Genomic DNA, 41,016 nt, shown 5'->3' on the forward strand with positions numbered 1-41,016 from the left:
ACGTCCATGGGGGCTCCGGCGGGTGGATGGACATTCGAACCGCAACGGAGGACGCAGCGATGAGCACGCCACAGGACGATCCGAACGGGCAGGGCAACAGGCAGGGCGAGGGACAGCCGTGGAGCGCACCCGGCACAGGCGGTACCGGCCAGGGCGGACACGTCCGGCCCGGCGCCTACGGACAGGGCGACGGTGGGGGCCGGTACGACTACCAGTCGGCGCAGCAGCCCTCCAGCTACGCCTACCCGACGCCCCCCGCCGGGGGATCCGGCCCGGCGGACAAAGGTCCCGCACCCGCGGAGGTCCAGCGGGCGTACTACCTCATCCTGGCGGCGGGCATCCTCTACCTCGTGGCGTCCGTCGTCTCGGGCCTGACCACCCCCGTGCCGGATGCTCCGGGAGCATCCATCGGCGTGGGCCTGGGGATCGTCTTCGCGGCCCTCTTCACCGCCGTGTACATCGTGCTGGCCGTCTTCATCAGGAAGGGCCACAACTGGGCGAGGATCACTGCGACCGTGCTGGCAGGGCTGAACGTCCTGTCCGTCCTCAGCAGTTTCCTCCTCCTCCCGCTCGTGGGCCAGGCTGCAGAGGCGACCGGCCAGGCCGCGGTCCAGCCCTCAGGACTCTCGCTCGCCCTGAGCGTGATCGTCATGCTCCTCGGCGTGGCCGGCGTCGTCCTGACCTACGCGAAGCCCGCGCGGCCCTACTTCGCACCGAGGAAGCTCGGCTACTGAGCGGGACCTCCGCAGCAATACCTACTGGGCGCGGGAGATCGGATCGAGGTCCGTCTCCTGCGCCCGCTGCGCGTGATAGGCGAGGATCTGCAGTTCGGTGGACATGTCCACCTTCCGCAGCTGCACGTGCGGCGGCACCTGGAGCACCACCGGCGCGAAGCTGAGGATGCTGGAGATCCCAGCGTCCACCAGGCGGTCGCACAGCTCCTGCGCCACGGCTCCCGGCACGGACAGGACCGCCATGTTGGTGCGGGTCCGCTCCAGCACGGCCTCGAGGTCGTCGACGGCGCTCACGCGGAGGTAGCCGACCTCGGACCCGACGACGAGCTGGTCGGCGTCGAAGATCGCGACGATCTCGAAGCCGCGCGAGACGAAGCCGGAGTAGCCCGCCAGCGCGCGGCCGAGGTTGCCGGCGCCGATGATCGCCACGCGCCAGTCCAGCGTCAGCCCGAGGGCGATCGAGATCTGCCGGTTCAGGTACTGCACCTCGTACCCGACCCCCCGGGTGCCGTACGACCCCAGGTAGGAGAGGTCCTTGCGCAGCATGGGCGAATTGACCCCGGCAGCATCCGCGAGCTCCTCGGAGGACACGCGTTCGATCCCCTCGGCGAGCAGCGAGTTGAGGGCCCGCAGATAGATGGTCAGGCGGGCCACCGAGGCGGGCGGGATATGGCGTGACGAATCACCCACGGGGTGGAGGCCTGGCGTGTCCGGCGTTGTCACTGTCATCGGCTCCGTTGCTAGCACCACCGCGAGCGGGCGGTGGTTCCTGGTCCCCCGGCGTCGTCGGGGCGGAAGTAGAACCACTGTATGCCGACGACGCGGGGCCTCCAAGCCGGACCGGCACGCCCTGACAGCACCCGGAGGGCCTAGGACAGCAGCCTGCGCAGCCTCGCCTCGTCGATCGACCAGAAGTCACGCTGCACCCCACCGATGAACAGGACGGGGAGTTCCTCGGCGAACTGCTGCCCGAGTGCCGGGGCATCGGTCACGGACAGTTCCCGCCAGCCGATCCCGAGGTCCCTGGTCACACGGTCCACCACTGCGCGCGCGTCCTCGCAGAGGTGGCAGTCCGGGCGCGTGAGAAGCACGACGCCGCTTCCCGGCGCATCAGCGGTCGATTCCATGCCTCCACCGTACTGGCGGGGGCAGGCCCGCGGAGCGAAGAACTAGACTCGGAGCATGCCGGACGCCATCCAGGGCACGCAGCCCTCCCCAGAGCCTCCGGCGCCGCCTCCGGGCGAGGCCGCGTTCTTCGACGTCGACAACACCCTCATGCGGGGCGCGAGCCTGTTCCACGTAGCGCGCAAGATGTACCAGCGGAAGGCGTTCACGCTCCGTTTCGCGGCTGGACTGGCCTGGAAGCAGCTGCGCTTCATCATGCGCGGCGAGACGATGACCGACGTGGATGCGGTGCGCGAGGCCGCCCTCGCCTTCGCGATCGGGATCGCCCACGAGGACATCCTGGCCCTCGGTGAGGAGGTCTACGACGAGATGATTGCCTCGAAGATCTGGCCCGGCGCCCGCGCCCTCGCTGAACAGCACCTCTCCTCGAACCGGCAGGTCTGGCTCGTGACCGGCACGCCCGTGGAGGTTGCCGCCGTCATCTCCAGCCGGCTCGGCCTGACCGGCGCGCTCGGGACGGTGGCCGAGGTCATCGACGGGCTCTACACCGGACGGCTGGTGGGCGACTTCCTGCACGGCTCGGCGAAGGCCGCTGCCGTCCTGGCGGTCGCCGAGAGGGAGCACCTCGACCTCGCACGGTGCTGGGGCTACAGCGACTCGTACAACGACATCCCGCTGCTCACCGCTGTCGGCCACCCCGTCGCGATCAACCCGGACAGGAAGCTGCGCCGTCATGCACGCGCCAACAACTGGCCCGTCTACGACTTCCGCAGCGGTCGGCGTGCGGCCACCTTCGGCCTCAGCGCCGCCACGCTCGTCGGGTCCGTCTACGGCCTGTGGCGCGGCTTCTCACGCTTCCGGGGCCGCTGACGCCGCGGCCCGGCTCTGCCTTCTGCGCGATCCGCAGGGCCGGGGAACGACGACGGCCCGGATCCGACGCCTCGAGGGCGGGGATCCGGGCCGGTCTGCACACCCCGGCTCATGGCCGGGCGCCTGCCTACTTCTTGTTGCGGCGCTGGTGACGGGTCTTGCGAAGCAGCTTGCGGTGCTTCTTCTTCGCCATACGCTTGCGGCGCTTCTTGATAACTGAACCCATAGAGTCCTCACAAACTTGTTCTGTTGCCAGGGCGGCATCAGGCTCGTAGCCGGAAGGCCGTCCCTGGTCATGACGTCGGCACCTGCCGTCTGGCAGTCGCCCGGATGATGCAATAAATCGAGCGGGCCTAGGCCCGCCCAAAACGCTCCTTAACAGGGTACATCCGTTTGAACAACGGACTGGACGCGCGGACCCGGCCTCAGGCGCTCTCGGACTGGCCCTCGACCTGCGCGGCGAGGAGGAAGGCCTCGACCGCCGATTCGGGGACGCGGTACGAGCGGCCGAACTGCACCGCAGGGAGGTCACCGGCATGGACGAGCCGGTACACCGTCATCTTCGAGACACGCATGAGCTCGGCCACTTCCGCGACCGTCAGGAACTGCACATCCGAGAAGTTGTTCCCGTCTGCCATCTCACCACTTTTCCTTTGCACGAAGGCTGTTGTTCACCCTGAGACCGGCATCGGGGAGGACACCCCTGGAGGGACTCTCCGGCGTGTCGTCCTGAGCTGTCTGGATTTTCGCCTAAGGAACAACTCTAGTGGCTCCTGTGATCAAAGTGAAAGGACTGTGCGTCACCCAGGCGTCCGTCGTGGGAAGGCCCTACGATTCGCGACGCCGCCGCAGCTGCGACAACAGATCCGCGGCACGCTCGGCTGCGCGTCCCATGGTCCTCCCGATGGGCGGCCGGACGGCCTCGACCCCGGTCGGAGGCTGCGGGGCGGCGAGCACCGCTGCAGCCAGCACCCCGGTCTCGGCGATCTCCGCGGCCCCGGCAGCGCCGACATCCGCATCTGTCGCTGCTTCCGGCGTCGCGTCGGCCGATGCCTCCCCGGCCGGTTCCCCGAGGGCCGTACCTGCCTGCGTCGCGGACGCCTCGAAGTCGGCGAGCCAGTTCCGCACGTGGTCGAGCGGCGCCGGATCCAGCGAGTAGTACCGCTTCTGGCCCTGCGCCCTCATGGTGACCAGTCCCGCTTCCCGCAGGACCTTCAGGTGCTTCGACACCGTCGGCTGGCTCACCTGCAGCTCGACAACGAGCTCCCCCACCGCTTTGTCGCCGTCCCGCAGGTTCTTGAGGATCTGCCTGCGTGTTCCTTCGGCGATGACAGCGAAAACATCATCGATACCCATCCGCCTACCCTAGCGATATATACGCCGCCGGGCATCCTGCGACCCGACGCATCAGTCGAACCAGGGATCCAATCCGTGCAGCGGGAACACGGCCTTGCGCGTCGCCATCACCGTGCGGTCCAGGTCATCATCGGGGTCGTAGCCGACCTCCCAGGAACGCCACCACGTATCCGCACCGTCCCCCATCAGGCGGGGTGCATCGATCCCGTGCCGCTCGAGGACGTACTCGCGCCAGGCTGCGGGTACCTCGCTGCCCGGACCCAGTGCGGCGCCCGCCGCGACCGCGACGAGCAGCGTCCAGGCGCGGGGCACCACGCTCGCGAGTGCGTACCCACCCCCGCCGGTGGCGATCCACCGCCCGCCGCACAGGCGGTCCGCCAGATCCCGCACGGCGACCATCATCGCGTGCTGGGCGTCCACGCTCACCCGGAGGTTCGTCAGGGGATCCTCACGGTGGGAGTCGCAGCCGTGCTGGCTGACGATCACGTCGGGCGCGAAGGCCCCGGCGAGCTGCGGCACGACGGCGTGGAAGGCCCGCAGGACGGCGGCATCGCCCGCGACGGTCGGCAGCGCCACATTGACGGCGTAGCCCTCGGCGCCGGGCCCTCCCGTCTCGTTGGCGAAGCCCGTGCCCGGGAAGAGGCTCATGCCCGTCTCGTGGAGGGAGATCGTCATGACGCGGCGGTCGTCCCAGAAGATGCTCTGCGTCCCGTCCCCGTGGTGGGCGTCGACGTCGATATAGAGGACGCGCTGCGCGCCGCGGTCGAGCAGCCGCTGGACGGAGGCGGCGGCGTCGTTGTAGATGCAGAAGCCGCTGGCCCGCGAGCGCGCTGCATGGTGCATGCCGCCGCCGAAGTTGACCGCCCGCACGGTCGTGCCCTGCAGGATGGCATCGGCGGCACCGAGCGAACCACCGGCCAGACGGGCACTGGCCTCGTGCATCCCGGCGAAGGCGGGATTGTCCTCCGTGCCGAGTCCGTGCGCGGCGTCGGATCTGTCCGGATTGCTGCTGACGAGCCGGACGGCGCTGATGTAGTCGGGGCTGTGGACGCAGGCGAGGTCCTCGTCCGATGCCACGAAGGGCCGCGCGACCGTCACGCCCCGGCGGTCGAGCAGTCCGCAGTCCCGCGTGAGGCGGGCCGTCAGGTGCAGCCTCTCCGGATTCATGGGGTGCAGGCCACCGAAGTCGTAGGCCAGCATCGAATCGTCCCAGACGACCTGGAGGGGTACCGCTGGCCCGGAGTGCGTAGACATCCCTGCAAGGCTACGCGATGGCGGATATTCCGACGATGCCCGCGGGTGAGATGCTTTACTACTGCAGGAAGACAACAAGGGGCGGTCACCGTGCCGCTTCGGCGGGAGGACCGGCAGACGGGGCAGAGCGGGCGTCAATGCTAAGTCAACAGCCGCGGTGGCTGAAGGACGATCAGAACGGATACTTCAGGCTGCTGGCCTCGATCCGTGACTTCGTCGACTCCTTCGCCAACAGCTCTCCCGCGCGGCTCGCCCTGTTCATCTTCAGCGGCGTCATCCTGCTGTTCACCGCGCTCCTGAGCCTGCCGATCGCGACCACCAGCGGCGAGGTCACGGTCCTGCACGACGCCTTCTTCACCGCGGTGTCCGCCGTCTGCGTCACCGGGCTCACGGTCGTCTCCACGGCCACCCACTGGTCCTTCTTCGGGCAGCTGGTGATCCTGCTCGGCATCTTCATCGGCGGACTGGGCACCCTCACGCTCGCATCCCTGCTCGCGCTCATCGTGAGCAAGCGGCTCGGCGTGCGCGGCAAGCTGCTGGCCCAGGAGGCGCTGAACAACGCCAGCCGCCTGGGGGAGATCGGCACGCTCCTGCGGATCGTCATCGTCACCTCCGTGGTCATCGAGATCGTGCTCGCCGTCGTCCTCATCCCCCGCTTCATGATCCTCGGCGAACCGTGGTGGCAGGCGCTGTGGCACGGGATCTTCTACTCGATCTCCGCCTTCAACAATGCGGGATTCACACCGCACAGCGACGGGCTGGTGCCCTACGAGACGGACCTCTGGATCCTGACACCGCTCATGGTCGGCGTGTTCCTCGGCAGCCTCGGGTTCCCCGTGGTCATGGTGCTCGTCCAGGTGCGCCACCGGTTCAGCAAGTGGACGCTCCACGCCAAGCTCACCGTGTCCGTGTCGCTGATCCTCCTCGTCGCGGGGACGTTCGGCTGGGGCTTCCTCGAGTGGGAGAACGACCGCACGATCTCCGGACTCAGCGTGGTCGACAAGAGCATCCACGCCCTGTTCGCCTCCGTGATGACACGCTCCGGCGGGTTCAACCTCGTGGACCAGAACGACATGAACACGACGACGATGCTCCTCACGGACGCGCTCATGTTCGCGGGCGGCGGGTCCGCGTCCACGGCCGGCGGCATCAAGGTCACCACGATCGCGGTCATGTTCCTCGCGATCGTCGCCGAGGCGCGGGGTGACGCCGACGTCCGCGCCTGGGGCCGCACCATCCCGCACGGCGCCATGCGCGTCGCGATCTCGGTCATCTTCATGGGTGCGACGCTCGTCCTCGTCGGCAGCGGCCTGATCCTCGCGCTCTCCGACGAGCCGCTCGACAAGGTGGTCTTCGAGGTCATCTCGGCCTTCGCGACCGTGGGCCTCAGCACCAACCTCAGCGCCGAACTGCCCCCTGCGGGCAAGTACGTCCTGTCCGCCCTGATGTTCGCCGGGCGCATGGGCACCATCACGCTCGCCTCGGCCCTGGCGCTGAGGCAACGCAGCACGCTGTACCGCTACCCCGACGAGAGGCCGATCATTGGCTGAAAGACCCGCCCACAACGCACCCGTCCTCGTGATCGGCCTCGGCCGCTTCGGTGCGGCCACCGCCGAGCAGCTGGTCCGGCAGGGCCGTGAGGTGCTCGCCATCGAGCGCGATCCGCAGCTGGTGCAGAAGTTCGCGAGCATCCTCACGCACGTCGTCGAGGCCGACGCCACGAACATCGACTCCCTCCGCCAGCTCGGCGCGCAGGAGTTCTCCGCCGCCGTCGTCGGCGTCGGGACCTCGATCGAGTCGAGCGTGCTCATCACGGCGAACCTCGTGGACCTCGGGATCGACCATCTCTGGGTCAAGGCGATCACGCCCTCGCACGGCAAGATCCTCAAGCGCATCGGCGCGAACCACGTGATCTATCCCGAGGCCGACGCCGGGCAGCGCGCCGCGCACCTGGTCGGCGGTCGCATGCTGGACTTCATCGAGTTCGACGACGGCTTCGCGATCGTGAAGATGTACCCGCCGAAGGAGACCCAGGGGTTCACCCTCGCCGAGTCCTCCGTGCGTTCCAAGTACGGCGTCACGGTCGTCGGGGTGAAGTCCCCGGGCGAGGACTTCACCTACGCCCGGCCCGACACGAAGGTGTCCGGCCGGGACATGCTGATCGTCTCGGGCCACGTGGATCTGCTCGAGCGCTTTGCCGGCCGTCCCTAGCGTGCCGCGGGGGCCCGGTTCCCCGCAGCAGGACCCCGCGTCGCCGGCCCGCGTCCGCCCCGCGTTCCGGCCGGCGGCCGCATCGGCGCTCGGGGGTGCCCTCGTGCTCGCCGTCGTCGTCGCTGCCGCGCAGATCCACGGACTCGACCTCTCCGTCTACCGGGAGGGCGCGCTCGCGCTGCTCGGCCGGGCGGGCGACAAGGACCTGTACGACGACGCCCTCGTGCAGACCGACACGCGCGGCCTACCCTTCACCTATCCCCCGTTCGCCGCGATCCTGTTCGTGCCCCTCGCGCTCGTGCCGCAGTCCGTGGCCCTCGGCATCGTCACCGCGCTGTCCTGCGGCTGCCTGGCAGGCGTCGCGGCCCTCGTGGTGCGGTACCTGCGCTCGGCCCGCCCCGCAGGCGCGACGGCGCCGCGGCACACCGCCGTCGCCGTGCTCGCGACGATGCTCGTCCTCGGCCTCAGCGGACCCTGGCGGGAAGGCCTCGGCTTCGGGCAGGTGAACGCCCTCCTGATGGTCCTGGTCCTCGCCGACCTGCTGCGCTCCACGCGGTTGCCCTCCGGCGTCCTCGTCGGGATCGCCGCGGGCATCAAGCTGACCCCGCTCGCGTTCGGGCTGGTCTACCTGGCCCGGAGGGACTGGCGTTCCCTCGCCTGGTTGGCGGCGTCCTTCGGCTCCACCGTCGCCCTCGGGTGGGTCCTCGCCCCCCGCGAGTCCGCGGTCTTCTGGCTGGATGCACTGTTCGACGCCTCCCGCGTGGGGGCGACGGCCGACCTCTACAACGTGTCACTCAATTCGATCGTGGCCCAGTCCGGCCTGCCCGGATCCCTGCAGCGGCCCGTGTGGGCGCTGGCGTCCCTCGCCGTGATCGCCGTCGGGTATCTGGCGATCCGGCGGGCGGACGACGACGGCGACACCGTCCGGGCGATCGCCGCCAACGCCGTCGTGATGCTCGCGATCTCACCGATCTCCTGGTTCCACCACTGGGTCTGGATCGCGCTGGTCTTCCCCGCCGCCTACCTGTCCGCCCGGGAGGAGGGCGCACGGCGCACAGCCGTCCGGGTGCTGCTGGCCGCTCTCGTGCCCGTCATGATGTTCTCCTCCATCACCGTGACCCTCACCCTCACGGGGGCCGTGTCGGGCGAGGGGCCGCTGCCCCTGCGGCTCTTCACGGCACTCGGCGTGGTCCTGCCGGTGGCGCTGCTGGGGCTTTGGGCGCTGCGGCCGGTCAGGCGGACGGCGGCCCTGCCAGCTCACGGGTGATCGCCGCCGCGCGGGCGGTGGCGGACTGCGCGCCGGCGGTCACGATGTGCGCCAGTCCGAGCTTGTCGAAGGTCTCGATGGCGCTCTGCGTCGTCCCGTTGGGGCTGGTCACGGCCCGTCGCAGCGCCGTGGCGTCGGCGCCCTCCTCCGCCAGCATGAACCCGGCTCCGGCGACCGTCTCGCGGGCGATCAGCTCGGCCAGCCCGGGGTCCAGGCCGAGTTCCTCGCCCGCGGCCGCCATGGCTTCCGCGAGGTAGAACGCGTACGCCGGTCCCGAGCCGCTGATGGCCGACAGCGCGTCGACCTGAGCCTCCGGGATCTCGACGACCGTACCGGCCGGCCGCAGGAGTTCCCGGGCCTGCGCCATGAGCTCCGGCCCCGCCGAGGTGCCGGCCGAGATGGACAGCACGCCCCGTCCGAGGCGCGACGGCGTGTTGGGCATGGACCGGATGACGGGCTGCCCCGCGGGCAGCGCCGCCTCGATCATCGCGATGGACACCGCGGCGGCGACGCTCAGGACGACGGCGGTCGGTTCGAGCGCGGGCGAGACCTCACGGGCGAGGGGGACGATGCCGACCGGCTTCACTCCCAGGACGACGACGTCCGCGTTGCGGACCGCGGCGACGTTCGCACCGTCGTCCTCGGCGGTGGCGAGGGCCTCGATCCCGTGGCGCCGGCGCAGCTCCGCCGCACGCTCGGCGCGCCGCACGGTGGCGGTGACCAGAGCGGGGTCCAGCCCGGCGGCGAGCAGCCCGGCGAGGATGGATTCGTTCATCGAACCACAGCCGAGGAAGGCGATGCGCTGCGTTGCTTGCGGAGTCATGGCCCCATCCTGCCACGAGGGCTACCAGCCTTCTCCCAGCATCCTCGTCGTCGCGGCACAAGTTGGGGGCCTAGTGTTCCAACTACCTCATAAGGGTGCGAGTGATGGGGACCGGAATTCCTGATCCGGTCCGGCGTCGGTGGCAACAGATGATTCCCCCAGCATCTGGACCGTCCACCGGCGCCATTCCTCGTTCAACGGCCCGAGCGACAGGCCGGGCGGCCGGGACGTCGGCGCCGCTCAGTGGCGCAGGTGCGAACGCGCGAAGCGGAGGGTCTCGGCGAGCCATTCCTCGCGCTCCCCCGCGCCCCGTGCCCGGCGCGTGCTGACCTCGACGGCCACCACGCCGTCCCACGCCGCCCCTGCGAGGTGTTCGAGTGCCTCGGCGCACCGCTGTTGCCCCTGCCCCGGGAGGAGATGCTCGTCCTTCCCGTTGGGCGTTCCATCGGTCAGGTGCACGTGGGCGAGCCGGTCGCCCAGCGCCCGCATCTCCTCATAGGAGTCCATCCCGGCGATGGCGGCGTGGGAGAAGTCCCAGGTGATGCGCTCGTACGGCTCCGGCACCGGGTTCCAGTGCGGCAGGTAGGCTTTCGCCTCACGGCCGCGGACCTTCCACGGATACATGTTCTCGACGGCGATCTCGACGCCGTACTCGGCTGCGACGCGCGCGATGCCCTCGGGGAACTCCTCGGCGTACCCCGTCTGCCAGCGGAACGGCGGATGCGTCACGACCGTCCTGGCCCCCACCTCGGCGGCCATCGCTGCCGAGAGTTCGATCTTCGTCCATGCCTTCCCCCAGACCTGCTGCGTCAGCAGCAGGGTGGGTGCATGGATGGCGAGGATCGGCATCTCGTACCGTTCGCTCAGGACGTTGAGCTGGTCGGGGCTCTGACTCACCGAGTTGTTGGTGACCATGACCTCGACCCCGTCGTAACCGAGGTCTTGGGCGAGCGCGAACGCGTCATGGACCGCGAGCGGATAGACGGAGGCACTGGACAGCGCGACCGGGATCGCGGGCAGGCCGTGGGCCGGGTGCGCCACCTCAGGCTCCCCTGGACAGGGGCGTGCGCCGCATCGAGTCGAGCTGGGAGTGCCCCACCCCGGCACCTGGCAGCGGCTCGTCGGCGTCGAACATCTTGGCGTCGAACCGCCTCAGCAGGAGTCCCTCCCGGAGCGCCCACGGGCAGATGTCCATGGAGGGGACATTGAACAGTTCCAGGGCGCACTCCGCCACGAGTGCTCCCGCGAGGACCTGCGGCGCACGGAGTTCCGAGACGCCGTCCAGGCTGGTGCGGTCCCTGGCGCTCATCGCGGCCAGCCGCTTCGTCCACAGGGTGAGGTCCTCGAGGCGCAGCTCGCGCCGGACGAAGGGACCTGCGGCCGACGGAGCGGCACCCGTGATGCGTGCCAGTGACCGGAAGGTCTTCGAGGTGCCGGCCACGAGGTGCGGCGTACCGAGATGGGCGAACTGCGGCACTGCCTCGCGGAGGGTCGCCCGGATGTAGCGGCGCAGTTCCTTGACGCTCCTCGCCGACGGCGGGTCGCCCTGGAGCCAGTCACGCGTGAGCCTGCCTGCGCCGAGCGGTACGGACAGGGCGACCTCGGGCAGCTCGTCCGTGCCCATCGCCAGCTCGAAGGATCCGCCGCCGATGTCCAGGTTGAGGATCGACTCCGCCCCCCAGCCGTACCAGCGGCGGACGGCCTGGAAGGTCACTGCTGCCTCCTGGTCGCCGGACAGCTCCTGCAGGTCGACGCCGGTCTCCTCGCGGACCCTCGCGAGCACCTCGCTGCCGTTCCCCGCCTCACGGATGGCCGAGGTGCAGAAGGCGAGGAAGTCCTCGGCGTCGTGCCCCGTCGCGAACTCCCGTGCCTCGCGGACGAAACCCACCAGCTCGTCCTGTCCCTGCCGGGAGATGCAGCCGTCCTCGTCGAGGTAGGCCACGAGCTGCAGGGGCTTCTTGTGGGAGGCGAAGGGCACCGGCCGACCACCGGGGTGGGCATCCACGAGCAGCAGATGGACCGTGTTCGACCCTATGTCCAGCACACCTAGCCGCATTGTTCCCGCGCTCCCAGCTCTCCCGCTATCGTCTGTGTTCCCGCCCCGCGCTTTCAGGCTACTTACCCGCCGCGACCTTGCGCTTCACGGGTGCCCTGCGGGTGGTCTTCTTCGGGGCCGGTCCCTTCGCACGCTTGTCGGCGAGCATCTCGATCGCCTGCTCCCGCGTCAGCTCCTCGATGGCCATCGACCCCGGGACCGTGATGTTCGTGACGCCGTCGGTGATGTAGGGGCCGAAGCGGCCGTCCTTCACCACGATGGGCTTCTCGCTCACCGGATCGTCGCCGAACTCGGCCAGCGGCGGGGTGACCGTCCGCCCGCCCCGCTGCTTGGGCTGCTTGTAGATCTCCAGCGCCTGCTCGAGGGTGATCGTGAAGATCTCCTCCTCCGACCCGATGGACCGGGAATCGCTGCCCTTCTTCAGGTACGGGCCGAACCTGCCGTTCTGCACCGTGATCTCCTTGCCGTCCTCGTCCGTCCCGAGGACACGCGGCAGATTCATCAGCTTGAGGGCGTCCTCGAGCGTCACCGTGTCCACGGCCATGGACTTGAAGAGCGAACCCGTGCGGGGCTTGACCTTCGCAGGCTTCTTCGGCGGCTTCGGCTTGCCGTTCTTGTAGTACTCGACCGGCTGGCTCGCGAGCTCCTCGGCCGTGACCTCGGGGATCAGCTCGATGACGTACGGCCCGTAGCGCCCGTCGCGGGCCACGATCGTGCGCCCGGTCTCCGGGTCAGTGCCGAGGACGCGTTCCTGCGACGTCGGCGCCTCCATCAGTTCGATCGCCTTCTCGGCCGTCAGCTCGTCCGGTGCGAGGTCCTCGGGCACGTTGGCGCGCTGGGGCTCGGTCCCCTCGGGCGCATCCTCCGGCAGGGGCTTCTCGAGATACGGGCCGAACTTGCCCACCCGCAGGGTGATGCCCTCGGCGATCTCCACCGAGTTGATCCGGCGCGCGTCGATCTCGCCGAGCTCGTTGACGATCGTGTGCAGGCCCGTGTCCTTGCGGTCACCGTAGTAGAAGTGGTTGAGCCACTCCACGCGCCCGGCCTCGCCCCGCGAGATGCGGTCGAGGTCCTCCTCGAGCTCCGCCGTGAAGTCGTAGTCGACGTAGTCGTTGAAGTGCTCCTCGAGCAGGCGCACCACGGAGAACGCGATCCAGCTCGGCACGAGGGCCTGGCCGCGGGTCCGCACGTAGCCGCGGTCCATGATGGTGGACATCGTCGCGGCGTAGGTGGACGGGCGGCCGATCCCCCGCTCGTCCAGCACCTTGACCAGCGAAGCCTCGGTGTAGCGCGGCGGCGGGGACGTCTCGTGGCCGATGGCCTCGATCGCCGTCGCACCGAGGGCGTCGCCCGTGGCGACGTTGGGCAGGCGCGTGCCCTGTGCGTCGTCGTCGGAGCCGTCCTCGTTGCGGTCGGCGTCGCGGCCCTCCTCGTAGGCGGCGAGGAAGCCGCGGAACGTGATGACGGTGCCGGAGGCGGCGAATTCGGCGTCCCGGCCGTCGGCGCTCGTCGCGCCGAGGCGGAGCGAGGCCGTCGAGCCCTTGGCGTCCGCCATCTGCGAGGCCACGGTCCGCTTCCAGATCAGCTCGTACAGGCGGAATTCGTCACCGCGCAGGGACTGGGCGACCTGCGCGGGGGTGCGGAACGAGTCTCCCGCGGGACGGATGGCCTCGTGCGCCTCCTGGGCGTTCTTGGCCTTCCCCTTGTAGACGCGGCGCGACTCGGGGACGTACTCGGGACCGTACAGCTCGGAGGCCTGCCGGCGGGCGGCGTTGATGGCCTGGTCCGAGAGCGCCGACGAGTCGGTACGCATGTAGGTGATATAGCCGTTCTCGTACAGCCGCTGCGCCACCTGCATGGTGACCTTCGAGCTGAAGCGCAGCTTGCGGGCCGCCTCCTGCTGCAGGGTCGACGTCGTGAACGGCGCCGCGGGACGGCGCGTGTACGGCTTCGTCTCGACGGAGCGCACGGTGAAGGCGGCGCTCTCCAGTCCGGCGGCGAGGGACCGTGCCGCCTCCTCGTCGAGCCGGACCGCGTTGGCGCCCTTCAGCTCGCCGCGGTCGGTGAAGTCCTTGCCGGTCGCGATCCGGCCGCCGTCGACGGCGACGAGCTTGGCCGGGAAGGTGCTGCCCTTCGCCGAGTCCTCGGGGGTGAACGTGCCGGTGAGGTCCCAGTACGAGGCCGTCCGGAACGCCATCCGCTCGCGCTCGCGCTCCACGACGAGCCGAGTCGCCACGGACTGCACGCGCCCGGCAGACAGGCCGCGGGCCACCTTGCGCCACAGCACGGGGGAGATCTCGTAGCCGTACAGGCGGTCGAGGATACGCCGGGTCTCCTGGGCGTCGACCATGGGGATGTCGACGTCGCGCAGCTCGCCCATGGCGCGCGTCACGGCTTCCTTGGTGATCTCGCCGAACGTCAGGCGGTAGACGGGGACCTTCGGCTTGAGGACCTGCAGCAGGTGCCACGCGATGGCCTCGCCCTCGCGGTCGTTATCGGTCGCGAGATAGAGCTCGTCGGCGTCCTTCAGGGCGGCCTTGAGCTCGGCGACCGTCTTCCGCTTCTCCGGGGACACGACGTAGTACGGCTCGAAATCCTTGTCGAGGTCCACGGCGAACTTGCCCACCGAGGACTTCTTGAGTTCGGCGGGGAGGTCGGAGGGCTGCGGGAGATCCCGGATGTGCCCCATGGACGCCGCGACCTGGAAACCCTCGCCGAGATAGCCCGAAATGCTCTTGATCTTGCTGGGGGACTCTACGATGACGAGCTTCTTGCCGTGCTTCTTGTCCGTGGCCTTGGTCGGCACATCTCTCCTATATATACGGGTGCGATGCCGCGGCAGGTGCGTGGGTGTCCGGTCCGGATCCCGCTGCTCGGCCTCACCTCACAGTATGCGTCATGCGTACCTGCACAAGGGTAACCGCTGGTTTCAGGGGGCCGGAATCAGGAAGCCCTCGCGGACGAGCTGCTCGACATCGACCAGCAGCTCCGCTGTGAACGCCGCGTCGGGCCGGTCCAGGAGCATCGCGAGCGCACCCGCGATCTGGCCCGCGGTGAGATCGCCGTCGCATGCGGACACGAATCCGGCGAGCTCGGTGCTCAGCAGCGTGGTGCGCCGCAGCCCCGCTCCCTGCCGCAGCAGGATGACGCCGGGATGTTCCGCTCCGGGCCGTGCATGACGTTCCTCGGTGACGTCGTCCGCCACCAGCAGGAACTCGTCGGCGATCCCGATGCCCGACGCCGCCTGCTCCGTGTGGGCGGCGAGCCAGTCGTTCCGGCCGATCGCGGCGGCCAGGTGGGGTCCCACGGGCTGTTCGATCTCGTGGGTGATCTCCTCCAGCGTGACCCGGACGAGGTCGTTGGGGTTGCCGGGCCGACGCAGCCAGACGGAGCCGAAGCCGATCCCCTCGACATCCCGCGACGCGAAGTCCGCGAGGTAGTCCGCGAAGCTCTCGAGGTAGGCCTCCCGGTCGCGGTTCTCCGCGGCGTCCCGCAGCCACGTCTCGGCGTACTGCACGGGTGTCAGCTGTTCGCGCTGGATGACCCAGGCGTCGACGCCGGGCGGGACGAACCCGCGGACCCGCCGGTCCCACGCGTTCCCCTCCGGGATCTCCCAGTTGCCGAGCAGCTGGGCGGCACCACCGGGTGCGAGTACTCCCGGCAGCGTCCCGACGAGGTCCTCGACGATGGCGTCCCCGGCGAGTCCGCCGTCGCGGTAGGTGTAGGCCTCCCCGGACCTCCCGGTGCGCGGGGTGATGACGAAGGGCGGGTTGGAGACCACGAGATCGAACCGCTCCCCCTCGACCGGTTCGAGCAGGCTGCCCCTGCGGAGGCTGACGCGGTCCCCCGGCCGCTGCGGGTCGATCTCCAGAGCCCGGGCGTTCAGGAGGAGATTGAACCGGGCGAACCCGAGCGCGCGGTCGGAGATGTCGGTCGCGGTCACGTGGCGGGCATGCGACAGCAGGTGGAAGGCCTGGATCCCGCACCCCGTCCCCAGGTCGAGAGCCCGCTCCACGTGCGTCCGCATGACGGTCTGGGCGAGGGTCAGGGACGCGCCGCCGATGCCCAGGACGTGGTCGTGGCGGAGGGGCCCCGGGCGCTGCTCCGATCCGAGGTCACTCGCCACCCACAGGCCACCTCCTGTATCGGAGCCGTAGGGCCGGAGCTCGACGACGGCGTGCCAGCTCCGTCCTGCCGACGGGTCGGCGGCAGTGCGCGTCGCAGCTTCCGGCCCGTCGGCCGTTGTGATCTGCCGTTCCTCGTGCGACGTCGGCCCGCCGTCCGCACCGGGCTCGATGAGCCTCAGCTGTTCGAGCCCGGGCACGCCGAGGCGCGGGAACGCGGCCCGCAGATCCTCGTCGCCCACGGCTTCCCCGAGGAGCCACAGGAGGACCGGGACGGCCCGCGCGCCGGCCGAGCCGGAGAGGTGGCGCCTGCATTCGAGGAGCGCGGGGGCGAGCTGACCCCGGCCGAGGGCCGCGTAGGCCGGGGCTCCGAGGAGTTCCCCGACACCGTCGACCGTGTAGGCGAGGTCCGTCAGGTCCTCGGCGAGTGCCTCGAGCGCCGGGAGGTCCCGGCTCGAGGGTGCGGTGGGGACGTCGTCGTCGAAGTCCCGCCGGCCGGTCGGACGCGCGGCCGGCATCACGCGGCGCCCGCGGCCGTCGCCTCGGCTTCGTCGGACTCGCACCCCTGGGGGCACCGCAGTGTCGCCGGGTCGGCCGCGCATGCCGCGCAGTAGAGCGTGAGATTCCGGCAGGACGCGTTGGAGCAGTTCTCGAATGTGTTCGAGGGCGTCTGGCACCGCACGCACTTGCCGATCGTGACGGCGTCATCGCTGAATTCCAGGTGCATGCGCTTGTCGAAGACGTAGAGGGAGCCCTCCCACAGCCCGGCGTCGCGGTACTTCTCGCCGTAGCGGACGATGCCGCCGTCGAGCTGGTAGACCTCCTGGAAGCCGCGATTGACCATGAGGCTGGACAGCACCTCGCAGCGGATGCCGCCGGTGCAGTAGGTGACGACGGGCTTGTCCTTGAGATCGTCGTACTTGCCCGAGTCGAGTTCGCGGACGAAGTCGTGCGTGGTGCGCACATCGGGGACCACGGCCCCCTTGAAGCGTCCGATCTGCGCCTCGAGGGCGTTCCGGCCGTCGAAGAAGACGACCTCCTCGCCCTCGGCCCGCTTTGCATCGACCAGAGCGTGCAGTTCCTCCGGCGCCAGGTGGGTGCCCCCGCCCACCACTCCGTTCGCGTCGACCTCGAGTTCCCCGGGCGCCCCGAACGACACGATCTCGTCCCGGACCTTCACGCTCAGCCGCGGGAAGTCGTCCGCGCCGCCGTCGGACCACTTGATCCCCATGCCCTTGAACGCGGGGTACTCGCGCGTGGTCTTCACGTACTGCTTCACCGCGCCGATCTCGCCACCCACCGTGCCGTTGATCCCGTCCTTGGAGATGAGGATCCGTCCGCGCAGCCCCCACTTCTCGCAGAGAGCGCGCTGCCACAGGCGGATCGCCTCGGGGTCGGGCAGTGGTGCAAAGGCGTAATAAAGGGCAATACGATTCATCGACACGGCTTAAAGCGTACTTTGCGTCTCAATACGGTCACCTCGGCGCCCGTCCCTGGTGATTCGAAGTCGTCGAGAACTATGGTTCAGCACATGGGTGCACACGCAGACGCCGAACTCCTCCAGACGTGGATCACCGGCTGGTCCGCCTGCCGGGGCTACGAGCCTCACAGGGACGCACGGAGCACCTCCGTGCTGCTCACGGACCAACAGGACCAGACCGAGCACTTCCTGTTCGAACCGACGACCGGGCTGTTCCTCGAACTCGCCGCCGCGACCCGGGACGATCCGACGCGCGTGCTGACCGTCGTCACCAACAGGATGCAGGAGCTCATCGATGCTGCAGCCCCCCTGCGCATGCGGGTCACCGACCGCCAGCAGTCCCTGATGAGCGTCGACATGGACGGTCAGGACGTCGAGGACCCCCGGCCCCCCGGGGACGACTTCACCCTCGAGCGCGAGCACAGCGGCGCCTGCCGCCGTGTGACGGTGCGCGCCGACGGGGAACTGGCGGCCCACGGCTCGGTGTCGGTGGTGGCCGAGCACGCGGTCTACGACCGCATCGTCACCGAGGACGGCTACCGGCGACGGGGACTGGGCAGCTTCGTCATGCGCGCCCTGACGGCCGGCGTCCTCGAGGACGACGTCACGTCCGGTCTGCTCATGGCCTCCGCGGACGGCCGGGCGCTGTACGAGTTCTTGGGGTGGCGCCACCTCGCCGATGTGTTCGTCATCAGAGGATAACGGCGGATTTCGCTCTCCTCCCGGAGACCCGGTGGGAGACTTGCAGGGTGGCTGCGCAGAATCCCCTCCTTCCCCTCCTCGGAGGGGGGCCCGACCCTGAGCAGCTGCTGCATGTCCGCGAGATCCCCGCGCGCGAGGCCGAGCACGAACCGTGGCCCGCATGGGCGCACCCCGACGTCGTCAATGCCTTCGCCGCCCGCGGCGTGAGCGAACCGTGGCGTCACCAGGTGGAGGGCGCCACCTCGGCCCACGACGGGGAGCACACGATCATCGCGACGGGCACCGCGTCCGGGAAGTCGCTCTGCTATCAGCTGCCCGTCCTCGACGAGATCCACCGCAGCGAACTGCTGGACCGCGCGACGCTTGCCCCCACCGGCTCGGTGGCCCTCTACCTCGCTCCGACGAAGGCCCTGGCCGCTGACCAGCTCGCCGCCATCAACGCGCTGGGACTCCCCACGGTCCGGGCGGAGACGTACGACGGCGACACCGAGTCGGGTGCGCGGCGGTGGATCCGCGACCACGCGAACATGGTGCTGGCGAACCCGGACATGCTCCACTACGGGATCCTGCCCAACCACACGTGGTGGGCCCGGTTCTTCCGCCGCCTCAAGTACGTCATCATCGACGAGGCGCACAGCTACCGTGGCGTCTTCGGCTCGCATGTCGCGAACCTCCTGCGACGCCTGCGGCGCGTCTGCGCGAGCTACGGGGCGGATCCGGTGTTCATCGGGGCGTCCGCCACGTCGGCCGAGCCCGCCGCCTCCTTCGCCCGGCTGATCGGCGCTCCGGCCCGGGCCGTGGACCGGGACAGCTCTCCGCACGGCTCCACCACCGTCGCCTTCTGGGAGCCGGAGCTCACGGGAATGAAGGGTGAGAACGGCGCGGCGACGCGTCGGACGGTGATCGCCGAGACCTCCGACCTGCTCGCCAACCTCGTGTCCTCCCATGTGCGGACCATCGCCTTCATCAAATCGCGGCGGGGCGCGGAGAGCATCGCGCAGACCTCCCGGCGGATGCTCGAGGACGTCCATCCGAGCCTCCCCCACCGCATCGCCGCCTACCGCTCCGGATACCTGCCCGAGGAGCGCAGGGCCCTCGAGGCAGCCCTGCGCAGCGGTGAGCTGCTCGGTGTCGCGAGCACCTCGGCGCTGGAGCTCGGCATCGACATCTCCGGTCTCGACGCCGTGCTCGTGGCCGGTTGGCCCGGCACCCGGGCCTCGCTCATGCAGCAGATCGGCCGTGCCGGCCGCTCCGGGCAGGACGCCATCGCCGCATTCGTGGCCAGCGACGACCCCCTGGACACGTATCTTGTGCACCACCCCGAGGCCGTCTTCGACCTCGCCGTCGAAGCCACCGTCTTCGATCCCTCCAATCCGTATGTGCTGGGGCCGCACCTGTGCGCCGCAGCCGCGGAGCTCCCGCTGACAGACGCCGACCTCGTCCTGTTCGGCGCGACGTCGGAGGAACTGCTCGGCACCCTGTGCGACCAGGGCTTCCTGCGGCGCCGTCCCGCCGGATGGTTCTGGACCCATCCCCAGAGTGCCGCCTCGATGGTGAACCTGCGCGCCGACGGGGGTGGGCCGATCAACATCGTCGAGGCGGAATCGGGCGCACTCCTCGGAACCATGGATTCGCCGCAGAGCCACTACCAGGCGCACCCCGGGGCGGTGTACGTCCATCAGGGGCGGACCTACGTGGTGCAGGAACTCAACGAGCAGGACCACTGCGCCGTCGTCGCACGGGCCCATCCAGACTACTACACGCAGGCACGGGACGTCACGCAGATCGAGGTGATCGGCCGGGACGTCAGCCGGCTCTGGGGTGGGGTCCTCGCCAACTTCGGCGACGTGAAGGTGACGACCCAGGTGGTGTCCTTCCAGCGCAAGGCCTTCTCCTCCAACGAGATCCTCGGTGAGGAGTCGCTCGAACTCGAGGCACGGGATCTCTTCACGAAGAGCGTGTGGTTCGAGATCAGTCCGGAGTTGCTGGAGGCGGAGGGCATCCTCGCGGAGGAGCTCCCCGGGGCGCTCCATGCAGCGGAGCATGCGGCGATCGGCCTGCTCCCGCTCGTCGCGTCCAGCGACCGCTGGGACATCGGCGGAGTGTCCACCGCGCTGCACGCCGATACCGGGATGCCCACCATCTTCGTGTACGACGGCCACCCCGGCGGCGCCGGCTTCGCCGAGCGGGGCTTCGAGGCCGCGCGCACCTGGTTGTCCGCGACCCGTGACGCGATCGAGGCCTGCGAGTGCGAGTCGGGGTGCCCCTCCTGCGTCCAGTCGCCGAAGTGCGGCAACCGGAACAATCCGCTCAGCAAGGGTGGTGCCGTGGCGGTCCTCTCGCTCATCCTGAACCAGGCCGGTGCCGCTCCCGGTGCCGGTCCGGCCCGCGTATCGGACCCCGGCCACGATGCGGCTCCGGCCACCAGCGGCGCATCGATCTCCGCGTCGACCTCCCCGAGGTCCGCGTCTGCGGCGTCCGATCTGGAGGATCAGGGGACGGACGCCGGGTAGTCCCTGGGTGACGCTCACGGAGGCGGCCCGGCCCGGGCTGCGCCGAGGGCGTCGGGAAGCGGGCCGGCGACGCCGACCGAGACCCGGACCAGCGCGGTTCCGGGGCCCGCCCCGCCGATCGTGCAGTCCTGCACCCTGGCCCCGTGGCGTCCAGCGACGCTCGAGGCGGCCGCGCAGGGGTCCCCGGTGGCGAGTCCTCGCGCGACGTCCGCGGCTGCGAGTGCCGCGAGGTCGGCCGCGGTCGCCGCTTTCGATGCAGCGGACGCCGCCTGGAGCACCAGAGCTGCTACTGCGATCAAAAGGACTGCCACCAGGGCGAGGCCCGCCATCAGCAGCGTCCCGGCCCCACTCTCGGCATCGCGACACCGCCCTGCACCGGCGGCCGCCCGACTCCTACCCACCGTGTTCCTCCTTCCCCGAAGCAGTGGCCGTGAGTTCGATCCCCATCAGGTCCACGACGGGTCCCTCGATCTGCGCCGTCACCTCGACGGTGGTCCATCCCGAGTCCGTCGCCACCCGCACCCTCGCGGTGAGCCCGGCGAGACGCTGCACCGTCTGCTGGACTGTTCCGCTGCTTTCGCCCCGCATCGCCTCGCGTGCTCCGGCACGTGCGGCTTCCTCCAGCCGTAGCTGGACGGTGCCGACATGGGCGGTCCCGAGCAGCAGCGCGAGGAGGACGACCAGGGCGGGAAGCACGACGGCGACCTCCGCCGTGACCGAGCCGCGCTGACCGCCGTCGGAGGTCCTGGCATTCTCGTGGCGCAGTCCCTTCCGACGAGCACTCGGCCTTCCAGGAGCCCCATCCAAGGGGTCCGGTGCGCACTGGTGCTGCAGGCCATGCGGCTCGTGCAGCTCGTGCGGCTCCTGCGGGCTTCGCGGTGCGCGCGGGTCGCCTGGCTCGTCGGTACCGCTCATCAGATGACGTCCACGATGACACTCGTCCGGTGGTCCTGCGGGGTCGCGTCCCGGCCCGCCCCGGCCGGTCACCATCAGCCGAAGTTCAGCGCCGACGTGATCAGGGACATGAGCAGTCCCTTGATCTCGCCGCTCGACAGGACGGCGACGAGGAGCGCCGCGAAAGCGACGGCCGCGAGCGTCGCAATGGCGTATTCGGCGGTCGCCATCCCGGCTTCCTGACCTGTCGCCGGGTCCTTCCGACGGCGGATGATCCGCTCGTTCGACCGCCGGCGTCGAGCCTCCGCCCGACGGCTCATCCGGTCGACCGGCATCGGAGCCGTTGCGACGGCCCCGTGCCTGCCGCCCTCCGGCTTCTCCCGCTCGGCGTCGCCCACCGGATGAAGCGGCGCCGATGGTGCCGCCTGCGAGAGCTCGGACGGCGCAGGACGCACCGGGCTGCCGCAGCCTGCTGCACCGTCCGGAGCGACGACGGCGCTTCGGAACGCCGACCCCTGCACTACCTCGAGCTGGGTCTCCTCTGACATGGACTGTCCTTTCCTCGACGAGGGACACAGGTCCCGCGTGCTCTCCGCGACGATCGCCGCAGGACCAACTCTCGTCACCAGCCGGTACTCACTCGACGACACGACGGGCTAAGTGGATAACCCCTGTGCCCGAGGTGCCGCGGTCATCCTGCCCCCGTCCGCATCTCCCTGAAACAGCGGAACAAACGGCCCGACCGACTCAGCGGGATGAACGGGTCGAACGGCCCGACCGACTCAGCGGAATGCACGGGACGAGTGACCTGACCGGCGCAGCGGGACTCACGGCGGTTCCTGCAACGGGATGCACGGGACGCACTAGCACACGCTCCGCGGAGCGCCGGCACTCACATCAGAGGGAGGGCAGGAGCCCCAGGACGACAGGCACGACGCCGAGGCAGATGAAGGCCGGCAGGGAGCACAGGCCGAGAGGCAGGACGAGCTGCACGCCCAGGGCTGCTGCCTTCCTGTCGATCTCACGGTTGTACCGTCGCCGCAGCTGCGCCGCATGGGCGTGAAGGAGCGCCGCCGAGGGCGCGCCCGTCGAGATGGCGAAGCGCAGACCGAGCCGGACGTCCTCCACGGTGCGGTCCTGATCGCGGAGGGACCGCCTCCGGCCGGCATGGTGCAGGAAACCCGGGGGCGGCGTGTCCGCCCGGCTCCCCGCCCCGGCTTCCCAGGCCGCATCCCACGACGCACCGAGGAGCCGTGCCGTGTGCACGCGGACCAGGTGCGAGCGGATACCGGGCTCGCAGGATTCGGCGACCAGCGACAGCGCATGCTCCACCGATGCTCCGGCGGACAACAGCGCTGCCAGCAGGTCGAGGAGCAACGGACCGTCGCGGATCCCGCCGTCCTGTTCCACGCCCCGTCGATCCGTGCGGGCCGGACGGAGCCGCCCCGACGACACCGTCATCACGGAGGACGCCGCCGCCAGCAGGGCGAACACCAGGAGACCGGGCATCACGGTGATCCCCCACCCGCCCGCTGCACCAGCCATCGGGACCACATCCGCGATGCGATCATCAGGACGGCGCCGGCGACCAGCGCGAGGCGCCCCGGCGGTGACGCGGTGAGGACTTCCAGCGGGTTGGTGCCCAGTGCGAAACCGAGGACCAGGCCGACGGCCGGCAACCAGGAGAGGAGCACCACCGTCGCCCGCGGACCCGCCAGCGCCGTATCCCTGGCGGAGAGCCCATCGAGGTGCGCGTCCAGTTGTGCGGCGTAGTGCTCGAGGATCCCAGCCAAGGGCGCACCGCTGCGCCCCGCCACCTCGAAGCACCCCGCGAGGTCGATCCACAGCCGGTCGACGTGCGCGGCGGACGATGACACCCCGGCACCACCGCTGCGATGTGCAGCCCCTTGGCGAAGGGCGTCGGGAACACCCAGGCCGAGGTCCGCGGCACGCCGTGCTGTGGCGATCATCGGGCGCACGGCGGCCGCGAAGGTACTGCTCCCGTCGGCGTAGACGGCCTCGATATCCGCCCAGAGGACGTGCGGAGGCCGCCCTGCCCTGAGGAGCCCGGCCAGTTGGTGCACGAACAACGGGAGCTCGTGGAGGTCGACTGCCGGACGCCGGGACCTCCAGGGCCGGTCGGGCCGGACGCCCCCTGCTTCCACGGGGGTGCTGCCGGTCCGAGCGGGACGTGTCGTGGTACCCGGCGCCCGTCTGCCGCTCCGGCCCGTGGTCGGCAGCACGAGGACGGTGCCGGCCAGCGCCAGGAGGATTGCCACGACGACTCCGGTCATGGCCCGTCCCCGCTCCGGCCCACCCGCAGGGCGAAGTCGTCCCATCCCGAGGCTCGTCGGCATTGCCCGCCGGTGTCGATGAGGACCGGCCGCACCAGGAGGCCGCCGCCCGGGCCGAGTTCCAGGAGCCCGATGCTCTCCACCCGGCGGCCACGCATGTCGCGCACGACGTGCACCACCACGTCGAGTGCGCTCGCTGCCTGCAGGGCGAGGGCTTCGGGCGACAGGCCGGCGAGCGCTGCGAGCGCCGCCAAACGGGCCGGGACGGCGTCGGCGGAATTCGCGTGGACCGTTCCCCCACCACCGTCGTGCCCCGTGTTCATAGCGGCCAGCAACTCCCGGACCTCGGCGCCCCGGCACTCCCCCACGACCAGCCGGTCCGGTCGCATGCGCAGGGCCTGCCGCACGAGCTCGGTGAGGTCCAGGACGCCGGCACCCTCCAGGTTGCCGTGACGGGACTGGAGCCCGACGGTGTGCGGGTGTGCAGGGTCGAGCTCTGCGGCGTCCTCGACCAGCACCACACGCTCCCGCGGGCCGGCCAGCCCGAGGAGCGTCGAGAGGAGGGTGGTCTTTCCCGTCCCCGTCGCACCGCTGATGAGGAAGTTGAGGCGGCGCCGCATCATCAGGGTCAGTGCCTCCGCCATCATGGGCGCCACGGTCCCGCGGTCGACGAGTTCCGGGAGCGAGAACTGCAGCGGTCTCCTGATCCTGATGGACAGCAGCGTTCCCGTCGTCGAGATGGGCGGGAGCACCGCATGGATCCGGAGCCCGTCCAGCCGCACGTCGACGGCAGGACTACCGTCGTCCAGGCGCCGCCCACCCGCGGCGACGAGGCGCACGGCGAGCGCCCGTACCTCCGAATCGCCGGCGAAGACGGAACCCACCCGCTGCAGCCCCGCCGCGCCGTCCACCCACACGTCCGCGGGCCCGTTGACGAGGATGTCGGTCGTGGATTCCTGGGCGAGGAGGTGCTCGAGCGGTCCGAGTCCCTTGAGTTCCGCACGAACCCGGTCGAGGGCCGACAGGGTACCCTCCGATCCGAGGAGCCTGCCGCTCGACCCCACGGCGTCGGCGAGGGCCGCTCCGGTCGCCTGCACGTTCCCGGCGAGAACGGCCCGCCGCACCGACTCCACCATCGACGCGGCACCCGGGTCCCTGTCGCGTGCCCCGTCGGCGACCGGCCGGGGTGGTGCACCCCGGTGGAGGGTGCCGGCCCCGGGACCGGCGCGTAGCTCGCGCCGGGTCGGCTGCCTCTGGGGGTCGGGCTCCTTCATGCGGCCGCGTCCCCCTCGGCAGCGACGGACTCGACGATCCTGCGTGCCTTCCTGGGCAGGGCGAAGTCGAACATCCTGCCGCTCGCCTCAGCAGTGGCGGCCCCCCGGACGAAGGGGAGGTACGGGAGCGGACCCGGGCGTCCCGCCAGTTCGGCGACCGCCCAGGCATCGAGGCCGTCGAGGACCGGCCCACGTAGCACCATGGTCACCGGGACGGACCCGCACTCCTGGAGGACGGCGGCCGCTGCGGCGACGCCGCGAGGCCTCGATGGCACGAGGAGGACCAGGCGGTCGCATGCAGACGCGAGGGCCCGGTCACCTGTCCCGGTGCTGCCGAGGTCGATGAAGCTGGTGTCGAACGCGCCGCGCGCGGCTTCCATGACAGCTCCCGCCGGCCCCGTCGCGTCCCCTCGCCCGACGCCGGGCGGGCCGGGTCGCGTGCCGTGCGACAGCACGGAGAGGCCGCCGACGGAGGGCAATGCGGCGGCGAGTTGCTCGGCACCGAGCGTCCCGCGGATCTCCTCGAGGTCGTGCCACCGCACGCCGGGGTGCTCCTCTATGCCGAGGGCACGATCGAGGCCGCCGCCGAGGGGATGCGCGTCCACCAGCAGCACGGACCTACCCTGGTCCGCGGTGCGTCGGGCACACCAGAAGGCGAAGGTACTCACACCGCAGCCGCCGGCGGTACCGACGAAGCCGACCACCGCGCCGGTGGCGGCAGGGTTGACCCGCCGTCCGAGGTGTTCGGCGAGCCAGCCCGCACCCTGTGGCAGGATCACGACGCGCGACGAGGCGAGGGCCGCAGCGCTTCCCCAGGCCCGTTGCTCGTCGTCGGCGGTCCCCACGACGATGACCTCGCGCTGCCCGTGCACTCCCGCCGCGGCCTGGTCCACCGCGACGAGCAGCACCAGCGGGTCGTGCGTGAGTGCTTCGGCGAGGGTGGGGACGAACAGGCCCGCGGTCCCGGCGGCAGCACATGCGCGCGCCACCTGATCCAGGACGAACTGCGTCCCTCCGGCGAGGACCACGGGCTGCCGTCGATCCGTCCGCGTCCGCATCTGCCGAGTCATGCGGCAAGCCTCGCTGCACCGGGTGGGCGTCGCCGCAGGGGTCACCCCTATGTGGACAAGGACCAGGATTGAAGGAATGACAGCGCGACCGCCGACAATATGCTCATGTACATAGCCGTGGCGTCCCTGCCGTCGGGTCGCGGTGGCGACGCCGCCGTGGCGTTGCAGCGCCTCGATGCGGAGGGCGGGTCCGTCGGTGAGCCGGACGTGCTCGACCGCGACGGACTCGGCGACGCCGTCGCCCGCCTGGAGGTCGAGCGCCCGCGCTGGGTGTGGAGCAGCACACGGGACTGGTATCCCGCCCTCCTGACCGTGGGCGTCGCCGTGGACCGATGCTGGGACCTCGCACTGACCCGGGACATCCTGGCCTACTCGGCGTCCTGCCGGCCCTCCCCCTACATCGATTCGCTGAGGTCGGCGGCCCCGAAGGACGACGGCACGGAGCCTCCCCGGCTCCTGATGCCACCCCCTCCGCCGCCGAACCAGCACTCGCTGTTCGACGAGCCGCGGGAGCCCTCCGGGCCGTCCCCGGAGGAGGTCCTCGGGACGTTCCGCGACCAGCTCGCCGCCGTCTCCGATGCCATGGAGCCGGGACGCCTCACCCTGCTGGTCGCCGCCGAGTCCGCGGGCTCGCTCATCGCCGCCGAGATGGAACACTGGGGGCTCCCGTGGCGCAGGGACGTGCATGAGGAGCTGCTCGAACGGACGTTGGGGCCGCGGCCCGCGGAGGGTGCGCGGCCGATCGAACTCGAGCGGCTCGCCGGGGTGCTGCGTGCCGAGCTGGGTAGCCCTGCGCTCAATCCGGACTCCCCGCAGGAGGTCCTGCGGGCCCTGCACCGGGCCGGGATCGAGGTGAGGACCACGCGCTCGTGGGAACTCGAGCAGCAGCAGCACCCCGCCATCGAACCGCTCCTGGCCTACAAGAAACTGTCGCGGCTCCTGACGGCGAACGGCTGGAACTGGCTCGACACCTGGGTCCACGCAGGACGCTTCAGGCCGGAGTATGTCGTGGGCGGCGTCGTCTCCGGCCGGTGGGCGTCCCGGGGCGGCGGTGCGCTGCAGATCCCTCGGCAGGTGCGCGACGCCGTCCGGCCCGACGAGGGTCATGTCTTCCTGGTCGCCGACGCGGCGCAGCTGGAGCCCCGGGTGCTGGCGGCGCTCGGACAGGATTCGGCGCTGGCCGCGGCGGCGCGCGGCAGAGACCTCTACCAGGGCATCGCCGACCAGGGATTCGGCGGTGACCGTGCGAAGGCGAAGCTCGCGATGCTCGGCGCGATGTACGGTGCGACGAGCGGTGAGTCCGGGCGGCTCATGCCGCAGTTGACCCGCGCCTACCCGCGCGCCATCGGCGTCGTCGAGGCGGCGGCGAGGGCGGGGGAAGCCGGGGAGGGTGTCTCGAGCTACCTCGGCCGTGGCTGCCCGCCCGCCTCGGAGGAATGGCGCGCGAGGCAACGGACGACGACGGCGGAGGAGCAGCGCCGCGCGGACGCGGCGGCGCGGGCCCGGGGCCGCTTCACGCGCAATTTCGTGGTGCAGGCCTCGGCCGCGGAGTGGGCCCTGTGCTGGCTGGCGGAGATCCGGCGGCGGTTGACCGCGAGCAGCATCCCGCAGCCGCGGAGCCGCATCGCCTTCTTCCTGCACGACGAGGTGGTCCTGCATGTCCCGGTGGAGCAGGCCGCCGAGGCGGAGGCCCTCCTCGTGGACGCTGCGCGGGCGGCGACGCGGCTGATCTTCGGTGCCATCCCGATCGAATTCTCCATCACCACGGTCACCGTGACGTCCTACGCGGACGCGAAGTAGTCCGCACGGCCTCCGGTCACGCTTCCGTGCGACGCCCGGCGATCGCGGTCCGGGCCAGGGCATTTCACAGGGGTGCGGGGATCTCCTGCGACCGGTCCCACGGCTCCGTCCAGCCGAGACCGTCGAACACCGCATCCAGCAGCATCGCCGTGAATCCCCAGATCACCGCTTCGGGCGCCAGGAACGCGGGTGTCCGGCTGACGAATCCGTCGCGCCGGACGACTGCCGTCCTGCGGCGCGACGGGTCGAGGAGGGTCTCCACGGGACACCGGAAGACCAGTTCGGACTCGGCGGTGTCCACGACACGGATCGGCGACTGCTCGGCCCACCAGCCGAGCACCGGCGTGACCATGAAATTGCTGACGGGGAGTCCCACGTCGGGCAGGGTCCCCAGGACCTCGATGCCCCGAGGGTCAGCCCCCGTCTCCTCCTCTGCCTCGCGCAGGGCTGCCGCGCCCTCGTCCGCGTCCCCGGCGTCGATCGCGCCGCCGGGGAACGCCACCTGGCCCGGATGGTTGGAGAGCGAACTGGCCCGCATCACGAACAGGACGTCGAGTTCGTTGCGCCCGAGATCCCTGCCGGGTCGTCCGGACCGGCCCCCGTCCCGGGCTCCGAAGAGGATCAGCACGGCAGCGCGACGGCTCCTGGTGGGATCGAAGGTCGCGAACTGCCAGCCGTGCGGCTGCAGCAGCGTGGCTCCGGGGCGGTCCATCGACCTGACCCACCGAGTCAGCTCGTCGTACGCCGTCACCGCCGCATCCGCCGGATCCCCTCCCGGCACGAGCCGGGTCCTAGGCACCCAGGCCGTGCCCGGCCTCGCGGAGCTCCACACGGGTCCGGCCGGCCCGCATCTGGTCCAGCAGCTCCTCCCGGCCCGGCGCGAGTTCGTACTTGAGCAGCTTGGCCGCCTTCATCGGGTCCGTCTCGCCCTCCCCGTAGGACGGGCACAGGGCCGCGACGGGGCAGACCCCGCACGCCGGCTTCTTGGCATGGCAGATCCGCCGGCCGTGGAAGACGACGCGGTGGGAGAGCATCGTCCAGTCCTTGCGGTCGAACAGCGCGGCGACGTCGAGTTCCACCTTCACGGGGTCCTCCGACGTCGTCCAGCGGAACCTGCGCGACAGCCGCCCGAAGTGCGTGTCCACGGTGATGCCGGGCACACCGAACGCATTGCCGAGGACCACGTTCGCGGTCTTGCGCCCCACCCCGGGCAGGGTCACGAGGTCCTCGAGCGTGCCGGGCACCTCGCCGTCGAATTCGTCGACGAGCCGCTGGGAGAGCGCAAGGAGGCTGTTGGCCTTCGCGCGGTAGAACCCGGTGGGGCGGATGATCTCCTGCAGCTCGAGCTCCTCGGCCTCGGACATGGTCCGCGCGTCGGGGTACCGCTCGAAGAGGGCGGGGGTGGTGAGGTTGACCCTCACATCGGTGGTCTGCGCGGACAGCACGGTCGCCACCAGCAGTTCGAACGCGTTCCGGAAGTCGAGCTCCGCCACCGCATAGGGGTACGTCTCACCGAGGATCCTGTTGATCCGGCGGGCGCGGCGCTTGAGAACGACCGGCGATTCCTCCTCGATCTTCGCTTTCCTGCCTGCCACGCGCGGATCTCCTCTCGGTGGTGCTGCTCGAGCCACCGGCCACGACGGGCAGGGGCGGAGTGCGTCAGTCGCGGGGAGCGCGTTCGATGTTGCGCAGGTCCCGCAGGATACCGACCGATCCCGTGCGCTTGTCCTGGACCAGGAACTCGCTCCCGCGATCCTCGATGCCGACTTCCCAGTCGCCCGGCTGGAGCGTGAAGACCTCACGGCCGGTCTGTTCGTCGACGACGGGACGCGGCGAGCCGACCGCGAACCAGAACGCTTCAACGACGGGTTCCTCCTCCGCGAAGCGCGTTGCGGTGATGGGCTCCTGGTGGCTCCGTTCCTCCGCGGTCTCCGCTGCGGAGGACCCCGGGAGGTCGTCGCGGACGACGTCGTGGACCCGCGTCGCATCCGCGGCGGGCGTCGTGGTCTGCGACGGGACGGCCTCGGAGGCGTTCCGATCCGAGGAATCGGAGGTCCGCGTGCCCGCATCCTCCGGAGTGGCCTCCGCACCGCGGCCGACGGCGGAGGACCCCGACGGTTCGGCCGTCGTCGTACCGGTGACCGGGTCGTTGTGCGTCGGCGTGCCCTGCGACGCTCCCCGCTCCATCCCGGACTGGCCCGATGCGGCGGCACCGGCACCGACGGCGCCTGCCCCGCCCGCACCGTACAGGCCCGCGCCGTTCTGCAGCACTGCGGCAGCGGCAGGATTGACTCCCGCCGTGCCGGGACCGGCGGTCGTCGAAGCCTGCCGGGTCTTCGCTCCGGCCTCGGGCCTGGGCTGCTTGGGCTGCTTCGGGCGGGGGCGGGCTGCGGTGATGGGACGGGCCGCAGCGGGCGCAGGCACCTCCGGCCGCTCCGCGAAGTCGTTCCGGAAGACCGGGAGGAAAGGAGCAGTGACGGTCGCGGCCAGCATGGCGAGGGACCCGATCAGCGCGAGCAGGGGTCCGGGGTGGAAGTCGGTCACGGTCTGGAGGAAGAAGTAGGTGGCGGCCAGGACGGCGGTGACCGATGCGAACTGGTCGACGGAGAGGGATCCGACACGGAGTCCCGCACTTCCCAGGCGTCGTCCGGCCAGGAGGGCGAGTGCGATCACGGGCAGCAGGATGCCGATGCCGATGAAGAAGAGCGGGCCGCTGTTCCAGAAGTTCGCGTAGCGCACCATGCCGTCGATGAACGGCAGCAGCGTCCCGATGAACACGAGCGCAACGCCTCCGCCGAAGACGGCCTCACGCAGGGTGAACGGACCGAGCACGGCCTCGCTCGGCCCAATGGCGCCGGCCTGCCGGGTCGCCGTCGTGCCGGACGGACCGTCCGTGCCGGAGGCTTTCCCGGCCGCCTGCGCGCCCGTGTCCCGTGCGTCGGTTCGGGATGCCGTCGCCTCCTGGCCGGAGGCGAGTCGCCCCTCGGTTGCTTCCGTCATCTCAAACTCCCGTTTCTAGCGCTGGTCACCGGCTGCATCGGCCGCCGGCATCACTTACCTCCTTCCACCCTAGCCATCGGCCCGCGCCTTCTCCACCGAAGGAGATGCCGAGCCGACCGCCGCTCACCGCACAATCGCCGCATCTCGGCTAGGTCCTGTGACGCCGGGCACACACCGGCGGGGAGAACTCGATAGTGTTCCACTGGAGCACGTTGCGGTGCGGCGAGCCGTCGCGGCACCCTGCGTCCTGTCCGTCATTGAACACGTCACAAAGGGGTAGAACATGACCGCCGAACGACAAGGCGATGCCTTCGAGAACCTGCTGCACGAGGAACGGCGCTTCCCGCCCAGCGACGCGTTCGCCGCGAACGCCGTCGCCCAGCCGTCCCTCTACGATGAGGCACGCGAGCAGGGCACGGAGTTCTGGGCCCGCCAGGCGCGGGAGCTCCTCACCTGGGACCAGGACTTCACCGAGACGCTCGACTGGTCGGACGCGCCCTTCGCGAAGTGGTTCGTGGGCGGCACGGTCAACGCCGCCTACAACGCCCTCGACCGCCATGTCGAAGCCGGCCTCGGCGACCGCGTCGCCATCCACTTCGAGGGCGAGCCCGGTGATACACGCACCATCACGTACGCGGAACTGACCCGGGAGGTGAAGAAGGCGGCGAACGCCTTCGAGTCGCTCGGCGTGGCGAAGGGCGACCGCGTCGCCGTCTACCTGCCCATGATCCCCGAGGCCGTCGTCACGATGCTCGCCTGTGCGCGGATCGGCGCCGTCCACTCCGTCGTCTTCGGTGGTTTCTCGGCGGACGCCCTCCGCAGCCGCATCGACGACGCCGAGGCCAAGCTCGTGGTCACCTCCGACGGCACCTACCGCCGCGGCAAGCCGAGCCCCCTCAAGCCGGCGGTCGACGGGGCCCTTGAGAAGGAGGGCCACACGGTCACGAGCGTGGTCGTGGTCCGCCGCAACAACGAACCGGTCGAGTGGACCGAGGGACGCGACACCTGGTGGCACGACGTCGTCGACGGCGCCCCGGAGGAACACGTCGCCGTCGCGCACGACTCGGAGCACCCGCTGTTCATCCTGTACACCTCGGGGACCACGGGGAAGCCGAAGGGCATCCTGCACACGACCGGCGGTTACCTCACCCAGACCGCGTTCACCCATCGGAACACCTTCGACCTGCGGCCCGAGACCGATGTGTTCTGGTGCACGGCGGACATCGGCTGGGTCACCGGTCACAGCTACGTCACCTACGCGCCCCTCGTGAACGGCGCCACCCAGCTGATGTACGAGGGGACGCCGGACACCCCGCACCAGGGCCGCTGGTGGGAACTGATCGAGAAGTACAGGGTGTCCATCCTCTACACGGCACCGACGGCCATCCGCACGTTCATGAAGTGGGGCCGCGACATCCCGCAGAAGTACGACCTCTCGTCGATCCGCGTGCTCGGCTCCGTCGGGGAGCCGATCAACCCCGAGGCGTGGATGTGGTACCGGGAGGTGATCGGCGGCGGACAGGCGCCGATCGTGGATACGTGGTGGCAGACGGAGACCGGCGCGCACATGATCGCGCCGATGCCCGGGGTGACCGCGACCAAGCCGGGCTCCGCGCAGGTCGCCGTGCCGGGCATCGCCGTCGACGTCGTCGACGAGATGGGGGTGTCGGTGCCGGACGGTTCCGGCGGCTACCTGGTGATCCGCGAGCCGTGGCCCGCCATGCTGCGTGGCATCTGGGGCGACCCGCAGAGGTTCAAGGACACCTACTGGTCCCGCTTCGACGACATGTACTTCGCCGGGGACGGCGCCAAGAAGGACAGCGACGGGGACATCTGGCTCCTCGGCCGGGTCGACGACGTCATGAACATCTCCGGCCACCGCCTGTCCACCACCGAGATCGAATCGGCGCTGGTGAGCCACCCGTCCGTCGCGGAGGCCGCCGTCGTCGGCGCCAGTGACGAGACGACGGGCGAGGCCGTGGTCGCCTTCGTCATCCTCCGTGGCTCGGCGAAGGACGACGACGACATCGTCACCACCCTGCGCAACCACGTGGGCAAGGAGATCGGACCGATCGCCAAGCCGCGGAACATCCTGGTGGTGCCCGAACTGCCGAAGACCCGCAGCGGGAAGATCATGCGGCGCCTGCTCAAGGACGTCGCCGAAGGCCGCGAGGTGGGCGACGCCACGACGCTGTCCGACCCCACGATCATGCAGCAGATCGCCGTCTCGCTCCGGAAGTAGCGCCCGACCCGAGACGCAGAGAGGCCCCCGCGCGTGCGGGGGCCTCTCTGCGTCCAGCTGGAACGGATCAGCCGATCGTGGCGTCGACCGTGACCTCGATGTTGCCGCGCGTGGCGTTCGAGTAGGGGCACACCTGGTGGGCCTGCTCGACGAGTGCGTCCGCCGTCTCCTGGTCCACGCCGCCGATCTCGGCGTGCAGGGCGACGGCGAGCTGGAACGCGCCGCCCTCGACCGCGTCGATGCTCACCTCGGCGGTGACCGCCGTGTCGCTGATCCTGGCCTTGCTGCGGCCGGCGACGAGCTTCAGTGCGCTGTGGAAGCAGGCTGCGTAGCCGAGGGCGAAGAGCTGCTCGGGGTTCGTGGCGCCACCGGCGCCGCCCATCTCCTTCGGGACCGCCAGGTCGACGACGAGCTGCCCGTCGTCCGTGTGTGCCTTGCCGTTGCGTCCGTCGCCCGTGGCGGTGGCGACTGCGGTGTAGAGAGCACTCATGTGGGGAGATCCTTCCGTCGTGGGGGCCGGGCTGGCCCCCGCTCCTTCAGGTAGACTAACTAGTAACTCCACCCGACCCAAATCCACCCTCTCACGGGAGCATCCATGAACGCCCAGCCCTCCGTCCGGGAACGCATCCTCGCGTCCGCGACACGACTGTTCGACGCTGACAGCATCCGCTCGGTCAGTGCGGACAAGGTGATCGCCGACGCCGGGACCACGAAGGTCACCTTCTACCGGCATTTCGGGTCCAAGGAGCACCTCGTGGTGGCCTACCTCGAGAACCAGCTGGAGCAGTTGCGGACCGCCGTCGACAGGGAGCGTGCTGCGGGCCCGGATGCCTGCAGCGTCCTGCTCGCCCTGGCCGCCGCCAACGGCAGTGCAGCCTGCCGGCCGGGATTCCGCGGATGCACCTTCATCAATGCGGCCGCCGAGTACCCGGCAGCCGACAACGTGGTCCGCGCCGCCGTCGAGCGGTACCGGGCGTGGTTGCACTCCGTCGTCACGGAGCTGCTGTCCGAGCTCGGGGTGGAGCAGCCCGGGATCGTCGCGGACCAGCTCATCATGCTGCGTGACGGCGCAATGGTGCAGGGCTACCTGGGCGACCCGACGGCGATCACGGAGTCGCTCATCACCACGGGGCGTGCCATCATCACCGCCGGTGCCGGTTCGGCCCTGCCCACCTGAGCAGCCCGGCGGCTCCGAGCAGCGCCGCAGCGGCCGCGCTGCGGACGGACGACCTGCCCGGGATGTGACGTTCGTCCGAAAAGATGGCCCGTACGCCGGAGCGAGAGGATGATTTCAGCGTGTCCACTACCGTGCAGCAGCCCCCCGTATCGAATCCGCGCATGGCCCGCCGCGTCGCCGGAGCCTCCTTCGTCGGAACAGCCCTCGAGTCCTACGACTTCTACGTGTTCGGCACCGCCGCCGCGCTCGTCTTCAACACCGTCTTCTTCACCGAGCAGGATCCGCTCGCCGGGACCCTCTCGGCATTCCTGGTCTTCGCGATGGGATTCGTCGCACGCCCCCTCGGCGCGATCCTCTTCGGACACCTCGGTGACCGGATCGGCCGCAAGCGCACCCTGATCTGGACCATCACCCTGATGGGGCTGGCCACCGGCACCGTCGGGCTGCTGCCCGACTACAGCACCATCGGCGTGTGGGCACCGATCATCCTGACCGTGCTGCGCCTGCTGCAGGGGCTCTCGCTCGGCGGGGAGTGGGGCGGCTCGATCCTCATCGCCACCGAGCACGCCGAGCCCCGCAAGCGCGCGCTCTACGCCTCGATCCCCCAGCTCGGGTCCCCCGTCGGCACCATGCTGATCTCCGCCATCTTCCTCGTCCTCGCCGTCGTCGCCCCGGACGTCATGACGACCTGGGGCTGGCGCATCCCGTTCCTGCTCGCCTTCCCGTTCCTCGCCGTCGCGATCTACCTCCGGCTCGCCATCGACGAGACGCCCGTCTTCCGGGAGACGAGCCGGCAGCATGCCCTCCCCCGCGTCCCCTTCCTCGAGGTCCTGAAGTCCCAGCCCACCGCGATCGTGGTCGCCATCGCCTCCGCGGTCCTGGGTATCGGCTCCTACTTCCTCATGGTCACCTACACCCAGGCCTACGGCACCGAGACCCTCGAGCTGTCCCAGGCGACGGTCCTGAACGCAGCCCTCGTGGGGTCGATCCTCCAGCTCGTCACCATCCCGGCCTTCGGCTACCTGGCGATGCGCATCGGCTCCGCGAAGGTGGTCGCCGGCGGGGCGCTCGGGACCGCGCTGATCGCCTTCCCGCTGTACTGGACCATCAGCATCGCGACGGAACCCCTGTACATCGCCGCGATCATCCTCGGCGGGATCCTGCCGACCGCCAGCTGGGCAGCCCTCGGCGGCCTGATGGCGGACATCTTCCGGCCGGCGACGGCGTTCACCGCCCTGTCCTTCGCCTACAGCATCGCCGCGATCGTCGCAGGCTTCGCCCCGTCGATCACCCAGCAGTTCGGCATCGCGACGGGCGGTGCCTGGTGGCACCCGGGCGTCGTCCTCGCCGCCATGAGCCTCGTGACGGTGGCCGGCGCGGTGGGCGCGGTGCGGTTGCGCTCCCGCCTCGCGGATCCTCCGGCCGGTGCCGGGCGTGCGGCATAGTTAGGGCATGACCCCGGCACGCACCCCCCGCATCCTCGTGATCAACGGCCCGAACCTGAACCTGCTCGGCACCAGGGAGCCGGCCGTGTACGGGACGGCGACGCTCGACGACGTCGTCCGCCTCGCGTCGGATGCCGCACGGGAGCGCGGCTGCACCACGACGGCGATGCAGTCCAACCACGAGGGCGAGATCATCGACGCCATCCACGCCGCACGCACGACGGCGGACGGGATCGTCATCAACGCCGGCGCCTACACGCACACGTCGATCGCCATCCGGGACGCCCTCGCCGGGGTGGGCCTCCCGGTCGTCGAGGTGCACATCAGCAATGTGCACCGGCGCGAGGAATTCCGGCACCACTCCTTCCTCTCGGGCGTCGCGGACGCCGTGATCGTCGGTGCAGGCGTCGACGGCTACCGTCTGGCGGTGGACCACCTCGCGGCCCGGCTGACCGCTGCGGCCGACGGCGCCGCATCGTTCCCGAAAAGTTAGCCCGGGCCCCGTCCCGTGGACGGCGACGGCCCCGGACATAGGGCACGATGGTGCTATGACGGACATCACTCCCGCCGGAAGCGCGGCCGACCAGCCAGAGAACCTCGACGCACCCCTGCTCGAGGTGCGGAACCTGGCGGTGAGCTTCCGGACCACCCACGGCGAGGTCCAGGCGGTCGAGGACGCGAGTTTCACGCTCAAGCGCGGCAGCGCCCTCGCGATCGTCGGCGAATCGGGCTCGGGCAAGTCGACGACGGCGATGGCCTGCATCGGCCTCCTGCCCGGCAACGGCCGGGTCACCTCCGGCAGCATCCTGTTCGAGGGCCAGGACCTGGTGGCTCTGCCGGAAGCGAGGATGCGCTCCATCCGCGGCAGGGCGATCGGCCTCGTACCGCAGGACCCGATGTCCAACCTGAACCCGGTGACGAAGATCGGCACGCAGGTCGCCGAGACACTCCTCGTCCACGGCATGGCGACCAAGAAGAACGTCAAGCAGCGCGTCATCGAGGTACTGACGGCCGCCGGCCTGCCCGACGCCGGCGAGCGCGCCAAGCAGTACCCGCACGAGTTCTCGGGTGGCATGCGGCAGCGGGCCCTGATCGCGATCGGCCTCGCCTGCCAGCCCCGCCTGCTCATCGCCGACGAGCCGACGTCGGCCCTGGACGTCACCGTGCAGCGCACCATCCTCGACCAGATCGAGACGATGACCGAACAGCTCGGCACGTCGGTCCTCCTCATCACGCACGACCTCGGGCTGGCCGCCGAGCGTGCCTCGCAGCTCGTGGTGATGCATCGCGGCCGTGTGGTCGAGACCGGACCGGCCGAGCAGCTGCTCAACGATCCGCAGCACCCCTACACGCAGTCCCTCGTCCGGGCGGCCCCGAGCGTCGCCGCCGTCCGCCTGCGCCCCGGCGCCTTCACGGCGGACGCCGCGAGCCGGCTCAAGCTGGCCGAGGCCGTCTTCGCGGAGCACGAGGCAGGACACGACGGCGGGGTTCCCACCGACCACGGTTCCGACCACCTTCCCGCGACGAGTGATGGACATGCCCAGGACGCACCCCGCGCTGCCGCCGGAGCGCATGCTGCGACGTCGTCGTCGGACCGTCCGGCCGCACCCGGGATCGACGCGGCTCCCGCCGGCCCCGCAGCTCCCCCGAACATCGTCGAGATCCGTGACCTCACGAAGATCTACAAGCGCCGCGGCAGCAAGGAGGACTTCTACGCGGCGAAGAACGTCACACTCGATGTCCCGCGCGGGCAGACCGTGGCGATCGTCGGGGAATCGGGCTCGGGCAAGACCACGACGGCGCGCATGCTCCTCAAACTGATCAAGCCGACCTCGGGGACCATGACGTTCGACGGCATGGACGTGGCCACCCTCGACAAGGCGCAGCTCAACGACTTCCGCCAGCGCGTGCAGCCGATCTTCCAGGACCCCTACTCCTCGCTGAACCCGATGTTCACGATCGAGCGCATCGTCGAGGAACCCCTCAACGCGTACAAGCGCGGGTCCCGGAAGGAGCGGGCGACACGTGTCCGCGAACTGATGGACCAGGTCTCCCTCCCGCAGAACGCCCTGCGGCGCTACCCGGCGGAACTCTCCGGCGGGCAGCGGCAGCGTGTGGCGATCGCACGGGCCCTCGCCCTGCAGCCCGAGCTGATCGTCTGCGACGAGCCCGTCTCCGCGCTCGACGTCCTGGTGCAGGCGCAGATCCTGAAACTCCTCGGCGAACTGCAGTCCGAACTGGGCCTCAGCTACCTCTTCATCTCCCACGACCTCGCCGTCGTCCGCCTCATCTCGGACTACGTGTGCGTGATGAAGGACGGCGAGCTCGTGGAAGCCGCCAGCTCCGAAGAGGTCTTCCAGAACCCCCGCCACCCCTACACCCGGAGGCTGCTCGCCTCCATCCCGGGCAACGAGCTCAACATCGACGAGGACCTGGCCTCCTAGAGCCGTCACCAGCCGATGCGGTCGAAGGCCTCCCGGAGCTTGCGGCCGCGCAGCGGGTTGAGGGACTCCACCCAGGAGATGCGCCCGCCGAGGTGTGCGCGGAAGTCGGCCTGGCCGCGTCGCTGCGACTCCGGACCGTGGACGAGGCAGTTGTACAGGGTCGCCTTGAGGGCGTCGTAGTCGGCCCGTGCCACGTTCGGATGCGCATTGACGACGACGCCCGTCACGGTCTGCCGTGTCGCCGCGCTGTGGACGCGGGTCTTGTGCCTGTTCACCTCGTGGCCCTCGGCCGCGACGATGCGCTCGGCACCCCGGAGAAAGGCGTCCGCCCGGCGGGCGAGGCCGGCTGGGCCGCTGAAGGCGAGGTCGTCCGCGTAGCGCGTGTACGTGCCACCGGCTGCCTCCGCCCAGCCCGCCAGCCGGGAATCGAGCCGCCGCACCGCGAGGTTGGCGAGGGCGGGTGAGGACGGCGCGCCCTGCGGGAGGTGTGCAGCACGCAGGGCCTGGGCGAGTGCGAAGCGCTCCTCCGGAGTGCCGCCGCCGGGCATGGCCCGCAGGACAGCCTCGGGGACGGAGTGGGTGCAGAGTCCGGTGAGTACGTGCGCGGTGGCCTCGGGGCAGCCCGCCTGCCGCAGCACACCGAAGATCCGGCCCGGTGACACGTGCGCGAAGAAGGAGACGAGGTCCAGAGAGATGACGACGTCCGTCCCGGCATGCAGAGCCGCACCCGTCCTCGCGCTGCGTCCCGGGACGAACCCGTGGGCGGCGGGGTGCAGGGGGATCGGGGCGAGGACGAGATCGAGCACCCGGCGCTGCACGGTGCGCAGGCGGATCCCGGGGACCTCCAGGAGCCGCGGGACACGTCCCGGGCGCGAACGCCACTCGTAGCGGTAGTGGCGGAGTGCCTGGCTCGGTGCGCGCCGGTTCCAGGACCGGGTGTCGGCGAACCAGTCGAGCTCGCCCGGTGTCAGCCTGAGCTCCCGCGCGAGCCGGCCCAGGTCCCCGGCGCCCGGTGCTGCCGGCGCCCCCGTCCCGAGGTCCACGCGGGATGGGCGGTGCCCCTCCTCCGGGGCGCCTGCGGTCAGGTACCGGGCCGGGGTGATCGGAACGCCCCTCGCGGCCGCTCGCCCGATCGCGTCCGTGAAGACCGGCTGGGCGCGGATCCAGCGGGCGAGCTCACGCGGAGCGCCGTCGGGCCGCCGCGGGTAGCCGGCGAGCACGGCGCGGACGAGCGGCCCCAACCAGCGCCGCCGGCTCCCGAGGACGGCGGCACCGGCGTCCAGGAGGTCCTCGCGCTGCCAGGCGGGCGCGGTCAGGAATGCCCCCGCGAGGAGGAACGCGAGTCCCGGACCGCCGGGCGCAGGCGTCCGTGCGAGCGTCCTGGCCGCCGCCGTCCCACGGCTGGCCCGGTCCGGGCCGCCCCGGGCAGGGAAGGATCCGCCGTCGTCCGGCAGGGATTCGGTGTCGTCCATGGCTCCCCCTCCGCCTGGGCGTCGCCGCACCGGTGTGCGACAGCGCGACGGATCCCGGCCGACCTGTCCTTCTGTTCGGGCGCTGAGCTGCGCGGAGCGCAGTCAGGCGCCTGAGGCGCCCTGTGCTGGTCGGTCTGCGTGCCCCGGGGTGACCCCGGAGAGGAACGCGCACTGCGTGCGTGTTCCGCCTCGGCCGGGATCCGTCGGATGCCACCCTAGCAAGCGCCACGAATTCTCATGGCCTGTACCAGCGCGGGAAGGGCGCATAGATTGGCCGCACACGACGAGGCGGAGGAGCAGCATGAGCGACCAGGTGATCACGGGAACGACGACGGCGTCGGGCTGGCCGGCGCTGCGCGTCGCGGACTGGCAGGACACGCAGTCGACACTACACATGTGGCTCCAGGTGGTCGGCAAGATCCGCATGGCGCACGCCCCGCTGGTCAATCACTGGTGGCAGGTGCCGCTCTACGTGACGCCGCGCGGGCTCGGCACCTCCGCCATCCCCTACGGGGACGGGATGTTCGACATCGAGGCCGACGTCGTGGCGCACCGCCTGGTGGTGCGCAGCAGTTCCGGCGGGGACCGCAGCGTGCCGCTCGAGCCGCAGTCGGTGGCGGAGTTCCACGCCCGGACCATGGCGGCACTGGCCGAGCTCGGCATCGACGCACCGATCCGGGCCGTGCCCACGGAGGTGGATCCCGCCGTACCCTTCGCCGAGGACCACCACCACGCGTCCTACGACGCAGCGGCGGTGAACGCGTTCTGGCGGCAGCTCATCCAGGCGGAACGGGTCCTCACGCGCTTCCGCGCCGAGTTCCTCGGCAAGGTGAGCCCCGTGCACTTCTTCTGGGGTGCCATGGACCTTGCCTGCACGCGCTTCACCGGACGTCCTGCCCCCATCCATCCGGGCGGTGCGCCGAACTGCGCCGACTGGGTCATGCAGGAGGGCTACTCGCACGAGCTCTCCAGCTGCGGGTTCTGGCCCGGCGGCGGCGAGGAGGGCGCCTTCTACTCCTATGCCTACCCCGAGCCCGAGGGGTACCGCGATGCCGTCATCGACGTCGACGGCGCCTACTACAGCACCGAGTTCCGCCAGTTCCTGCTGCCCTACGAGGCCGTGCGCACCAGCGAGGACCCGGATGCCACGCTGCTGCGGTTCCTGCGGGCCACCTACCGGGCCGCGGCGGCCACAGGAGGGTGGGACCCCGACCTGCTCATCGACCCGCACCGACTGGACCGGCACGCCCGCTAGGAGGGCCTTTGGCCCCCCTGCCCCGGAACCGGCAGCGGGGGGGGGGGCGGGGGGGGGGGGGGGGTGGGGGGGGGGGGGGGGGGGGGGGGGGGTTTCGGGGGTTTGGGTTTGGGGGGGAGCGCAAGGAGTCTCCC

Annotated in this window: 38 protein-coding genes; 14 read left to right on the forward strand and 24 right to left on the reverse strand. The window is 70.6% G+C overall.

Annotated features, from left to right (window positions below; genetic code table 11):
• Window positions 1–59 precede the first annotated feature (59 nt).
• On the forward strand, window positions 60–734 hold the full coding sequence (locus tag ACX80U_RS02670) for a hypothetical protein (RefSeq protein WP_208739163.1): 675 nt from the start codon (window positions 60–62) through the stop codon (window positions 732–734).
• Between the two features lie 21 nt (window positions 735–755).
• Here ACX80U_RS02670 and ACX80U_RS02675 read toward each other — a convergent pair whose 3' ends face one another.
• A complete protein-coding gene (locus ACX80U_RS02675) occupies window positions 756–1,463 on the reverse strand; it encodes a redox-sensing transcriptional repressor Rex (protein ID WP_459267307.1) in 708 nt (235 codons plus the stop codon).
• Between the two features lie 140 nt (window positions 1,464–1,603).
• A complete protein-coding gene (locus ACX80U_RS02680; RefSeq protein ID WP_133081163.1) occupies window positions 1,604–1,861 on the reverse strand; it encodes a glutaredoxin family protein in 258 nt (85 codons plus the stop codon).
• Between the two features lie 55 nt (window positions 1,862–1,916).
• Between ACX80U_RS02680 and ACX80U_RS02685 the strand changes: the two genes are divergently transcribed.
• Complete coding sequence (locus ACX80U_RS02685) at window positions 1,917–2,729, forward strand: HAD family hydrolase (protein WP_133081164.1); 813 nt, start codon at window positions 1,917–1,919, stop codon at window positions 2,727–2,729.
• 127 nt (window positions 2,730–2,856) lie between these two features.
• Here the strand turns inward: ACX80U_RS02685 and ACX80U_RS02690 are convergent, their stop codons facing one another.
• The 4 genes from ACX80U_RS02690 to ACX80U_RS02705 all read right to left on the reverse strand — a co-directional run bounded on the left by ACX80U_RS02690 (window position 2,857) and on the right by ACX80U_RS02705 (window position 5,339).
• The gene (locus tag ACX80U_RS02690; RefSeq protein WP_003792170.1) at window positions 2,857–2,955 is read right to left on the reverse strand and encodes a 30S ribosomal protein bS22; all 99 of its coding nucleotides are present in this window, start codon (window positions 2,953–2,955) and stop codon (window positions 2,857–2,859) included.
• Window positions 2,956–3,154: 199 nt separating this feature from the next.
• On the reverse strand, window positions 3,155–3,367 hold the full coding sequence (locus ACX80U_RS02695; RefSeq protein WP_133081165.1) for a helix-turn-helix domain-containing protein: 213 nt from the start codon (window positions 3,365–3,367) through the stop codon (window positions 3,155–3,157).
• Between the two features lie 190 nt (window positions 3,368–3,557).
• On the reverse strand, window positions 3,558–4,085 hold the full coding sequence (locus ACX80U_RS02700; RefSeq protein ID WP_133081166.1) for an ArsR/SmtB family transcription factor: 528 nt from the start codon (window positions 4,083–4,085) through the stop codon (window positions 3,558–3,560).
• A 51-nt stretch (window positions 4,086–4,136) separates the two neighbouring features.
• Window positions 4,137–5,339, reverse strand: coding sequence for an acetoin utilization protein AcuC (locus ACX80U_RS02705; RefSeq protein WP_459267308.1), 1,203 nt, complete (start codon window positions 5,337–5,339; stop codon window positions 4,137–4,139).
• Window positions 5,340–5,476: 137 nt separating this feature from the next.
• On the opposite strand from ACX80U_RS02705, the gene ACX80U_RS02710 reads away from it, so the two are divergent.
• Genes ACX80U_RS02710 through ACX80U_RS02720 form a run of 3 tightly spaced genes read left to right on the forward strand, consistent with a single transcriptional unit; the run spans window position 5,477 to window position 8,817 of the window.
• On the forward strand, window positions 5,477–6,889 hold the full coding sequence (locus ACX80U_RS02710; protein ID WP_133081167.1) for a potassium transporter TrkG: 1,413 nt from the start codon (window positions 5,477–5,479) through the stop codon (window positions 6,887–6,889).
• Complete coding sequence (locus ACX80U_RS02715; protein ID WP_104050125.1) at window positions 6,882–7,550, forward strand: potassium channel family protein; 669 nt, start codon at window positions 6,882–6,884, stop codon at window positions 7,548–7,550. Before ACX80U_RS02710 ends, ACX80U_RS02715 begins: the two co-directional genes overlap by 8 nt.
• Window positions 7,534–8,817, forward strand: a complete 1,284-nt coding sequence (locus tag ACX80U_RS02720) for a glycosyltransferase 87 family protein (RefSeq protein WP_459267309.1) — start codon at window positions 7,534–7,536, stop codon at window positions 8,815–8,817. The genes ACX80U_RS02715 and ACX80U_RS02720 overlap by 17 nt, the downstream gene beginning before the upstream one ends.
• On the opposite strand, the gene proC is transcribed toward ACX80U_RS02720, so the two are convergent.
• The 6 genes from proC to trhO form a co-directional block, all read right to left on the reverse strand.
• Complete coding sequence (gene proC, locus ACX80U_RS02725; RefSeq protein ID WP_459267310.1) at window positions 8,783–9,640, reverse strand: pyrroline-5-carboxylate reductase; 858 nt, start codon at window positions 9,638–9,640, stop codon at window positions 8,783–8,785. The genes ACX80U_RS02720 and proC overlap by 35 nt on opposite strands.
• 240 nt (window positions 9,641–9,880) lie before the next feature.
• On the reverse strand, window positions 9,881–10,681 hold the full coding sequence (locus ACX80U_RS02730) for a sugar phosphate isomerase/epimerase family protein (protein WP_208739175.1): 801 nt from the start codon (window positions 10,679–10,681) through the stop codon (window positions 9,881–9,883).
• 1 nt (window position 10,682) lies between these two features.
• Complete coding sequence (locus ACX80U_RS02735) at window positions 10,683–11,696, reverse strand: Ppx/GppA phosphatase family protein (protein ID WP_459267311.1); 1,014 nt, start codon at window positions 11,694–11,696, stop codon at window positions 10,683–10,685.
• Window positions 11,697–11,754: 58 nt separating this feature from the next.
• Entirely contained in the window at window positions 11,755–14,502 is a 2,748-nt protein-coding gene (gene topA, locus ACX80U_RS02740; protein ID WP_459267312.1) for a type I DNA topoisomerase, read from the reverse strand.
• Window positions 14,503–14,625: 123 nt separating this feature from the next.
• Entirely contained in the window at window positions 14,626–16,338 is a 1,713-nt protein-coding gene (locus tag ACX80U_RS02745) for a DUF7059 domain-containing protein (RefSeq protein WP_459267313.1), read from the reverse strand.
• Complete coding sequence (gene trhO / locus ACX80U_RS02750) at window positions 16,338–17,264, reverse strand: oxygen-dependent tRNA uridine(34) hydroxylase TrhO (RefSeq protein ID WP_459267314.1); 927 nt, start codon at window positions 17,262–17,264, stop codon at window positions 16,338–16,340. Before trhO ends, ACX80U_RS02745 begins: the two co-directional genes overlap by 1 nt.
• An 87-nt stretch (window positions 17,265–17,351) precedes the next feature.
• Between trhO and ACX80U_RS02755 the strand changes: the two genes are divergently transcribed.
• Both ACX80U_RS02755 and ACX80U_RS02760 read left to right on the forward strand, forming a co-directional pair.
• Entirely contained in the window at window positions 17,352–18,002 is a 651-nt protein-coding gene (locus tag ACX80U_RS02755) for a GNAT family N-acetyltransferase (RefSeq protein ID WP_459267315.1), read from the forward strand.
• A 47-nt stretch (window positions 18,003–18,049) separates the two neighbouring features.
• A complete protein-coding gene (locus ACX80U_RS02760) occupies window positions 18,050–20,515 on the forward strand; it encodes a DEAD/DEAH box helicase (protein WP_459267316.1) in 2,466 nt (821 codons plus the stop codon).
• Window positions 20,516–20,529: 14 nt separating this feature from the next.
• Here the strand turns inward: ACX80U_RS02760 and ACX80U_RS02765 are convergent, their stop codons facing one another.
• The 7 genes from ACX80U_RS02765 to ssd form a co-directional block, all read right to left on the reverse strand.
• Window positions 20,530–20,916 (reverse strand): Rv3654c family TadE-like protein, encoded by a 387-nt coding sequence (locus ACX80U_RS02765; protein WP_459267317.1) that lies wholly within the window; start codon window positions 20,914–20,916, stop codon window positions 20,530–20,532.
• Window positions 20,909–21,430: a TadE family type IV pilus minor pilin gene (locus tag ACX80U_RS02770; RefSeq protein WP_459267318.1), complete on the reverse strand. Its 522-nt coding sequence runs from the start codon at window positions 21,428–21,430 to the stop codon at window positions 20,909–20,911. Before ACX80U_RS02770 ends, ACX80U_RS02765 begins: the two co-directional genes overlap by 8 nt.
• 74 nt (window positions 21,431–21,504) lie before the next feature.
• On the reverse strand, window positions 21,505–21,957 hold the full coding sequence (locus tag ACX80U_RS02775; protein ID WP_459267319.1) for a DUF4244 domain-containing protein: 453 nt from the start codon (window positions 21,955–21,957) through the stop codon (window positions 21,505–21,507).
• 349 nt (window positions 21,958–22,306) lie between these two features.
• Window positions 22,307–22,918 (reverse strand): type II secretion system F family protein, encoded by a 612-nt coding sequence (locus tag ACX80U_RS02780; RefSeq protein ID WP_459267320.1) that lies wholly within the window; start codon window positions 22,916–22,918, stop codon window positions 22,307–22,309.
• Window positions 22,918–23,703 carry a type II secretion system F family protein gene (locus ACX80U_RS02785; protein ID WP_459267321.1) on the reverse strand — a complete coding sequence of 262 codons (786 nt, stop codon included), beginning with the start codon at window positions 23,701–23,703 and terminating at the stop codon, window positions 22,918–22,920. Before ACX80U_RS02785 ends, ACX80U_RS02780 begins: the two co-directional genes overlap by 1 nt.
• Window positions 23,700–24,977, reverse strand: a complete 1,278-nt coding sequence (locus ACX80U_RS02790; protein WP_459267322.1) for a TadA family conjugal transfer-associated ATPase — start codon at window positions 24,975–24,977, stop codon at window positions 23,700–23,702. Before ACX80U_RS02790 ends, ACX80U_RS02785 begins: the two co-directional genes overlap by 4 nt.
• Complete coding sequence (gene ssd / locus ACX80U_RS02795) at window positions 24,974–26,047, reverse strand: septum site-determining protein Ssd (RefSeq protein WP_459267323.1); 1,074 nt, start codon at window positions 26,045–26,047, stop codon at window positions 24,974–24,976. Before ssd ends, ACX80U_RS02790 begins: the two co-directional genes overlap by 4 nt.
• A gap of 105 nt (window positions 26,048–26,152) precedes the next feature.
• Between ssd and ACX80U_RS02800 the strand changes: the two genes are divergently transcribed.
• Complete coding sequence (locus ACX80U_RS02800) at window positions 26,153–27,847, forward strand: bifunctional 3'-5' exonuclease/DNA polymerase (protein ID WP_459267324.1); 1,695 nt, start codon at window positions 26,153–26,155, stop codon at window positions 27,845–27,847.
• A 64-nt stretch (window positions 27,848–27,911) separates the two neighbouring features.
• On the opposite strand, the gene ACX80U_RS02805 is transcribed toward ACX80U_RS02800, so the two are convergent.
• From ACX80U_RS02805 to ACX80U_RS02815, 3 genes are all read right to left on the reverse strand, one after another.
• Window positions 27,912–28,628: an NUDIX hydrolase gene (locus ACX80U_RS02805; protein ID WP_459267325.1), complete on the reverse strand. Its 717-nt coding sequence runs from the start codon at window positions 28,626–28,628 to the stop codon at window positions 27,912–27,914.
• A 10-nt stretch (window positions 28,629–28,638) separates the two neighbouring features.
• Window positions 28,639–29,442: an endonuclease III gene (gene nth / locus ACX80U_RS02810; RefSeq protein WP_459267326.1), complete on the reverse strand. Its 804-nt coding sequence runs from the start codon at window positions 29,440–29,442 to the stop codon at window positions 28,639–28,641.
• Between the two features lie 64 nt (window positions 29,443–29,506).
• Entirely contained in the window at window positions 29,507–30,847 is a 1,341-nt protein-coding gene (locus tag ACX80U_RS02815; RefSeq protein ID WP_459267327.1) for a hypothetical protein, read from the reverse strand.
• A 283-nt stretch (window positions 30,848–31,130) separates the two neighbouring features.
• On the opposite strand from ACX80U_RS02815, the gene acs reads away from it, so the two are divergent.
• Complete coding sequence (gene acs, locus ACX80U_RS02820; protein WP_133081183.1) at window positions 31,131–33,089, forward strand: acetate--CoA ligase; 1,959 nt, start codon at window positions 31,131–31,133, stop codon at window positions 33,087–33,089.
• 67 nt (window positions 33,090–33,156) lie between these two features.
• Here the strand turns inward: acs and ACX80U_RS02825 are convergent, their stop codons facing one another.
• Window positions 33,157–33,579 carry an organic hydroperoxide resistance protein gene (locus ACX80U_RS02825; protein ID WP_459267328.1) on the reverse strand — a complete coding sequence of 141 codons (423 nt, stop codon included), beginning with the start codon at window positions 33,577–33,579 and terminating at the stop codon, window positions 33,157–33,159.
• 105 nt (window positions 33,580–33,684) lie between these two features.
• On the opposite strand from ACX80U_RS02825, the gene ACX80U_RS02830 reads away from it, so the two are divergent.
• From ACX80U_RS02830 to ACX80U_RS02845, 4 genes are all read left to right on the forward strand, one after another.
• Entirely contained in the window at window positions 33,685–34,266 is a 582-nt protein-coding gene (locus tag ACX80U_RS02830; protein WP_459267329.1) for a TetR/AcrR family transcriptional regulator, read from the forward strand.
• A gap of 161 nt (window positions 34,267–34,427) precedes the next feature.
• Window positions 34,428–35,711, forward strand: coding sequence for an MFS transporter (locus tag ACX80U_RS02835; protein ID WP_459267330.1), 1,284 nt, complete (start codon window positions 34,428–34,430; stop codon window positions 35,709–35,711).
• A 7-nt stretch (window positions 35,712–35,718) separates the two neighbouring features.
• Window positions 35,719–36,204, forward strand: coding sequence for a type II 3-dehydroquinate dehydratase (gene aroQ, locus ACX80U_RS02840; RefSeq protein ID WP_459267331.1), 486 nt, complete (start codon window positions 35,719–35,721; stop codon window positions 36,202–36,204).
• Window positions 36,205–36,259: 55 nt separating this feature from the next.
• Window positions 36,260–38,155, forward strand: a complete 1,896-nt coding sequence (locus ACX80U_RS02845) for a dipeptide ABC transporter ATP-binding protein (protein ID WP_459267332.1) — start codon at window positions 36,260–36,262, stop codon at window positions 38,153–38,155.
• A gap of 5 nt (window positions 38,156–38,160) precedes the next feature.
• Here the strand turns inward: ACX80U_RS02845 and ACX80U_RS02850 are convergent, their stop codons facing one another.
• The gene (locus ACX80U_RS02850; RefSeq protein ID WP_459267333.1) at window positions 38,161–39,627 is read right to left on the reverse strand and encodes a reverse transcriptase family protein; all 1,467 of its coding nucleotides are present in this window, start codon (window positions 39,625–39,627) and stop codon (window positions 38,161–38,163) included.
• A gap of 301 nt (window positions 39,628–39,928) precedes the next feature.
• Between ACX80U_RS02850 and ACX80U_RS02855 the strand changes: the two genes are divergently transcribed.
• Window positions 39,929–40,882, forward strand: a complete 954-nt coding sequence (locus ACX80U_RS02855; RefSeq protein ID WP_459267334.1) for a DUF5996 family protein — start codon at window positions 39,929–39,931, stop codon at window positions 40,880–40,882.
• Window positions 40,883–41,016 lie beyond the last annotated feature (134 nt).

It is taken from the genome of Arthrobacter sp. TmT3-37, from assembly GCF_054510835.1.

Excerpts from the sequence above, each read along its gene's own strand:
- ACX80U_RS02670 (WP_208739163.1), top strand. The coding sequence starts at position 60 with ATGAGCACGCCACAGGACGATCCGAACGGGCAGGGCAACAGGCAGGGC.
- ACX80U_RS02675 (WP_459267307.1), bottom strand. The coding sequence starts at position 1,463 with ATGACAGTGACAACGCCGGACACGCCAGGCCTCCACCCCGTGGGTGAT.
- ACX80U_RS02680 (WP_133081163.1), bottom strand. The coding sequence starts at position 1,861 with ATGGAATCGACCGCTGATGCGCCGGGAAGCGGCGTCGTGCTTCTCACG.
- ACX80U_RS02685 (WP_133081164.1), top strand. The coding sequence starts at position 1,917 with ATGCCGGACGCCATCCAGGGCACGCAGCCCTCCCCAGAGCCTCCGGCG.
- ACX80U_RS02690 (WP_003792170.1), bottom strand. The coding sequence starts at position 2,955 with ATGGGTTCAGTTATCAAGAAGCGCCGCAAGCGTATGGCGAAGAAGAAG.
- ACX80U_RS02695 (WP_133081165.1), bottom strand. The coding sequence starts at position 3,367 with ATGGCAGACGGGAACAACTTCTCGGATGTGCAGTTCCTGACGGTCGCG.
- ACX80U_RS02700 (WP_133081166.1), bottom strand. The coding sequence starts at position 4,085 with ATGGGTATCGATGATGTTTTCGCTGTCATCGCCGAAGGAACACGCAGG.
- ACX80U_RS02705 (WP_459267308.1), bottom strand. The coding sequence starts at position 5,339 with ATGTCTACGCACTCCGGGCCAGCGGTACCCCTCCAGGTCGTCTGGGAC.
- ACX80U_RS02710 (WP_133081167.1), top strand. The coding sequence starts at position 5,477 with ATGCTAAGTCAACAGCCGCGGTGGCTGAAGGACGATCAGAACGGATAC.
- proC (WP_459267310.1), bottom strand. The coding sequence starts at position 9,640 with ATGACTCCGCAAGCAACGCAGCGCATCGCCTTCCTCGGCTGTGGTTCG.
- ACX80U_RS02735 (WP_459267311.1), bottom strand. The coding sequence starts at position 11,696 with ATGCGGCTAGGTGTGCTGGACATAGGGTCGAACACGGTCCATCTGCTG.
- ACX80U_RS02745 (WP_459267313.1), bottom strand. The coding sequence starts at position 16,338 with ATGCCGGCCGCGCGTCCGACCGGCCGGCGGGACTTCGACGACGACGTC.
- ACX80U_RS02755 (WP_459267315.1), top strand. The coding sequence starts at position 17,352 with ATGGGTGCACACGCAGACGCCGAACTCCTCCAGACGTGGATCACCGGC.
- ACX80U_RS02770 (WP_459267318.1), bottom strand. The coding sequence starts at position 21,430 with ATGAGCGGTACCGACGAGCCAGGCGACCCGCGCGCACCGCGAAGCCCG.
- ACX80U_RS02775 (WP_459267319.1), bottom strand. The coding sequence starts at position 21,957 with ATGTCAGAGGAGACCCAGCTCGAGGTAGTGCAGGGGTCGGCGTTCCGA.
- ACX80U_RS02780 (WP_459267320.1), bottom strand. The coding sequence starts at position 22,918 with ATGCCCGGTCTCCTGGTGTTCGCCCTGCTGGCGGCGGCGTCCTCCGTG.
- ACX80U_RS02785 (WP_459267321.1), bottom strand. The coding sequence starts at position 23,703 with ATGACCGGAGTCGTCGTGGCAATCCTCCTGGCGCTGGCCGGCACCGTC.
- ACX80U_RS02790 (WP_459267322.1), bottom strand. The coding sequence starts at position 24,977 with ATGAAGGAGCCCGACCCCCAGAGGCAGCCGACCCGGCGCGAGCTACGC.
- ssd (WP_459267323.1), bottom strand. The coding sequence starts at position 26,047 with ATGACTCGGCAGATGCGGACGCGGACGGATCGACGGCAGCCCGTGGTC.
- ACX80U_RS02800 (WP_459267324.1), top strand. The coding sequence starts at position 26,153 with ATGTACATAGCCGTGGCGTCCCTGCCGTCGGGTCGCGGTGGCGACGCC.
- ACX80U_RS02815 (WP_459267327.1), bottom strand. The coding sequence starts at position 30,847 with ATGACGGAAGCAACCGAGGGGCGACTCGCCTCCGGCCAGGAGGCGACG.
- acs (WP_133081183.1), top strand. The coding sequence starts at position 31,131 with ATGACCGCCGAACGACAAGGCGATGCCTTCGAGAACCTGCTGCACGAG.
- ACX80U_RS02825 (WP_459267328.1), bottom strand. The coding sequence starts at position 33,579 with ATGAGTGCTCTCTACACCGCAGTCGCCACCGCCACGGGCGACGGACGC.
- ACX80U_RS02830 (WP_459267329.1), top strand. The coding sequence starts at position 33,685 with ATGAACGCCCAGCCCTCCGTCCGGGAACGCATCCTCGCGTCCGCGACA.
- ACX80U_RS02835 (WP_459267330.1), top strand. The coding sequence starts at position 34,428 with ATGGCCCGCCGCGTCGCCGGAGCCTCCTTCGTCGGAACAGCCCTCGAG.
- aroQ (WP_459267331.1), top strand. The coding sequence starts at position 35,719 with ATGACCCCGGCACGCACCCCCCGCATCCTCGTGATCAACGGCCCGAAC.
- ACX80U_RS02845 (WP_459267332.1), top strand. The coding sequence starts at position 36,260 with ATGACGGACATCACTCCCGCCGGAAGCGCGGCCGACCAGCCAGAGAAC.
- ACX80U_RS02850 (WP_459267333.1), bottom strand. The coding sequence starts at position 39,627 with ATGGACGACACCGAATCCCTGCCGGACGACGGCGGATCCTTCCCTGCC.
- ACX80U_RS02855 (WP_459267334.1), top strand. The coding sequence starts at position 39,929 with ATGAGCGACCAGGTGATCACGGGAACGACGACGGCGTCGGGCTGGCCG.